Source organism: Brevundimonas sp. Root1423, from assembly GCF_001426805.1.
The window spans coordinates 1-53778 of the sequence record NZ_LMFL01000004.1; the positions used below are offsets into that span (position 1 = coordinate 1).

General features: G+C 70.3%; 56 protein-coding genes, 2 tRNA genes and 6 pseudogenes (1 of these 64 only partly in view). 26 read left to right on the top strand and 38 right to left on the bottom strand.

The annotated features are described in order from the left end of the window. The first annotated feature begins 4 nt into the window (after nt 1-4). Nucleotides 5-81 (top strand) — tRNA-Met (locus tag ASD25_RS03635). Between the two features lie 72 nt (nt 82-153). On the opposite strand, the gene ASD25_RS03640 is transcribed toward ASD25_RS03635, so the two are convergent. Then, on the bottom strand, nt 154-639 hold the full coding sequence (locus tag ASD25_RS03640) for a hypothetical protein (RefSeq protein WP_055828553.1): 486 nt from the start codon (nt 637-639) through the stop codon (nt 154-156). 320 nt (nt 640-959) lie between these two features. On the opposite strand from ASD25_RS03640, the gene ASD25_RS03645 reads away from it, so the two are divergent. The 3 genes from ASD25_RS03645 to ASD25_RS29120 all read left to right on the top strand — a co-directional run bounded on the left by ASD25_RS03645 (nt 960) and on the right by ASD25_RS29120 (nt 2653). Then, the gene (locus tag ASD25_RS03645; RefSeq protein WP_055828557.1) at nt 960-1496 is read left to right on the top strand and encodes a DUF2589 domain-containing protein; all 537 of its coding nucleotides are present in this window, start codon (nt 960-962) and stop codon (nt 1494-1496) included. A 73-nt stretch (nt 1497-1569) separates the two neighbouring features. After that, nucleotides 1570-2184: a DUF2589 domain-containing protein gene (locus ASD25_RS03650; RefSeq protein ID WP_056615001.1), complete on the top strand. Its 615-nt coding sequence runs from the start codon at nt 1570-1572 to the stop codon at nt 2182-2184. A 100-nt stretch (nt 2185-2284) separates the two neighbouring features. Continuing rightward, complete coding sequence (locus tag ASD25_RS29120) at nt 2285-2653, top strand: hypothetical protein (RefSeq protein WP_156376915.1); 369 nt, start codon at nt 2285-2287, stop codon at nt 2651-2653. Here ASD25_RS29120 and ASD25_RS29125 read toward each other — a convergent pair. From ASD25_RS29125 to ASD25_RS03660, 3 genes and pseudogenes are all read right to left on the bottom strand, one after another. Next, nucleotides 2601-3592, bottom strand: a 992-nt coding sequence (locus ASD25_RS29125) for a class I tRNA ligase family protein (protein ID WP_156389183.1), incomplete at its 5' end; no start/stop codon positions are given. The genes ASD25_RS29120 and ASD25_RS29125 overlap by 53 nt on opposite strands. A 1-nt stretch (nt 3593) precedes the next feature. Continuing rightward, nucleotides 3594-4243: pseudogene (locus tag ASD25_RS31595) on the bottom strand (class I tRNA ligase family protein); the annotation flags it as partial. Between the two features lies 1 nt (nt 4244). After that, nucleotides 4245-5743 (bottom strand): annotated as a pseudogene (locus tag ASD25_RS03660) (class I tRNA ligase family protein); the annotation flags it as partial. Between the two features lie 262 nt (nt 5744-6005). Between ASD25_RS03660 and ASD25_RS03665 the strand changes: the two are divergent. Further along, the gene (locus ASD25_RS03665) at nt 6006-6539 is read left to right on the top strand and encodes a DUF3828 domain-containing protein (RefSeq protein ID WP_055828569.1); all 534 of its coding nucleotides are present in this window, start codon (nt 6006-6008) and stop codon (nt 6537-6539) included. On the opposite strand, the gene ASD25_RS03670 is transcribed toward ASD25_RS03665, so the two are convergent. The 3 genes from ASD25_RS03670 to ASD25_RS03680 are packed head-to-tail and all read right to left on the bottom strand — an operon-like array spanning nt 6532 to nt 8823. Beyond that, a complete protein-coding gene (locus ASD25_RS03670) occupies nt 6532-7461 on the bottom strand; it encodes a bifunctional riboflavin kinase/FAD synthetase (RefSeq protein WP_055828572.1) in 930 nt (309 codons plus the stop codon). The two genes, ASD25_RS03665 and ASD25_RS03670, sit on opposite strands and share 8 nt — an antisense overlap. Nucleotide 7462: 1 nt before the next feature. Next, complete coding sequence (locus tag ASD25_RS03675) at nt 7463-7924, bottom strand: MaoC family dehydratase (protein ID WP_055828575.1); 462 nt, start codon at nt 7922-7924, stop codon at nt 7463-7465. 29 nt (nt 7925-7953) lie between these two features. Next, on the bottom strand, nt 7954-8823 hold the full coding sequence (locus ASD25_RS03680) for a TIGR01459 family HAD-type hydrolase (RefSeq protein WP_055828578.1): 870 nt from the start codon (nt 8821-8823) through the stop codon (nt 7954-7956). 203 nt (nt 8824-9026) lie between these two features. On the opposite strand from ASD25_RS03680, the gene ASD25_RS03685 reads away from it, so the two are divergent. Then, nucleotides 9027-9374 carry a glycine zipper domain-containing protein gene (locus ASD25_RS03685; RefSeq protein WP_055828581.1) on the top strand — a complete coding sequence of 116 codons (348 nt, stop codon included), beginning with the start codon at nt 9027-9029 and terminating at the stop codon, nt 9372-9374. Here the strand turns inward: ASD25_RS03685 and ASD25_RS03690 are convergent. Together ASD25_RS03690 and ASD25_RS03695 are read right to left on the bottom strand one after the other, a co-directional pair. Further along, nucleotides 9365-9643, bottom strand: a complete 279-nt coding sequence (locus ASD25_RS03690) for a PilZ domain-containing protein (RefSeq protein WP_156389181.1) — start codon at nt 9641-9643, stop codon at nt 9365-9367. The genes ASD25_RS03685 and ASD25_RS03690 overlap by 10 nt on opposite strands. Nucleotides 9644-9706: 63 nt before the next feature. Further along, nucleotides 9707-10975: an EAL domain-containing protein gene (locus ASD25_RS03695; protein WP_055828587.1), complete on the bottom strand. Its 1269-nt coding sequence runs from the start codon at nt 10973-10975 to the stop codon at nt 9707-9709. A gap of 291 nt (nt 10976-11266) precedes the next feature. Between ASD25_RS03695 and ASD25_RS03700 the strand changes: the two genes are divergently transcribed. The 3 genes and pseudogenes from ASD25_RS03700 to ASD25_RS03710 all read left to right on the top strand — a co-directional run. Then, nucleotides 11267-12037, top strand: coding sequence for an SDR family NAD(P)-dependent oxidoreductase (locus tag ASD25_RS03700; protein ID WP_055828589.1), 771 nt, complete (start codon nt 11267-11269; stop codon nt 12035-12037). A gap of 79 nt (nt 12038-12116) precedes the next feature. After that, nucleotides 12117-12613: lysophospholipid acyltransferase family protein (locus tag ASD25_RS03705; protein WP_369816546.1), on the top strand; the 497-nt coding region annotated here is incomplete at its 3' end. Between the two features lie 119 nt (nt 12614-12732). Then, nucleotides 12733-13302: pseudogene (locus tag ASD25_RS03710) on the top strand (lysophospholipid acyltransferase family protein); the annotation flags it as partial. On the opposite strand, the gene ASD25_RS03715 reads toward ASD25_RS03710, so the two are convergent. From ASD25_RS03715 to xseA, 4 genes are all read right to left on the bottom strand, one after another. Next, the gene (locus ASD25_RS03715) at nt 13269-13784 is read right to left on the bottom strand and encodes a response regulator (RefSeq protein ID WP_055828594.1); all 516 of its coding nucleotides are present in this window, start codon (nt 13782-13784) and stop codon (nt 13269-13271) included. The pseudogene ASD25_RS03710 and the gene ASD25_RS03715 sit on opposite strands and share 34 nt — an antisense overlap. Nucleotides 13785-13888: 104 nt before the next feature. After that, nucleotides 13889-14737, bottom strand: coding sequence for a M23 family metallopeptidase (locus ASD25_RS03720; RefSeq protein WP_055828597.1), 849 nt, complete (start codon nt 14735-14737; stop codon nt 13889-13891). After that, complete coding sequence (locus ASD25_RS03725) at nt 14734-14934, bottom strand: DUF2093 domain-containing protein (RefSeq protein ID WP_055828600.1); 201 nt, start codon at nt 14932-14934, stop codon at nt 14734-14736. The genes ASD25_RS03720 and ASD25_RS03725 overlap by 4 nt, the downstream gene beginning before the upstream one ends. A gap of 49 nt (nt 14935-14983) precedes the next feature. Beyond that, complete coding sequence (gene xseA, locus ASD25_RS03730; RefSeq protein ID WP_055828603.1) at nt 14984-16591, bottom strand: exodeoxyribonuclease VII large subunit; 1608 nt, start codon at nt 16589-16591, stop codon at nt 14984-14986. A 64-nt stretch (nt 16592-16655) separates the two neighbouring features. Between xseA and ASD25_RS31175 the strand changes: the two genes are divergently transcribed. From ASD25_RS31175 to ASD25_RS03740, 3 genes are read left to right on the top strand one after another with little or no spacing between them, the layout of a single operon-like run. Beyond that, the gene (locus tag ASD25_RS31175) at nt 16656-16817 is read left to right on the top strand and encodes a hypothetical protein (protein WP_200943531.1); all 162 of its coding nucleotides are present in this window, start codon (nt 16656-16658) and stop codon (nt 16815-16817) included. Nucleotides 16818-16865: 48 nt separating this feature from the next. Further along, nucleotides 16866-18152, top strand: a complete 1287-nt coding sequence (gene purD / locus ASD25_RS03735; protein WP_055828608.1) for a phosphoribosylamine--glycine ligase — start codon at nt 16866-16868, stop codon at nt 18150-18152. Between the two features lie 4 nt (nt 18153-18156). Next, nucleotides 18157-18819, top strand: a complete 663-nt coding sequence (locus ASD25_RS03740; RefSeq protein ID WP_055828611.1) for a hemolysin III family protein — start codon at nt 18157-18159, stop codon at nt 18817-18819. A gap of 7 nt (nt 18820-18826) precedes the next feature. Here ASD25_RS03740 and ASD25_RS03745 read toward each other — a convergent pair whose 3' ends face one another. Next, nucleotides 18827-19540: a murein L,D-transpeptidase catalytic domain-containing protein gene (locus ASD25_RS03745; RefSeq protein WP_055828614.1), complete on the bottom strand. Its 714-nt coding sequence runs from the start codon at nt 19538-19540 to the stop codon at nt 18827-18829. Between the two features lie 162 nt (nt 19541-19702). On the opposite strand from ASD25_RS03745, the gene ASD25_RS03750 reads away from it, so the two are divergent. Beyond that, nucleotides 19703-20977: an amidohydrolase family protein gene (locus tag ASD25_RS03750; RefSeq protein ID WP_055829692.1), complete on the top strand. Its 1275-nt coding sequence runs from the start codon at nt 19703-19705 to the stop codon at nt 20975-20977. On the opposite strand, the gene lpxK is transcribed toward ASD25_RS03750, so the two are convergent. The 5 genes and pseudogenes from lpxK to ASD25_RS03770 all read right to left on the bottom strand — a co-directional run. Further along, complete coding sequence (gene lpxK / locus ASD25_RS03755; RefSeq protein WP_055828617.1) at nt 20962-21984, bottom strand: tetraacyldisaccharide 4'-kinase; 1023 nt, start codon at nt 21982-21984, stop codon at nt 20962-20964. The genes ASD25_RS03750 and lpxK overlap by 16 nt on opposite strands. Beyond that, nucleotides 21981-23237 (bottom strand): 3-deoxy-D-manno-octulosonic acid transferase, encoded by a 1257-nt coding sequence (locus ASD25_RS03760; protein ID WP_369816547.1) that lies wholly within the window; start codon nt 23235-23237, stop codon nt 21981-21983. Before ASD25_RS03760 ends, lpxK begins: the two co-directional genes overlap by 4 nt. Nucleotides 23238-23277: 40 nt before the next feature. Next, nucleotides 23278-23964 carry a lysophospholipid acyltransferase family protein gene (locus tag ASD25_RS03765; protein WP_055828622.1) on the bottom strand — a complete coding sequence of 229 codons (687 nt, stop codon included), beginning with the start codon at nt 23962-23964 and terminating at the stop codon, nt 23278-23280. 181 nt (nt 23965-24145) lie between these two features. Continuing rightward, on the bottom strand, nt 24146-24544 hold a 399-nt coding region (locus ASD25_RS31600; RefSeq protein WP_235562594.1), incomplete at its 5' end, for an ATP-binding cassette domain-containing protein. A 1-nt stretch (nt 24545) separates the two neighbouring features. Continuing rightward, nucleotides 24546-26153 (bottom strand): annotated as a pseudogene (locus ASD25_RS03770) (ABC transporter ATP-binding protein); the annotation flags it as partial. 67 nt (nt 26154-26220) lie between these two features. Here ASD25_RS03770 and ASD25_RS03775 point away from each other — a divergent pair. Continuing rightward, complete coding sequence (locus ASD25_RS03775) at nt 26221-26886, top strand: beta-lactamase hydrolase domain-containing protein (RefSeq protein ID WP_055828629.1); 666 nt, start codon at nt 26221-26223, stop codon at nt 26884-26886. Nucleotides 26887-26892: 6 nt separating this feature from the next. Here the strand turns inward: ASD25_RS03775 and ASD25_RS03780 are convergent, their stop codons facing one another. The 13 genes and pseudogenes from ASD25_RS03780 to ASD25_RS03835 form a co-directional block, all read right to left on the bottom strand. Continuing rightward, complete coding sequence (locus ASD25_RS03780) at nt 26893-27123, bottom strand: hypothetical protein (RefSeq protein ID WP_055828632.1); 231 nt, start codon at nt 27121-27123, stop codon at nt 26893-26895. Further along, complete coding sequence (locus ASD25_RS03785) at nt 27120-27344, bottom strand: hypothetical protein (protein ID WP_055828635.1); 225 nt, start codon at nt 27342-27344, stop codon at nt 27120-27122. Before ASD25_RS03785 ends, ASD25_RS03780 begins: the two co-directional genes overlap by 4 nt. A 68-nt stretch (nt 27345-27412) precedes the next feature. Beyond that, nucleotides 27413-27661 (bottom strand): DUF4170 domain-containing protein, encoded by a 249-nt coding sequence (locus tag ASD25_RS03790; RefSeq protein ID WP_055828638.1) that lies wholly within the window; start codon nt 27659-27661, stop codon nt 27413-27415. After that, entirely contained in the window at nt 27661-28476 is an 816-nt protein-coding gene (locus ASD25_RS03795; protein ID WP_055828641.1) for a 3'(2'),5'-bisphosphate nucleotidase CysQ, read from the bottom strand. Before ASD25_RS03795 ends, ASD25_RS03790 begins: the two co-directional genes overlap by 1 nt. Further along, on the bottom strand, nt 28473-29828 hold the full coding sequence (locus ASD25_RS03800) for a TldD/PmbA family protein (protein ID WP_055828644.1): 1356 nt from the start codon (nt 29826-29828) through the stop codon (nt 28473-28475). The genes ASD25_RS03795 and ASD25_RS03800 overlap by 4 nt, the downstream gene beginning before the upstream one ends. A gap of 79 nt (nt 29829-29907) precedes the next feature. Further along, entirely contained in the window at nt 29908-30330 is a 423-nt protein-coding gene (locus ASD25_RS03805; RefSeq protein ID WP_156376916.1) for an MAPEG family protein, read from the bottom strand. A 3-nt stretch (nt 30331-30333) separates the two neighbouring features. Continuing rightward, nucleotides 30334-32169, bottom strand: coding sequence for a M14 family metallopeptidase (locus tag ASD25_RS03810; RefSeq protein WP_055828646.1), 1836 nt, complete (start codon nt 32167-32169; stop codon nt 30334-30336). A gap of 155 nt (nt 32170-32324) precedes the next feature. Continuing rightward, complete coding sequence (locus tag ASD25_RS03815) at nt 32325-32669, bottom strand: hypothetical protein (protein WP_055828649.1); 345 nt, start codon at nt 32667-32669, stop codon at nt 32325-32327. A 117-nt stretch (nt 32670-32786) separates the two neighbouring features. After that, a pseudogene (locus ASD25_RS31605) lies at nt 32787-33191 on the bottom strand (UbiD family decarboxylase domain-containing protein); the annotation flags it as partial. Nucleotide 33192: 1 nt separating this feature from the next. Further along, a pseudogene (locus tag ASD25_RS03820) lies at nt 33193-34298 on the bottom strand (UbiD family decarboxylase); the annotation flags it as partial. 74 nt (nt 34299-34372) lie between these two features. Then, nucleotides 34373-34621: a helix-turn-helix domain-containing protein gene (locus ASD25_RS03825; protein ID WP_055828656.1), complete on the bottom strand. Its 249-nt coding sequence runs from the start codon at nt 34619-34621 to the stop codon at nt 34373-34375. Between the two features lie 37 nt (nt 34622-34658). Continuing rightward, nucleotides 34659-35510, bottom strand: coding sequence for an aldo/keto reductase (locus ASD25_RS03830; RefSeq protein WP_055828659.1), 852 nt, complete (start codon nt 35508-35510; stop codon nt 34659-34661). A gap of 37 nt (nt 35511-35547) precedes the next feature. Next, nucleotides 35548-36426 carry a serine aminopeptidase domain-containing protein gene (locus tag ASD25_RS03835; protein ID WP_055828663.1) on the bottom strand — a complete coding sequence of 293 codons (879 nt, stop codon included), beginning with the start codon at nt 36424-36426 and terminating at the stop codon, nt 35548-35550. Nucleotides 36427-36550: 124 nt separating this feature from the next. On the opposite strand from ASD25_RS03835, the gene ASD25_RS03840 reads away from it, so the two are divergent. The 4 genes from ASD25_RS03840 to ASD25_RS03855 all read left to right on the top strand — a co-directional run bounded on the left by ASD25_RS03840 (nt 36551) and on the right by ASD25_RS03855 (nt 38835). Further along, the gene (locus ASD25_RS03840) at nt 36551-36793 is read left to right on the top strand and encodes a DUF3297 family protein (RefSeq protein WP_055828666.1); all 243 of its coding nucleotides are present in this window, start codon (nt 36551-36553) and stop codon (nt 36791-36793) included. 102 nt (nt 36794-36895) lie between these two features. Further along, nucleotides 36896-38323: a M20/M25/M40 family metallo-hydrolase gene (locus ASD25_RS03845; protein ID WP_055828669.1), complete on the top strand. Its 1428-nt coding sequence runs from the start codon at nt 36896-36898 to the stop codon at nt 38321-38323. 73 nt (nt 38324-38396) lie between these two features. Further along, entirely contained in the window at nt 38397-38699 is a 303-nt protein-coding gene (locus ASD25_RS03850) for a hypothetical protein (protein ID WP_055828672.1), read from the top strand. Between the two features lie 51 nt (nt 38700-38750). After that, nucleotides 38751-38835, top strand: a tRNA-Leu gene (locus ASD25_RS03855). A gap of 18 nt (nt 38836-38853) precedes the next feature. Here the strand turns inward: ASD25_RS03855 and ASD25_RS03860 are convergent. From ASD25_RS03860 to ASD25_RS03870, 3 genes are all read right to left on the bottom strand, one after another. Further along, entirely contained in the window at nt 38854-41364 is a 2511-nt protein-coding gene (locus ASD25_RS03860) for a cation-translocating P-type ATPase (RefSeq protein ID WP_055828675.1), read from the bottom strand. A gap of 118 nt (nt 41365-41482) precedes the next feature. Continuing rightward, on the bottom strand, nt 41483-41962 hold the full coding sequence (locus ASD25_RS03865) for an NUDIX domain-containing protein (RefSeq protein WP_055828679.1): 480 nt from the start codon (nt 41960-41962) through the stop codon (nt 41483-41485). Nucleotides 41963-42047: 85 nt separating this feature from the next. Further along, nucleotides 42048-42635 carry a hypothetical protein gene (locus ASD25_RS03870; RefSeq protein WP_156376917.1) on the bottom strand — a complete coding sequence of 196 codons (588 nt, stop codon included), beginning with the start codon at nt 42633-42635 and terminating at the stop codon, nt 42048-42050. A gap of 259 nt (nt 42636-42894) precedes the next feature. Here ASD25_RS03870 and ASD25_RS03875 point away from each other — a divergent pair, with 259 nt between their 5' ends. The 3 genes from ASD25_RS03875 to ASD25_RS31610 all read left to right on the top strand — a co-directional run bounded on the left by ASD25_RS03875 (nt 42895) and on the right by ASD25_RS31610 (nt 44402). After that, nucleotides 42895-43338: a host attachment protein gene (locus ASD25_RS03875; RefSeq protein WP_156376918.1), complete on the top strand. Its 444-nt coding sequence runs from the start codon at nt 42895-42897 to the stop codon at nt 43336-43338. Between the two features lie 150 nt (nt 43339-43488). Further along, the gene (locus ASD25_RS03880) at nt 43489-44145 is read left to right on the top strand and encodes a phosphoribosyltransferase (RefSeq protein WP_055828688.1); all 657 of its coding nucleotides are present in this window, start codon (nt 43489-43491) and stop codon (nt 44143-44145) included. Continuing rightward, on the top strand, nt 44142-44402 hold the full coding sequence (locus tag ASD25_RS31610; protein ID WP_255356138.1) for a putative PEP-binding protein: 261 nt from the start codon (nt 44142-44144) through the stop codon (nt 44400-44402). The genes ASD25_RS03880 and ASD25_RS31610 overlap by 4 nt, the downstream gene beginning before the upstream one ends. A 6-nt stretch (nt 44403-44408) precedes the next feature. On the opposite strand, the gene ASD25_RS03890 is transcribed toward ASD25_RS31610, so the two are convergent. Together ASD25_RS03890 and ASD25_RS03895 are read right to left on the bottom strand one after the other, a co-directional pair. Next, nucleotides 44409-44624 carry a DUF2892 domain-containing protein gene (locus ASD25_RS03890; RefSeq protein WP_055828693.1) on the bottom strand — a complete coding sequence of 72 codons (216 nt, stop codon included), beginning with the start codon at nt 44622-44624 and terminating at the stop codon, nt 44409-44411. Further along, nucleotides 44621-45925: an NAD(P)/FAD-dependent oxidoreductase gene (locus ASD25_RS03895; protein ID WP_055828696.1), complete on the bottom strand. Its 1305-nt coding sequence runs from the start codon at nt 45923-45925 to the stop codon at nt 44621-44623. Before ASD25_RS03895 ends, ASD25_RS03890 begins: the two co-directional genes overlap by 4 nt. Before the next feature lie 167 nt (nt 45926-46092). Here ASD25_RS03895 and ASD25_RS03900 point away from each other — a divergent pair, with 167 nt between their 5' ends. The 4 genes from ASD25_RS03900 to ASD25_RS03915 are packed head-to-tail and all read left to right on the top strand — an operon-like array spanning nt 46093 to nt 51081. Continuing rightward, entirely contained in the window at nt 46093-47145 is a 1053-nt protein-coding gene (locus ASD25_RS03900; protein WP_055828700.1) for an efflux RND transporter periplasmic adaptor subunit, read from the top strand. Continuing rightward, entirely contained in the window at nt 47142-50360 is a 3219-nt protein-coding gene (locus tag ASD25_RS03905) for an efflux RND transporter permease subunit (RefSeq protein WP_055828702.1), read from the top strand. The genes ASD25_RS03900 and ASD25_RS03905 overlap by 4 nt, the downstream gene beginning before the upstream one ends. After that, nucleotides 50357-50701, top strand: a complete 345-nt coding sequence (locus tag ASD25_RS03910) for a helix-turn-helix transcriptional regulator (RefSeq protein WP_055828705.1) — start codon at nt 50357-50359, stop codon at nt 50699-50701. Before ASD25_RS03905 ends, ASD25_RS03910 begins: the two co-directional genes overlap by 4 nt. Then, nucleotides 50698-51081, top strand: coding sequence for a DUF302 domain-containing protein (locus ASD25_RS03915; RefSeq protein WP_055828708.1), 384 nt, complete (start codon nt 50698-50700; stop codon nt 51079-51081). Before ASD25_RS03910 ends, ASD25_RS03915 begins: the two co-directional genes overlap by 4 nt. Before the next feature lie 46 nt (nt 51082-51127). On the opposite strand, the gene ASD25_RS03920 is transcribed toward ASD25_RS03915, so the two are convergent. Beyond that, nucleotides 51128-52033 carry a universal stress protein gene (locus ASD25_RS03920; protein WP_162246618.1) on the bottom strand — a complete coding sequence of 302 codons (906 nt, stop codon included), beginning with the start codon at nt 52031-52033 and terminating at the stop codon, nt 51128-51130. A 213-nt stretch (nt 52034-52246) separates the two neighbouring features. Here ASD25_RS03920 and ASD25_RS03925 point away from each other — a divergent pair, with 213 nt between their 5' ends. Next, on the top strand, nt 52247-53778 hold the 5' portion of the coding sequence (locus ASD25_RS03925; RefSeq protein WP_156376919.1) for a copper-translocating P-type ATPase. 643 nt of this gene lie beyond the right edge of the window; only the first 1532 of its 2175 coding nucleotides appear in the window; its start codon is at nt 52247-52249; its stop codon lies beyond the right edge, outside the window.

Below are 53778 nucleotides of genomic sequence, written 5' to 3' on the forward strand. Positions count from 1 at the left end.
TTGCCGCGGGATGGAGCAGCCCGGTAGCTCGTCAGGCTCATAACCTGAAGGTCGCAGGTTCAAATCCTGCTCCCGCACCCAAGATCTCAAAGCCCCGCCCGGCATCCGCCGGCGGGGCTTTTTGCTGTTCGGGGTCTGGCCGCTCCGCGGGCGTCATGGCGGGGCCGCCGACACGGTGAGGGTCGCAGCATAGCTGTCGAACAGATCCGCGCTGGTGTTCATCTGCAGCACCCCGCCCACGGCGACCCGTGCGACGCCGCTGGTCATCGGCACCAGCCATTCGCGGTTGCCGGGGTTCGAATTCAGCAATGTCCCCTCGAGGACGGAGATGCGGTCGGCGACGACGGTGAAGGACGTGGCGAAGTCCCGGCTGGCCGGCGTGATGGTGAGCAGGAATTCGCAGTCCGGCGATGCGTCGGTCACCCCGATCGACAGGGGGACGCCCGCTTGGGCGGCCACGCGCTGCGCGTCGTCAATCAGTTCCGCAACGCCGGCGATCTCCCCGGTTTCGACGACCGGAATCTCGAGCCGGAAGGCTCGGCCCGGGCGAGGCTGGACGACGATCTCAGGCGCCGCGGGGGCCAGGAAGGCGTCCGGCAGGCTGGCGGAATCCACGGCCAGGCGGATCGGCTCGCCCACTGAAAGCCCGCCGAGCCAGACCCGGCCGTCCCCCCCTGGTCTGCGCCGCGGGCGCCGGATATCCGTTGACCAAGAGCTGCACATCGGCCAGCGGCTCGTCTTCGCCGACCTGGTAGCGCCCGTCACCGGCCCGATCGAGGAAGACCAAGGGCTCGACCGTGCCCATGCGGGCCTGGAGCTGGCTGGACCATCGCCCGAACGCGAGGGCCGCGTTCAAGCCGGGTGACAACGCCAGGAGTCGCGCGTGCACCGACACAACTATAAGTATTGAGCTGTCCAAATAATCGCGCTAGGGTAGCGAAGTGGATGGAGCACGCGCCATGGCGGAACGGACGACACTGCGGTCCCTGATCCAGGGCATCGCCGGCGCGATCGCCAGCGCCCAGCAGGAGATCGAGCGCCAGCAGATTCTCAACCTGGGCGCCTTCTTCGACCAGACGCTGCGGCCGCTGATGATGAGCCTGCGTCTCCCGTCGCTGCGACACGGGGTCGATCCGGGGACCGAGGATCTGGTCGACATCCCGCTGCTGACCCTGCTGCCTCACAATCCGTTGCGGATCAGCGAGGCCCAGGTCGAGTTCGACATCGAGCTGGGCGGGGTCGAGGAAGGCGGCGAGCTGGACTCCCCGAACGTCATCCAGGAGACGGACGACGCTCACGAGAAGGTGGCGCCCCAGCCCAGGGTGCGGCGCATCCTGACCGACGCGTTCAGCGGGGCCTCTTCAGCCAAGGGCCCGAAAGCCCACGTCATGATCAAGGTCCGCGACGCCGAGGTGCCCGAGGGGCTGGCCCGGCTGCTGACCGAACTGAACAAGATGCACGGCATGCGGCAGGCGCCGACGATCGAGCCGACCTGAGACTGCGCGCCGCATAGGCGGCGTTGCGGAGAGAGGGTCGCGCTGTGCGGCCCTGATGCGGGGAGTAGAGACGATGGCGGACGGTGAACTTGTCGATATGGCGTCCCAGTTCAAGGGACTGCCGATGGCCGATCTTATCGGCGGACCCTTGCGGGCGGCGTGCGACGCCCAGATCGCCTTGGCGAACGCCACGGCCACCTTCGTCAAGGTGGTCGGCTTCAGGCCGCCGACCGAGGGCGATGAYGCSAACGCCGTGGGCGACATCCGCACGGCCCAGTTCAAATTCACSCGGTCGARGATGAAGGACGACGGCACCGGCACSGAGGACGAGGACGTCGTCATGGACGTGCCCCTGCTGGCCATCGTCAAGGTGCCRTCCCTGTTCATCGACACGGTCGACATCACCTTCGACATGGAGGTGAAATCCTCGAGCTCGCAGAAGGAGTCCGAGGACAAGGCGGGCAAATTCGCCGCCGACATGGAGGCCGGCTGGGGCTGTTTCAGCATCAAGGTYCATGTCGAGGGCTCGGTGGCGACCCACAAGGAGAACACCCGYTCGTCCGACAACTCGGCCAAATACCACGTCGAGGTCCATGCCTCGGACAAGGGGATGCCCGAGGGCCTGGCGCGCGTCATGGACATCATGAACTCGGCGATCGTGCCCAAGGCCCTGCCGAAGGCGGCCTGATCCCGGGGCTGGAGAAGAGCTTCTCCCTGCTCAACATCGGCGAGCATCAGGTGGTGCTGCAGTACACGGTCTATCACGTCGGCTTTTCGCGGAAGCCGCCATGGCTGGAGTGAACGGACCGGAGAGCGTCTGGGCCGGGCGGGTGACGCCCGGTCTGGTCGCGGCGTTCGAGGCCGGGCGCGCGCGGCTGGCGCCGGCGGGACTGACGGTCGCCTTGGTTCAGGTCCGGTGGCGCGAGCCGGTTGGCGCGCCATGGATCGAGCCGGCGTGCTTCCGCTGGCTGGTGCGGCTGCTGGGCGCGAGACGACGATCGCGACTGCGCCCGAGCGTCCGCGTGACGGTGCGGGTCACCGAAGGCCCCGAGGGCTGGCCGGAAGTCGATGTCGCGACCCGGCCGGGCGCCTCGCCGGCGATCCTCAGCCCTTCCGGGCGTCCCACCAGCGCACGGCGTCGGCGTCACGGGCGCTGAGCTCGGGATAGGCGGGATCGGAGCCGACATCCGGCACGCGCCGCCAGGAGCGGGCGCATTTGGGATGGTCGGCCAGCCGCACGTCGACGGTGACGGCGTCGCCGCCGGCGACGAGTTCCGCTCCGGAGGTGCGGAACACCTCCGCGGCGTCCAGGCCTTCGAACGCCGAGAAGACGCCGGCCGGGCCGGTGACGACGGGCCATGCGTCCAGCGCCCCGCCGATGATTTTCTCGCGGCGGGCCGCTTCAAGCGACTCGTTGACGATTTCGAGCACCGTCTGCACGCCGGCCCAGCGATCGGCCTCGTCCTTGTTGCGCCACTTGTCCGGCGTCTCCGGGATCACCCGGGCGCAGTTGGAGCCGCCCTCCGGGAAGCGGGTGCCCCAGGCTTCTTCCATGGTGAACGGAGTCAGGGGCGCGAGCCAGGCGGTCAGGCGCATGAACACCTCATGCATCACCGTGCGGGCCGCGCGCCGGCGGATCGCGTCGGGACGGTCGCAGTAGAGGCTGTCCTTGCGGATGTCGAAATACAGGGCCGACAGGTCGTTGGAGCAGAACTCCAGCACCGGGCGGACCACATCCTGGAAGCGGTATTCGGCGTAGGCCTTGCGCACGTCGCCATCCAGTTCCCACAGCCGGTGCAGGATGAACCGCTCAAGCGGCGGCATCTGGTCGAGCTCCAGGCGCTCTTCCTCGTCGAAGCCGACGAGGGCGCCCAGCAGATAGCGGACGGTGTTCCTGAGCTTGCGATAGGCGTCGACCGTGGTCTGCAGGATCTGCTTCCCGATCCGCTGGTCCTCGGCGTAGTCGACCAGCGAGACCCACAGGCGCAGGATGTCGGCGCCGGATTCCTTGATGACGACGGCGGGGTCGGTGGTGTTGCCCCGCGACTTGGACATCTTCTCCCCGCGTACGGGCGGCGGGGCGAGCCGCAGGCCGGNGAGACCCACAGGCGCAGGATGTCGGCGCCGGATTCCTTGATGACGACGGCGGGGTCGGTGGTGTTGCCCCGCGACTTGGACATCTTCTCCCCGTTCTCATCCTGGGTGAAGCCGTGGGTCAGGACGGCGTCATAGGGCGCGCGGCCGCGGGTGCCGGCGCCTTCCAGCAGGTTGGACTGGAACCAGCCGCGGTGCTGATCCGAGCCCTCGAGATAGAGGTCGGCGGGCCAGTGCGACGGGCGGTCGCCGGTGTAGCCGTGCGCCGGATCGCGCGCCTCCAGGGTGAAGGCGTGGGTGCAGCCGGAGTCGAACCAGACGTCGAGGATGTCCTCGATCTTCTCGTAGCGGGCGGGGTCGTGGGCGCCGAGGAAGTCGGCGTCGGGGCGGGTGAACCAGGCGTCGGCGCCGCCCTCGGCCACCGCCGCGGTGATGCGGGCGTCGACCTCGGCGTCGATCAGGGGCTGGCCGGTCTGTTTGTCGACGAACATGGCCAGGGGCGTGCCCCAGGCGCGCTGGCGGCTTACCAGCCAGTCCGGCCGGCCCTCGACCATGGAGCGGATGCGGTTGCGGCCCGCCTCGGGGTGGAAGTCGGTCTTGTCGATGGCCTCCAGCGCCCGCTCGCGCAGGGTGCCGTCGCCCTTCAGCGGCGCNGAGCGGATGCGGTTGCGGCCCGCCTCGGGGTGGAAGTCGGTCTTGTCGATGGCSTCCAGCGCCCGCTCGCGCAGGGTGCCGTCGCCCTTCAGCGGCGCATCCATGCGGATGAACCAYTGSGGCGTGTTGCGGAAGATGATSGGSGCCTTKGAGCGCCAGCTGTGCGGATAGGARTGCTCCATCCGGCCGCGGGCGAGCAGGGCCCCGGCCTCGATCAGCTTCTCGATCACGGCGGGGTTGGCGGGACCGAATTTGCCGGTCTTCTTGCCCTCGGTCTCCAGCACCTTGAGGCCGGCGAACAGGGGGACGTGGTCGTAGTAGGCGCCGTCGGGGTCGACGGTGTCGGGCACCTCGTGATGGCCGTGGGCCTTCCACACCTCGAAGTCGTCGGCGCCGTGGCCCGGAGCGGTGTGCACGAAGCCGGTGCCGGCGTCGTCGGTGACGTGGTCGCCGGCCAGCAGGGGCACGGAGAAGCCGTACCCCGGCGACAGCTGGGCCAGCGGGTGGGCGCATTCCAGGCCCGAGGGGTTGAGGTCGTCGACGCGGGTCCACGAAGCGATCTTCGCCGCCTTGAAGACGTCCTCGGCCAGTTTGTCGGCGAGGATCAGGCGATCGCCCGGTTTGGCCCAGGGCTCGAACTCCAGCCCGGTCTCCATGGCCGTGACCTCATAGAGGCCATAGGCGATCTCGGGGCCGTAGCTGACGGCGCGGTTGGCCGGGATGGTCCAGGGCGTGGTGGTCCAGATCACCACGGCGGGCGTGGCGTGGCGGAAGGCCAGCAGGTCGTCGGGATGATCGTCGGTGGCGGCGACGACCGGGAATTTGACCCAGACGGTGGGGCTGACGTGGTCGTGATATTCGATCTCGGCGTCGGCCAGGGCGGTGCGCTCGACCGGCGACCACATGACCGGCTTGGAGCCGCGGTACAGCTGGCCCGAGTTCTTGAACTTGTGGAACTCGGCGACGATGGCCGCCTCGGTCGTGAAGTCCATGGTGGCGTAGCGGTGGTCCCAGTCACCGAGGACGCCCAGCCGCTTGAACTGGTCGCGCTGCACGTCGATCCAGCCGGCGGCGTATTCACGGCAGGCCTGGCGGAACTCGGCCTTGGAGACCTCGTCCTTGCGCTTGCCCTGGGCGCGGTAGCGTTCCTCGATCTTCCACTCGATCGGCAGGCCGTGGCAGTCCCAGCCGGGGACGTAGTCGACGTCGTTGCCGAGCAGAAAGCGGCTGCGGACGACGAAGTCCTTCAGCGTCTTGTTGAGGGCGTGGCCGATGTGGATGTCGCCGTTGGCGTAGGGCGGGCCGTCATGCAGGACGTAGAGGGGCGCGCCCTCCGCCTGGCGCTGCTTGCGGAGCGCGGAATAGAGGTCGCCCCACTGCGCGATGATCCCCGGTTCCTTCTGCGGCAGGCCGCCGCGCATCGGGAACGGCGTCTCGGGCAGGAAGACCGTCTCGCGGTAGTCGCGAGCGGTGGAGGGCGTGTCGGCGGCGTCGGCCATGAAGTCTCGTCTCGTCGTTTGTGATCGTTCGCGTAGTTTTCGATGCGCCATCGCCCGGGAAGGCTGGTCGGCGCGTGTCGATATCCCGGCGTGCACGGGGCCTTCGGCCCTGCGGCGCTACGCCGGGGCGCTAATCGAAATCGGGCGAAACACGCGGACGGTCATGGTGGGTATGGTCTAGCAGACGGCGAGGGCTGGACGCCAGCCGGGATTGCCAGGCGACAGCGGCAGCGGGATAGTCCGGCGTCCTGGGAGGGTTCCGATGCGTCACGTCCTGATCGCCGCCGTCTTGACCGGCCTCGCCGCCTGTTCGCCGGAGGGAGCCCCGTCCGAGCCGGCCGACGCCCCCGCCGCCCTGCCGCCGGGGCGTCCCGCCATCTATGAGGCCGCGAAGGTGGGCCCCGAGGCATTCGTCCGGGCCCTGTACGCCGTATACGCCGCGCCGGGGCAGGGGCCCGGCGAGCCGCCGCCGCCGCCGGGACGGGATCCGATCTACGACCGGATGCTGAACGCCATGATCGGCGAGGACTTCCGCAAGGCGAACGGCGAGGTGCCGACGCTGAACTACGACCCGATCTGCGGCTGTCAGGACAGCGGCGACTTCACCCTGGATTCGGTCACGGTGACTGAAACGGGGCCGCAGGCCGCCGAGGCGGCGGTGGTGTTCACCAATATGGGCGAGACGAAGCGGCCGACGCTGAAACTGGTGAAGGAGGGGGCGATGTGGAAGGTCAGCGACGTCCTGGTTCCCGGCGAGAAGCCGCTGACCGAGCAGCTGATGGCGGCGATCAGCTGAGGGCGGTTCGCGCCGCGTCGGCGTCGGCGTCGATCTGGACCTTGAGGGCGTCGAGGCCGTCGAAGGTCCTTTCGCCGCGCAGGAAGGCGACCAGTTCCGTCTCGACCGTCTGGCCGTAGAGATCCTCGTCGAAATCGAACAGCCAGACCTCGAGCAGGGGCTCGGGCAGCCGGTACATGGGGCGGACGCCGAGACTGGCGACGCCGTCGATGACGCGGCCGTCCGGCAGTCGGGTGCGGGTGGCGTAGATGCCGAAGGCGGGCCGCATGTAGTCGCTCATGCGGATGTTGGCGGTGGGGACGCCGATGGTGCGGCCGCGCTTGTCGCCGTGGACCACCTCGCCCTGGATGGCGAAGGGGCGGCCGAGGATGGCCGTGGCGCGGGCCATGTCGCCGGCCTTGAGCGCCTCGCGCACGGCGGAGGACGACAGTTTCAGGCCATCGGGATCGTCGACGCGGTCGGTGACGCTGACGGTGAAGCCGAGGCTTTCGCCGCGGCGGCGCAGGGCCTCGGGCGAGCCGGTGCGGCCCTTGCCGTAGGTGAAGTCGAAGCCGACCGCCGCGTGGCGGATGCCGAGGCCGCCGGAGAGGACGTCCACGGCGAAGGCCTCTTCCGACATGGCGGCCATGCCGGCGTCGAAGGGCAGGAGGTAGAGGATGTCGACCTTCAGCGGCGCCATGGCCCGGGCCATCTGGTCGGGCGTCATGAGGCGGAAGGGGGCGGCGTCGGGCTGGAACCAGCGGCGGGGATGAGGGTCGAAGCTGACGACGCCGAGGGGGGCGCCGAGCCGTTGCGCCGCCTCGCGGGCGTTGGCGATCACGGCCTGATGCCCGCGATGCACGCCGTCGAAGGCGCCGATGGCCACCGCCGCGCCCTTCAGCCGGTCGGGCAGGCCGCGCCAGTCGGTGACGATCGCGACCAAGTCAGTCTTTCGCGGGGCGCCGGCGGCGGGGGACGCGGACCAGGGCGACGCCGTCCATGATCAGCTTGCCGTCGACGAAGCCCTCGCAGTCCAGTTCGACCCGGGCGCTTTCGGGGTCGACGGATTTGACGCTGACCCGCACCAGGACCTCGTCGCCGATGCGGACGGGCAGGTGGAAGCCGAGCGTCTGGGACAGGTAGATCGCCCCCGCGCCGGGCAGGATGGTGCCGACCACGGCCGAGCCGAACGAGGCCGACAGCAGGCCGTGGGCGATGCGGCCGCGATAGGCCGTCTTCGAGGCGAAGGCCTCGTCCATGTGCACGGGATTGAAGTCGTCCGAGGCCTCGGCGAACTGCTGGATACGCTGCTCGGTGACGGGGATGACCTTTTCGGCGGTCATGCCGACGTGCAGCTCCTCGAGGATGTAGCCGCCGGAGGGATGTTTCGAGACAAGTTCAACCATGGCCCGGCCTTAGCGTGATTTGAAGCGGCTCACCACGTCAGATCGAGCGCGGCGTATCGGGCGTAGGTCGTTTCCGCCTTCAGCAGGTCGGCGGCGCGGGCGGGATCGAGCCGTCCGTCGGGACCGCGGGCAGCGTCGCCGTGGATGCCTTGGGCGATGAACAGGCAGTCGAGGCCCTGCCTGTTGGCCCCCAGGACGTCGGTGATCACGCCGTCGCCGATGCACAGGACGCGTGAGCGGTTGACGGGCTCGCCCAGCAGATCGGCGGCCTGCCTCAGGGCCAGGTCGTATATGGGGCCGAAGGGCTTGCCGGCCATGGTGACGCGGCCGCCGAGGCTTTCGTACAGGTCGGCGAGCGCGCCGCCGCACCAGATCAGCCTGTCGCCGCGCTGGACCACGCGGTCGGGGTTGGCGCAGATCAGCTCCAGATCGCGGGCGGCGCCGGCGGCCAGGCGGTCGCGATAGTCCTCGGGCGTTTCGGTTTCGTCGTCGATCATGCCGGTGACCGAGATGAAGGCGGCGTCTTCGGCCCCCCGGGCCACGTCGAGGCCGAGGCCGTCATAGAGCGGCCCGTCACGGTCGGGGCCGATGATCCAGGCCGGGCCGGGCGCCCGGAGGGCCAGCTCCCTGCGGGTGGCGTCGCCCGAGGTGACGACCGCGCGCCAGGCGTCGCGCGGCACCGCCAGGCCGTCCATCTGGTCGACCACCCCCGGCCCCGGGCGCGGCGAGTTCGAAATCAGCACGACATGGCCGTGATCGCGGTTGAAGCGGGCGAGGGCCTCGCAGGCGGCGGGCCAGCTTTCGCGGCCGTTATGGATAACACCCCAGACGTCGCAGAGCAGGATGTCGTAGTCGGCGGCGATGTCGGACAGGCCGTTCAGGGCGTGGGGCAGGGTCATGGGGCGGGGATAGCGGGTTCGGGGATGGGGGAGAAGGCGTGCGTCATCGCCGCTTCGGGAAAAGCGGTTGCGGGAGGCGTGGGCGGAGCGTCGCGGGGATGCACGGATGAAGGAGGGACTGCGTAGGGGGAGGACAGGGGCGGCTTTCCGGAACGCTCCGCCCGCTCTGTCGTTGGAACACGGGGCTGCAAGGGAGAGACGGGATGCAAGGCATGATCAAATTGGCGGCGGTCGCGGTCTGCGGACTGACGCTGACGGGCTGCGCCACGACCGACAACTACGCCTCGGCCTGCCAGCGCGACTATGAGCGGAACCGGCAATATGCGACCGCGTCCGGCGCCCTGCTGGGCGCCGCGGTGGGGGCGGCGATCGCGGGTGAGAGCGACCGGGAGCGCGGCGCGGCCATCGGCGCCCTGGCCGGCGGCCTGCTGGGCAACCAGCTGTCGGCGCGCGAGGACCCGTGCGGCTACGGCTTCGGCGGCTACAACCAGGATGGCCGCTACGGCTATACGCGCGTGCCGCGGCGCGGGGATTACGGCTACTACCCCTGAGCCGGGTCAAATCTCAGGCCGACCTCGTCGCCGGACTGCCAGGCGATGGCGCAGGGGCGGTCGACGGAGGCGATCCGCAGGACGAGCGGACCCTGAATCCGGACGCCGCTGGTCGAGGTCAGACGCACCTTGGCGCCGCCTTCGGTGAGGTTGCGGATCACGACGTCGGCGCATTCCCGATGAATGCCGTGCAGAAGCTGCCCGCTCATGGCCACGCGGGGGCGCGGTCGCCGGCGGGCGTCAGGAGGAGGATCGTCGGGACTGGACATGACGCCGCCATTCTACGCCCGGCGCGGGCGTCAGGGGTTAAGACGTAACGGAGCGAGAAGGGGCTAGCTGAAACGGCGCCGCTGGTCGGCGCTGCGCAGGGTCGAGCGGATGAAGTCGGCCGGGGGATCGGTTTCGGCCAGCACGGCCTCCTTGATGGCGCGGGGCTCGCCGAAGAGGTGGCCCTGACCCATGCCGATGTCGAGTTCGAGGATGTCGACGATCTGGCGCTCGGTCTCGCATTTCTCGGCGATCAGCTCGATGCCGTAGCGGCGCGTCAGGCCGGCGAAATCGGCGGCCGAGATGTCGCGCAGACTGGGCAGGGCCGAGGCGCCGTCCATGTCGAGCAGCTGTTCGATCAGCAGGTCGGCCGCGACCTTCATGAACTTGACGTCAGAGCGCTGTAGGTCGGCGAAGTCGAGGTCGAGCGTCTGGACCTTGTCGATCGAGAAGCGGAAGCCGAGGTCGGCCAACTTGGCCATGTTGCGCGCCTCGGCGGCGCCGCGGGCGTCGAAGGTGGCCTGGCCCAGTTCGAAGATCAGGGCCTGGTTCAGGTCGCGGTTCTCGCTGAGGAAGTCGAGGAACTGGGGGAAGAAGGTCTCGTCGCCCAGGGACGACAGGGCGACGTTGCAGAAGACCCCGACCTTGCGGTCCTGCCGGGCGAGGCGGCGCACGATCTGGGCGCAGCGGAACAGCAGCAGGTTGTCGATGGCCGGGACCAGGCCCTCGCCCTCGGCGACGGAGAGATATTCCGCCGGCATCATCACCCGGTCGTCCGCGGCGCGCAGGCGGGTGAAGCTCTCGTAGAAGATGGTCCGGCGCTGGGGCAGGGAGACGACCGGCTGGAGGTAGAGGTCGACCCGGTTCTCGGCCAGGGCCTCGTGGATGGTCTGCAGCAGGACGTTGGACTGTTCGCGGTGGCGCGCCTCATAGGTGTTGACCGGGGTCGGCTGGGCCATGCGGTGGTCGAGCGACTCGCTCATCTGCGAGATCAGGGTCTCGAGCATGCGGACTTCGCCGGACAGGGCCTCGTTGGAGGTGACGGCGCCGGATTCGATGGCCTGGGCCAGTTCGGTCAGGGCGCCCTGGGTCGACTCCATGGCGTCGGCGAGCAGGCGGTGGGCCTCGCGGACGTGCTCGATTTCCTTCTTCAGCGCGGCCTTGTCGGCCTTGGCCGTGATCAGGGTATGGAGGGCCAGGAACAGGCCCAGCACGCCGAAGCCCGCGGCCACGGCGGCGCCGGCGCCCAGGTTGGCGCTCCAAAGGAAGGCCCCGGCCGTCAGGGCCAGGAACAGGTAGGTGAAGAACAGGAAGCCCTGGGTGAGTGCGCGCATTGGAAACGGATGGTCCGTCTTCCCGGATGGAATCGCCCGAGTATCGGGGTAACAGTGCGGATCGCCTAGGGCGCGGCACGGATTCTCCCCACTTCTTCGAGGTTAACGATGGAATTGTTCGATCTGACCGGCAAGGTCGCGGTGATCACCGGCTCCTCGAAGGGGATCGGCAAGGCCATCGCCGAGCGCATGGCCGAGCATGGTGCGCGAGGAGGCGTTGTCGTCGCCCTACGGTTCGCTGGTCTTTACCGGGGTTCCGCGCGGATTCTCCCCACTTCTTCGAGGTTAACGATGGAATTGTTCGATCTGACCGGCAAGGTCGCGGTGATCACCGGCTCCTCGAAGGGGATCGGCAAGGCCATCGCCGAGCGYATGGCCGARCATGGYGCGCGGGTGGTGATCAGTTCGCGCAAGGCCGGGCCGTGYCAGGAGGTCGCCGACGCGATCAATGCGAAGCATGGCGAGGGCCGGGCCATGGTCGTGCCCGCCAACATCGCCTCGAAGGAGGATCTGCAGCGGCTGGTCGATGAGACCAACGCCGCCTTCGGCAAGATCGACATCCTGGTCTGCAACGCCGCGACCAATCCCTATGCCGGGCCGATGGCGGGGATCAATGACGAGCAGTTCGGCAAGATCCTGCAGAACAATGTCGTGTCCAACCACTGGCTGATCCAGATGGTCGCGCCACAGATGCTGGAGCGGCGGGACGGGTCGGTGATCATCGTCTCGTCGATCGGCGGCCTGCGCGGCAACGCCCTGATCGGCGCCTACAACATCTCCAAGGCGGCGGACATGCAGCTGGCGCGCAACCTGGCGGTCGAGTGGGGGCCGTCGAACGTGCGGGTCAACACCATCGCCCCGGGCCTGGTGCAGACCGACTTCGCCAAATACCTGTGGGAGAATCCGGACCTGCTGAAGCAGGTGACGGACCCCGCGCCGCTGAAGCGGATCGGCCAGCCGGACGAGATCGCGGGGGCGGCGGTGTATCTGGCGGCGCCGGCCTCCAGCTATATGACCGGCCAGACGCTGGTCGTGGACGGCGGGATCACCATTGCCTGGTGACGGGCCCAAACGGGTGAGTTTCCGCCAGGACCTGATCTGGCGGCTGGAGGCGGCCGCCTTCGCCGGCTTCATCGGCTTCATGCGGTTGCTCGGGGTCGAGCGGGCGTCGGCGCTGGGCGGATGGCTGCTGCGCACCCTGGGGCCGAAGACAGGCACGCAGCGCACGGTGATGCGGAACCTGCGCATCGCCTTCCCCGACATGCCGGATGACGAACGCGAGGCCCTGGCGCTGGCGCAGTGGGAGCAGACCGGGCGGGCCTTCGCCGAGACGGCGGTGATGGACATTCTGGTCAAACAGTGCCGGATCGAGGTGGTCGGGCTGGAGCGGCTGCATGCGATCCGCGACAGCGGCAAGCCGGTGGTCTTCGCGGGCGGGCATTTCGCCAATATCGAGACGCTGGCGGCGACGATCACGGGCTCGGGCGTGCCGTGCCAGATCACCTATCGCGCCGCCAACAACCCCTATGTCGACGCGCAGATCATCGCGGCGCGGGCGCGGTATGGCGTGAAGCTGTTCGCGCCCAAGGGCGGGGACGGGGCGCGGGAGCTTCTGGCGGGGATGGCGCGGGGCGAATCNGCGCCGGCGGACATCGCTGCGGGGATTCATGACTATCCGGATCCGATCGGGGGAATATGAGTCTGAACGCCTGCGTCCAGGCGTTGTACGCCGGCACCTGCGCCGGGACAGCGGCCGGCCGGTGGTCTTCGCGGGCGGGCATTTCGCCAATATCGAGACGCTGGCGGCGACGATCACGGGCTCGGGCGTGCCGTGCCAGATCACCTATCGCGCCGCCAACAACCCCTACGTCGACGCCCAGATCATCGCCGCGCGGGCGCGGTACGGGGTCAAGCTGTTCGCACCCAAGGGCGGGGACGGGGCGCGGGAGCTGCTGGCGGGGATGGCGCGGGGCGAGTCCGTGGCCCTGATGAACGATCAGAAATTCTCGGAAGGGCCCGAGGTGACCTTCTTCGGTCAGCCGGTGAACGCGGCGCCGGGGCCGAGCCGGCTGGCGCTGCGGTTCGGCACGGTGCTGCAGCCGATGTCGGTGGTGCGGCTGCCCGGGGTGCGGTTCCGGCTGACGGTCTATGAGCCGATCGAACTGGAGAAGACCGGGGACCGCTCGGCCGACATCGTGCGCGGCGTGCAGGCGATCACCAGCTTCATCGAGGACCGGGTGCGCGAAAGCCCGGTCGACTGGTTCTGGGTCCACAAGCGGTGGCCCGACCGGGTCTATGCCGCGCTGGAGTCCGGCGCCCGCGACTGATCGCCGGCGCGGCGCATCGGACCCTTGTAGCCGGGCAGGTCCCGACGGCGGCGGTCGGGGCCGAAATAGCTTTCCGTCTTCACGAACGGCCGGGGCTGGAAGATCACCGACTGGATGCGGTCGAGGATGGCCTTGGCCGTGATCGGCTTGACCACGAATTCGGTGACGCCGGCGTCCCGCGCCTCATAGACGCGCGACTTCTCCGAATGGCCGGTCATCATGATGATCGGCAGATAGGGGTTGGCGCTGTCCGGGCTGTTGCGGACCAGGCGCGTGAATTCGACGCCGTCCAGCGGGAACATGTTGAAGTCGACGATCACCAGATCGGGCAGATGCCGGCGCAGCACCTCCAGGGCGGCGCCGCCGTCGGACGCCTCGCGCACCGAACGGATGCCCGCCGACTGCAGCACCGCCGAGGTGATCGCGCGCATGTGGGCGTTGTCGTCGACGAGCAGGACTTTGAGGGCGCTGAGGGAGGCCATGGATCGATTTTCTACAGCCCCGGCCTGAGTCGGGAATAACGACGATCTACGAGCCGATTCGTTTCCCGTCCATGACCGAACAGCGATCACCTGGCCGGAACCGGTTACCGCTGTGCAGTTTCAACCATGAGTGACGGGTCGAGATTGCGATCGCGCCATTTCATGCGCCAGCACAGGTGCGGACCGGTCGCCCGCCCGGTCATGCCGACCCGCCCGATCCGGTCTCCGCGCTTCACGACCTGGCCGGGGCCGACGTCGATCCGGGACTGGTGCAGGTAGGCGGTGATCAGGCCCTGGCCGTGGTCGATCAGCACCAGGCCGCCCTCGAAATGCAGACCGGGCTGGGCCAGAGTCACCCGCCCGGCGGCGGGCGCGCGGATGGGCGTTCCCAGGGGCGCGGCCAGGTCGATGCCGTAGTGCGGCCGGGCCGGCGTGCCGTTCAGCACGCGCTGGCTGCCCCAGCGGCTGGTGACGCGGAAGCTCTCCAGTGGCCAGATCAAGCCGTCGCGGAAATGGTCGGCGTCGAGGCGGCTGGCGAAGCCCTCGGCCTTGAGGGCGATCTCGCGCTGGATGCGGGCCAGGAGGGCGGGGTCGCTGGGCTCGATCGTCGAGGGCGGAAGGCCGTCGACGCGGGTTTCCGGAAACCGGCCGGGCGCGATGCCCAGGGTCCGCGTCGCGTAGCGTCCGTCCGTCCGGGCCTCGATCTGGACGCTGGCGGGGGCGTCCCTGTCAAAGCCGACGATGAAGACGCCGTCAGCCGAGGCCGTGGTCAGGGATTCGCCGTCCACGAAGACCAGGGCCCGAGGCCAGGTCCGGCCCATGGCGTGGCCGCCCTGAACGAAACGGCCCGTCAGGCTGAGGTCCGCCGCCTGGGCGCGCGCGTTTCGCGGCGTCAGGCCGGTCGCGGCGAGCGCGCCGCCGCCGATCAGCAGCCGGCGGCGCGGCAGGATCACGGGGTCTGGCCCAGGCTCTGGAAGGCTTCGGCCGGGCCGGCGTAGGCCTCCTGCTTGCTGACCGACCAGTAGCGCAGGGTTTCGAGTGGTATGGCCTTGCCGCTGACGGCGCAGGTCACGGCGCGCCCCGGCTTCAGCACGGCGAATTCGCCGTCGCCGTAGTGGAGGGTCGCGGTGTCGGAGGAAGGCTTGGTCATGGCCGTCAGGCTAGCGTGGGCTTGCGGATCGCGCCACGGATTTCCCGCGTCAGAAGAGGTCGCCCTGGCCCGGCGCCGGGGTCTTGGGTTTCGGCGCCGGAGAAGGCCTGGGGCGGGCGGGCGGTGGGGCCGCGTCGCCGTCGATGTGCGCGCCCCTCGATCCATCGGCGAAGACCAGCCGCACCGCCTGGCCGTCGTGCAGAGCGGCGGCGGCCGCGATCATGGCGCCGTCCTCGCTCTCGACGCGGGCGAAGCCGGGCTTGGGCGTCTTCGGATTGAGGCCGGCCAGGGCGCGGGCGAGGGCGGCGAGGCGGGCCTCATCGCGCTCAAGCCGTCTCGGCAGTGCGACGAGCCGGGTTCCGACGGATTCCAGCCGGGCCGCGCGCTGGTCGAGGCGGCGATGCAAGGGCTCTGGCGACAGTCGGGAGAGGGCCCGCAACAGGCGGTGTTCGTGGGCCTTCACATTGGCGCTGAGGCCGGAGCCGAGGCGGGCGGAGACGGACTCCAGCCGGTCGCGGCGGCGCTCCATGGCGCGGTCCAGCAGGGCGGGCGCAAGCCGGCCCGTGACGCCGACGAGGGCGCGCTCGTGCAGGACGAGGTTGCGGGTCAGGCCGGAGGCGAGGCGGCTGCCGGCGTGGTCGAGGCGCTGCTGCGGCAGGGCCAGGACGTCCTCGGGCCGGGCGGGCAGGCCGCGGGCCGCGGCGCGCAGGCGGGTGCGGCGGTCCTCGAGGATGCGGCCCCCGGCGCGGGCGAGACGGCGGTCGAGGTCGGCGACGGCGTAGCGCAGGTCGGCCAGCACCGGGGTGGCGATCTCGGCCGCGCCGGTGGGGGTCGGCGCGCGGCGGTCCGAGACGAAGTCGATCAGGGTGGTGTCGGTCTCGTGGCCGACGGCGGAGATGATGGGGATGGAGGCGGCGGCGACGGTGCGGGCCAGCCCCTCGTCATTGAAGCACCACAGGTCCTCGACCGAGCCGCCGCCGCGGGCGATGATCAGGATGTCGGGGCGGGGCAGGGCGCCGCCGGACGTCATGGCGTCGAAGCCGCGGATGGCGTTGGAGACCTGGCCGCAGGCGGCGTCGCCCTGGACGACCACGGGCCAGACGATGACGCGGCACGGCCAGCGCTCGGCGATGCGATGCAGGATGTCGCGGATCACGGCGCCGGTCGGGCTGGTGATGACGCCGACCACGGCGGGGAAGGTCGGGATGGGCTTCTTGCGTCCGGGTTCGAACAAACCCTCGCCGGCCAGTTTCGCCTTCAGCCGCTCCAGCTGGGCCAGAAGCGCGCCGGCGCCGGCGGCCTCCATGGTCTCGATGACGATCTGGTACGAGGATCGGGCGGGGTAGGAGGTGATCTTGCCGGTGACGATGACCTCGAGGCCGGACTCGGGCCGGACGCCGAGGCCCCGGACCGAACCCTTCCAGATCACGCCGTCGATGGCGGCCTTGTCGTCCTTCAGGGTCAGATAGACGTGGCCCGAGGCGTGGTGATTGACCTTGGAGATCTCGCCCCGCAGCCGGACATGGCCGAAGCGGTCCTCGAGCGTGCGCTTGAGGGCGAAGGACAGCTCCGAGACCGTCTGGGGCGGATTGTTGTCCCGCGCGGGCGGCGGCGGTTCGTCGGCCGGGCCCTCGAAGACGTAGGAGTCGTCGCTCATCGGGGCAGACTAGCGACAGTCGGCGCTTGCGGGAACGGCGGATGCGAGTCACGGTCGGGAAGCCATGGCCGCCGACCCCCGCGACACCGACCCCGTCGACAGGGACCCGCGCGAAAGCGAGATGGGACGGCGCAGCGACGGCGCGTCGACCAGTCTGTGGCTGGTCATCGGCGGGATCGTCCTGCTCGGCCTCGCGGTCTATGTGATCTCCGCCGTATTTGTCTGATGCGATCCGCGACTTGACCGGCTTCGCGCGTGCGGTCATTGCCCGCGCATGAATATCCTGCTGGTCGGATCGGGCGGGCGTGAGCACGCCCTGGCGTGGAAGATCGCCCAGTCGCCGCTGCTGCGGCGTCTGGTCATCGCGCCCGGCAATCCGGGCATGGAAAAGCTGGGCGAACTCGCGCCGCTGAAGGTCACGGACGCCGAGGGTCTGGTCGCCCTGGCGCGCGAGATGAAGGCCGACCTCGTCGTGGTCGGCCCCGAGACCGCGCTGGAGGCCGGACTGGCCGACCGGCTGGCCGCGACGGGCATTCCCTGTTTCGGGCCGACGGCGAAGGCGGCGCAGCTGGAAACCTCCAAGGCCTTCTCCAAGGCCTTCATGGAGCGGCACGACATCCCCACCGCCGGGTTCGGCGTCTATGAGCGGCTGCACGAGGCGCGTCAGGCGCTGTCGGTGTTCAAGCCGCCCTATGTGATCAAGGCCGACGGCCTCGCCGCCGGCAAGGGCGTGGCCATCAGCCCGAACAAGCGCGAGGCCGAGGCCGAGATCGAGCGGATGCTGGGCGGCCGGTTCGGAACCGCCGGCGCGCGGGTGGTCATCGAGGAATATATGGACGGCGAGGAGGGTTCGCTGTTCGCCGTGTGCGACGGCCAGCGGGCCGTGCTGCTGGGCGGGGCGCAGGACCACAAGCGCGCCTATGACGGCGACCTTGGGCCGAACACGGGGGGCATGGGCAGCTATTCTCCGGCGCCGGTGTTCACGCCCGAATTGGTCGAGGCGTCGGACCGGCTGATCGTCCAGCCGGTGGTGGCGGCGATGGCGGCCGAGGGCGCCCCCTATCGCGGGGTGCTGTACGTCGGGCTGATGGCGACCGAGGACGGGCCCAGGGTGGTCGAGTTCAACGCCCGCTTCGGCGATCCGGAATGCCAGGTGCTGATGATGCGGCTGGACGGGGACATCGTGCCGCTGCTGCTGGCCTGCGCGCGCGGGGACCTGACCCGGGCCCCGATGCCAGCCTTCCGCGACGAGACGGTGATCTGCGTGGTGCTGGCCGCCTCGGGCTATCCCGACAGTCCGCTGGAGGGCTCGATCATCCGCGGGGCCGAGCAGGATTTCGGGCCCCATGTGCAGGTGTTCCACGCCGGCACGAAGCGGCGGCCGGACCGCCAGCTGGCGGCCGCCGGGGGACGGGTGCTGAACGTCTGCGCCCGCGGCAGGGATATCGCCGAGGCGCGGGAACGGGCCTATGCCGCGGTGAAGAAGATCGACTGGCCGAGCGGGTTTCACCGCACGGACATCGGCTGGCGGGCGCTGGAGCGGGGCCCTGGGGGGAACTGAATCCATGACTGACGCCGTCCTGCCGCCCGAGCCGCCGAGCCATTATCGCGACGGCAAGGAGCGGCTGGCCGATCTGATCGTGCATCTGACCGGGCTGGCGCTGGCGCTGGTGGGCGGGGGGATGCTGCTGGGGCTGGCGATCGGCTTCGGCGACGCCGGAAGCCTGACGGCGGCGGCGATCTATGCGGTCGGACTGCTGACCATGCTGGGGCTGTCGACGGCCTATAATTTCGCCGCGCCGCAGTTCCAGCCGCTGCTGAGGCGGTTCGATCACGCCGGCATCTTCATCATGATCGCGGGGTCCTACACCCCGTTCACGACCCAGCACCTGACCGGGGCCTGGGCGTGGGGGATGACCTCGGCGGTCTGGGGCACGGCCATCTTCGCCGCCCTGGCCAAGCTGTTCCTGCCCGGGCTCGGCAAGGGGTTCTGGATCGTCGTCTATCTGGCGCTGGGCTGGCTGATGGTCATCGCCATCCAGCCGATCCTGCAGAGCCTGGGCCTGGCGCCGTTGATCCTGATGGCGGTCGGGGGCGTGCTCTATTCCGTCGGCGTGATCTTCTACGCCAACAAGGCGATGCGTTTCCGGCGCGCGATCTGGCACGGCCATGTCGTGGTGGCCGCCGCCGTCCACTGGGTCGCCGTGCTGCTGGCCGTGCTTAAATAGATCGGGCTCAGGCCCAGGCGAACAGCAGCCGGCCTTCGCCCATCCGCTCGCGCAGGGCGGGCAGGTCGGCGTGGGCGACCGAGAAACAGCCGTACGAGCGGCCCAGCTTGCCCTCCCGGGCGAGGAAGTCCGGGTCGGCGTAGTCGGCGCCATGGATGATGATGGCGCGTTCCCTGGCGCGGTCGTTGGAATACTCGAGCCCGTCGAGCAGGACGTTCGGACCCTGCTGGGCGCCGTAGCCGGCCCCGGCGGTCGCATAGGCGCCGACCGAGGACTTGTAGCTGTCCGGCGTATTGCCGAACTCACGAGCGAAGCCGGTGTGCGCCGGGTCCGAGCCGCGGCCGTGGCTGGTGCGCATCAGCGTGATGGCGCCGCCGTGCAGATCGACCTCGTACAGCCGCTCGTCGCCGGAGAATTTCTGGAAGTCGACCAGATACATCCGGTCGCGGCGGGAGATCCGGTCCTTGTGGACGTCGAGGGCGGCGAGGGCGCGGTCCATCAGCTCCTGGCGGACCTGGCCGCGCGGATCGAGCGGGCGTGTGGTGTTCAGCGCGGCGGTGATGGTTTCGGGCGGTTGCGAGAGGGTGATGGTCGGAACCTGGGTCCGGGCCAGGGCCGGAAGCGGCTGAAACGCCGTCGTCCGCGTCGCGGCCGAGGCCGTGGCGCAGCCCGACAGGAGCGCTGCGCCGCCCAGAATGAATCCACGTCTTGCTAGCCGCATGCGACGCCCCTCGCACGTTTCGGAAGCACGGGTTGTTTCAGGTCGTAACGGCCGGATCAACCTGAGCCTTGGCGAAACGGCCCGGACGTCTAAGGTGCGCGTCTTGTCCAGGAGGGTTTCGTGAAGTCGATCACATCGTTGCTGGCGGCCGCGGCCGTGTTGATGGCCACAGGCGTCGCGGCGCAAACGCCCGCTATCGCGCCGGTTTCGCCCGCGGAGGGAACGACGTTCGTCCAGATCGGCCGGCTGCTGGCCGATCCGGCGACCGGCGTTGTGCAGCGCGATAAAACTCTCGTGATCAGAGGGAACCAGGTCGTCGAAGTGCGCGACGGCTTTGTCGGGGAAGGCCGGATCGTCGACCTGCGCGACTCATTCGTGCTGCCCGGACTGATCGACAGCCATGTGCACCTGACCAGTCAGCAGAACCCGAACGGGCGGCTGGAGACGGTGACCCAGTCCAATTCCGAACAGGCCATGGTCGGGGCCCGCTATGCGCGGCGCACCCTGATGGCGGGGTTCACGACGGTGGCGGACCTGGGGGCGACCAATGAGTCGATCTTCGCCCTGAGGGAGGCCGTGCGCCGCGGCGACGTGCCGGGCCCGCGGATCATCGCCTCGGGCTCGGCCGTCTCGGTTCACGGCGGGCACGGCGACATCAACGGCTACCGCGAAGACGTCATGCACCTGCTGTCGGACGAGAGCGTCTGCTCGGGCGTGGACGACTGCATGCGGGCGGTGCGGCTGCAGGTCCGTTCGGGCGCCGACATCATCAAGATCACGGCCACGGGCGGGGTGCTGTCGAATACGGCGGCGGGCCTGGGCCAGCAGTTCTCGGACGAGGAGCTGGCGGCCATCGTCGGCGCGGCGCACCGGATGGGGCGCCAGGTGACGGCGCATGCCCACGGCGTGGACGGGATCAACGCCTTCCTGCGCGCCGGCGGCGACTCGATCGAGCACGGCACCTATCTGGACGACGAGTCCATCCGCCTGTTCCGGCGCGAGGGGACGTATCTGGTGCCGACCCTGCTGGCGGGCGACTTCGTGGGCCGGATCGCTTCGGGACCGAACAATTTCTTCACCCCGGCGCAGACGGCCAAGGCCTTGGAAGCGGGCCCGAAGATGCTGGACATGGCGCGGCGCGCGCATGACGGCGGGGTGCGGATCGCGTTCGGCACCGACACCGGGGTTTCGGCCCATGGCGACAACGCCCAGGAGTTCGCCCTGCTGGTGCGCGCGGGCCTGACGCCGCTGGAGGCGGTGCAGGCGGCGACCGTCGGGGCCGCGGCGCACCTGCGGATCTCGAACGAGGCCGGGCGCATCGCGGCGGGCATGCCGGCGGACCTGATCGCGGTGACGGGCGATCCGCTGAGCGACGTGACGGAGCTCGAGCGGGTGCGGTTCGTGATGCGGGGCGGGATCGTCTACCGGGCGGAATAGGATCGGACCGCCCCCAGCAGCAGCCGCTGGAAGGCGGCCTCGTCCTCGAACGTCGCCTTGACCGGCCACGACAGCACCCGGCCGCGCCACGCGGGCGGCAGGCGGAACCAGTCCTTTTCGGTGGTGACCAGCCGGGCTTTGAAATGCGAGGCGCGGTCGGCGAGAAAGGCCAGGTCGGCCTCGCGGAAGGCGGCGTGGTCGGGGAAGGGGGCGAAGTCGACCAGTTCGGCGCCGGCGGCGTCGAGGGCGCGTTCGACCTTCCACGGCTTGGCGATGCCGGCGAAGCCGACGATCGGCCCCCGGGGCGGCGGGCCCGCGGGCATGAGCCGGGCGATATGGACCGGCAGGTCGCCGAAGGCCTCGAGCAGTTCCGGATCGGCGCCCGGGGCGTCGGCCGGGAGCAGCACGACCACGGCGTCGGCGCGGGCCAGGCCGTGCCGGAGCTTCTCGCGCATCGGACCCGAGGGAAACACCGAGCCGTCGCCGAAAGGCCATTCGTCGCCCCGGGTCTCGCCGTCGACGACGACGAGGCTGAGGGTCTTCTCGAGGGTCGGGTTCTGGTGAGCGTCGTCGAGGACCATGACCTGGGCGCCGGCCGCCGCCGCAGCGCGGGCGCCGGCGACGCGGTCATGGGCGATCCAGGTCGGGCCGCCGAGGGCCAGCATCAGGGGCTCGTCGCCGACATCGGCGGCGGTGTGGATGGCGGGGTCGACCCGGGTCGGCTCGCGCAGCGATCCGCCATAGCCGCGCGACAGGCCATGGGCGTCGACGCCGGCCTCGTGCAGCAGGCGGATGGCCTCGCGGGTCACCGGGGTCTTGCCCGAGCCGCCGACGGTCAGATTGCCGACCGAGATCACCGCCACGCCCGGATCCACCGGCGTGGCGCGGGCGATGCGGCGCGCCGTGGCCGTCGCCCAGACCCATGACAGGGGCTTGAGCAGGGTGCGGGCGACCGCGCCGTGGCGGGCGTCGCGCGTATACCACCAGCGGGGGGTGTTCAGCTTCATCGGCGGCCTCGCAGCGGGGGGCGGGGCAGCAGGGGTTCGACCACATCCCACAGCCGGTCGAGGCCCGAGCCGGCCTCGGCGGCGGCGCGGCGGCCGCGTTCGCCCATGCGTTTGGCCCCGGCGTCATCGGCCAGCAGGGGGGCGATGACGGCGGGCAGGTCCCACGGCGCCTGAACCACCGTCAGGCCCCCGGCCGCGACCAGGGCGTCGGCGACGGCGGCCCAGTTGGTCATGTCCGGACCGGTGACGGCGGGCTTGCCGAGGCGGGCCGGCTCGAGCGGATTGTGGCCGCCCACGGGGGGCTTCTCCAGCGCGGCGGAGAAGGAGCCGCCCATCACCACGACGTCGGCCAGCCGCAGGAACAGGCCCATCTCGCCGAGGGTGTCGGCGACATAGAGGTCGGTGTCGCGGTCGGGCTCGCGTCCCTCGGAGCGGAGGGCGAAGCGGTAGCCGTCGCGGGTCAGGGCGGCGGCGATCGCGGGGGTGCGTTCGGGATGGCGCGGCACAATGATGAGACACAGCCGGTCGGCCAGCTTGTCGAGGGCGCGGACGAGCGCGATCTCCTCGCCGTCATGGGTGCTGGCGGCGACGACCACGGGCCGGTCGCCGATGGCGGCGCTGAGGCGGGTGAAGGCGGCGGCGTCGTGCGGCGGCGCCTCGCCCGAAAGCTTCAGGTTCACCTGGCCGTCGATCCGGGCGCCGAGGCTTTCCAGTCGGGCGGCCGAGGTCTCGTCCTGCGGCAGGATGCGGTCGAAGGCGGAGAGGATTTCCCGCACCGCGCCGGGGAAACGGCGCCAGCCGGCGACGGTCTTTTCGGTGATGCGGGCGCTGGCGAGGACCAGTCCGACGTCGCGTTTGCGGGCCGCGAGGATCAGGTTGGGCCACAGCTCGCTCTCGACGAAGACGGCCAGCGACGGCTTCCAGTGGTCGAGGAAGGCGGCGACGGCCCCGGGGGCGTCGACGGGGGCGAACTGGTGGATGACGCCGGGGGGCAGGCGGCGGGCCAGAAGCGTGGCCGAGGTCAGGGTGCCGGAGGTGACCAGCACGGTCAGGTCGGGCCGCGCCTGCCGCAGCCGCTCCACAACGGGCAGCAGGGACAGGGTTTCTCCGACGCTGACGCCGTGCAGCCAGACGAGATCGCCGGCCGGCCGGGCGACCGAGGTCAGGCCGAGGCGTTCATCGACCCGGGCGGGGTCTTCCTTGCCCTGTTTGGCGCGGGCGTCGAGCAGGCGCGGGGCCAGCGGCTCCAGCATCCGGGTCAGCAGGCGGTAGACGATCAGGGCCGGGCTCACGTCACACGCGCTCCAGGCCGACGAGGGCGTCGGCGGCGGCCTCGACGGCGGTCAGCCGTCCGGCCCAGGCGCGGGCCACATCGGCCAGTTCGGCCCCCTCCGGATAGCGGTCGACATCCCAGACGATGGCGCCGCGTCCGAATGGCAGGGGCAGCAACGCCCGGTCCCAGCTCCTGAGCCGGATCGCCGGATTGCAGGACAGGCCGATGAACAGCACCGGCGCCTTCGAAAGTTTGGCCAGCAGAGGCATGCCCTCGGCCATCTCGCGCATCGGGCCGCGCGGGCCGTCGGGGGTGATGGCCAGGGCGCCGATCTTGAGCTGGCGCAGGCCGTCGCGCAGGGCCTGGGAGCCGCCCTTGGCCCTGTCGGCCTTGTCCTTGTTGGAGGAAGAGCCGCGGATGGCCGGGAAGCCCTGCCGGGCGACGGCCCTGGCGATGAACTGGCCGTCGGGGCTGAGGGAGATCAGGGCCTTGGCCGGCTGGGCTCTGTCCAGCGGCCAGCAGGCGGGGCTGAGGCCGATCCGCGAATGCCAGAAGGCGCACAGCACGCCGCCGCCGTCGGCCCAGACTTTTTCGGCCACGGCCTCGTTCTCGTGCGTCCAGCGGATGGTGGCGAAGCAGAAACGCATCCATTGGGCCAGGGTCCAGGCCAGGACGGCCTGGATGAGGGGGTTGCGGAGGGGTCTCATGACGCGCCGCTTTCCAGAACCGTCACCCTCGGGCTTGACCCGAGGGCCAGATGTAGAGCCGCACGGTCGTCGTGCCGGCCCTCCGGACGGTGGAGCAACGCCGGGCGTCGAGAGGCCGATGGTCCGATCCTCGGGTCAACCCCGAGGATGACGGCGGGAGGGCGGAGCGAGGGAGGCAAGTTCAACTGACCGCCGCCACGGTTACCGGATCGCCGTCCAGCGACTGCTGCTTCGCCAGCCGCGAATACAGGCCGCCCTTGCGGACCAGTTGATCATGGGTCCCGGTCTCGACGACCCGGCCGGCCTCGATCACATGGATGCGGTCGGCGTTGCGCACGGTCGACAGACGGTGGGCGATCATCAGCGCAGCCCGTCCCTTCATCAGTCGCTCGAGCGCCTCCTGGACCAGCGCCTCGCTCTCGGTGTCGAGGGCGCTGGTGGCCTCGTCCAGCAGCAGGATCGGGGCGTCCTTGAGGAAGGCGCGGGCGATGGCGATGCGCTGGCGCTGGCCGCCGGACAGGCGCAGGCCGGCCTCGCCGGCGCGGGTGGCGTAGCCCTCGGGCAGGGCGGTGATGAAGTCNGCCGGACAGGCGCAGGCCGGCCTCGCCKGCGCGGGTGGCGTAGCCCTCGGGCAGGGCGGTGATGAAGTCGTGCGCGGCGGCGGCGCGGGCGGCGGCGAYGATGTCSTCTKCSGWGGCGCCGGGGCGGCCRTAGGCGATGTTGGCGGCGAGGGTGTCGTCGAACAGGAAGGGCTCCTGCGTCACCAGGGCGATGGAGGCGCGCAGGTCGTGCAGCTTCAATTCGCGGATGTCGCGGCCGTTCAGGGTCACGGCGCCGCCGGTGACGTCATAGAAGCGCGGCAGCAGGCTGAGGATGGTCGACTTGCCGCCGCCGGACGGGCCGACGAGGGCGACGGTCTCGCCGGGGGCGACGGTCAGGCTGACGTCCGACAGGGTCGGGGCCGTCCCTTCGGAAGCCGGCCCATAGGCGAACGACACATGGTGGAAGGCGACGGTCGTGGGGCCGTTGTCGAAGGGCGCGGCGTCGGGCGTGTCGCGAATCTCGGGCTGAATGTCGAGGGCGGCGAACAGGCGCCGCGCGGCGGTCAGGCCCTCGGTCATCACGGTCTGCAGATTGGTCACCTGCCGCAGCGACTGGCCGGCGGCCATCAGCAGGCCGATGAAGGCGGCGAAGGCGCCCACGCTCATGGCTCCGTCCTGCGCGCGCCAGCCGGCGTAGGCCATGACGGCGGCGACCACGATCATGGCCACGAGGTTGGAGAAGGGGCCGGCGAAGGCTCTGGAGTCGGCGCTCTTGATCACGTGCCGCTGGCGGCGGGAGACGACGTCGCCGACGCGGGCCTCCTCGGCCGCCTCGCGGTTCTCGATCTTGATCAGGCGGACGCCGTCGAGGTTCTCCATCAGGGCGGTGGAGAGGTTTTCGGTCTCCTTCATCGCTCCCGTGGTGGCCTTGCGCGTGCGCCGCGAGAAGCGGCGCAGGACGACGGTGATCAGGGGCACGCCCAGCAGGACGATGGCGGTCAGCTGCCAGTCGATCAGGGCCATGGCCACGATGACGGCGAACAGGGTGATGCTGTGCTGGGTGTAGTTGACGACGCCGTTGGTGAAGGCCTCGCGCACCAGGTTGGCGTCGAACAGGACCGAGGAGACGAAGCTGCCGCTGTGCTGGCTGCGCAGCCGGGCCAGGTCGGCGCGGATCATGGCGCCGAACAGCCGCACCTGGATGTCGCCGACGATGCCGTGGCCCAGCCGGTTCACCAGGGCGGCCTGCCCCAGTGAGGCGATCGTCCAGACGATGGCGACCAGGACGATGGCGGCGGGGATGTAGATCAGGGCCTGACCGGGCGGGATGTCGATCACGCCCCACAGTTTGATGGGCGTGTCGGTCTGCAGGAACAGGCCGTTCACGGCAGGCTCGAGCAGCTTCAGCGTCAGGGCCGACAGGCCGCCGGCCACGGCGGCGCACAGCATCGACAGGAACAGCGCTGCCTTGTGATGCGAAAGGTAGTCGCGCCAGATCCGCGCCAGCAGGGGGCGAAGGGACTCCTTCTCTTCGTCGGCGGGGGCGGGCGGCGTCATCGGTCCGAGGTCGGACGGCTCGGGAGGGAAGTCAAGCGGTGTCGACCTTGTCGCGGTTGTCGTGGTTGTGGCCGGGCGAGTGTCGATCATGTCTCACACGAATTGTCTCGCCTGCCCGACGGTGGCGTCGTGCCGCGGTGGAGGCTATCTCACCCCCATGCCCCGTTACGACCTCACCACCCCGGCCGGCCGGTTCAAGGCCCGGTGGGACTATGTCTGGAAGGATCACGCCTTCCTGCGCCGGTGGTTCATGAACGCCCACTGGCTGGGGCCCGATCTGGTGCGGACCAACCAGCCGTCGCCGCGCCAGCTGGCGTACTGGAAGACGCAGGGGATCAGGACGGTCATCAACCTGCGGGGTGCGCGGGACGAGGCCTATTATGCGCTGGAGAAGGAGGCCTGCGAACGGCTCGGCCTGACCCTGATCGACGCGCCGCTGGACTCGCGCGATCCACCGCAGAAGGACCGGGTGCACCGGGCGCGCGAACTGTTCCGGACCATCGACTATCCGGTGCTGATCCACTGCAAGTCAGGGGCGGACCGGGCCGGGATGATGGCGGTCTTCTATCGCCACTTCCATCTGGGCGAACCGATCAGCGTGGCCATCGACCAGCTGTCGAAAAAATACCTGCACCACCGCGAGGGGCTGACCGGGGTGCTGGACTATACGCTGGAGAAATACCTGAAGGAGGTCGAGCCGACGGGGGTCAGCTTCATCGACTGGATCGACAGCGACGCCTACGACCCGAAGGCGATCCGGGCCGAGTTCAAGGCCGGCTGGTGGGGCACGGTCCTGACCGAGAAACTGCTGAAGCGGGAGTAGGCGGCGTCAATCCCACGGCCGGGTCGGGTCGCGCGGGCCTGTCGAGGCCGGCGGCGGCGGGTCCTTGCCCTCCACGCCGGCGGCCCGCCTGGCCTCCCGACCTTCCGGCGACCGGTTGATCCAGCTTTTCCAGCCGCGCGCGCCGCGCCACACCCCGATCCACAGCACCAGCGCCATCAGCAGGAAGACGAGGGAGGCGATTTCCTCGCCGCCCAGGGTGCGTCCGAACAGGGTCATGGCTGCGGATCGCGGGGCAGGTCGCGGACCGGGGGCGCGTCGGCGAAGGCGTCGGCGCGGGGAATCGGGCGGGCCGGCTCACCCGGGGTGACGGGGTCGTTCCAGGCGGTGTCGCCTTCCTGCGGGCCCACGCGCGGGGAGTCCGGCTTGCGGCGGGTGGCCCAGACGACGATGGCGACGCCGAGGGCGACGAGGGCCAGGACGATCAGGGTGGGAGTCATGGGATTTCTCCGCTTTCAGGCGTGGCAATATACGCCTGAAAGCGTCCCAGGCCGAGGGGGAGTTCCGCTCAGTGGGCGTGGTCGTCGCCGCGCGGATCGATCATCCGGTGCGCGTGGAGGATGAAATACCGCATATGCGCATTGTCGACCGTGGCCTGGGCCCGGGCCTTCCACGCCTTGCGGGCTTCCTCGTAGTTGGGGAAGGCGCCGACGAATTCGACCTTGGACAGATCGCGGAACACCGGGGCGTCGAGGTGGCGCAGCTCGCCGCCGATGACGAGGTGCAGCAGCTGGGGGGCGTTGGATTCGGTGGTCATCAGGGGATCCGGTCGGTCTGGCGGGGCGCGAGCGGAATAGGCGCTGTGCGTCGTACGATCAACGGGTGAAGCGCCGGGGCGCTGCAGATCAGGCTGTTCTGCCGCGGATCGAACTGGTTGAAGCGCCAGGGATGGCCGTGGTGGTCGCTGACGCGGCCGCCCGCCTCCTCGACGATCAGGGCGCCGGCGCAGACGTCCCAATCCCATTTCGGGGTCAGGGCGATGGCGGCGTCGAAGGCGCCGGCGGCGACCAGGGCCATGCGGTAGGCGATGGCGTTGCGCTTCTCATAGCGCATGACCGGCCAGGGCTCGGGCCAGTGCGGCCCTTCCATCAGCCGGGCGTCGGCCAGGACCGAGGCGTCGTCCAGATCGGTGGTGTCCGAAGCGGTGATCGGTCGGCCGTTCAGGAAGGCGCCGCCGCCGCGCACGGCGGTGAAGGTCTCGCCCAGGGCCGGGGCGTGGATGACGGCGGCGACGGGCTGGCCGTCCTCGACGATGGCGATGGGAATGCACCACCACGGCTTGCCCTTCATATAGGCGACGGTGCCGTCGATGGGATCGGCCACGAACAGACGGCGCTGCGAGAGGCGCGCGTCGGTGTCGTCCGTTTCTTCCGACAGCCAGCCGTGGTCCGGCCGGGCGGAGAGCAGCGCGTCCTTCAGCAGGGCGTCCACGGCCATGTCGGCCGAGGTGACGGGCGAGCCGCCGGATTTGGACCAGATCTTTAGCCCGCCCTCGCGCTCGGCCAGCGCCAGGGTGCCGGCGGCGAGGGCCGCGTCGCGGATCAGCAGCAGGTCGGCGGCGAGGTCGGTCATTTGCCGGCGATGGCGACGCCGTCGAACAGCAGGGACGGGCTGTTGAACGAGCTGCGGAACTCCAGGTCCGAGCCGCGCTGCATGCGGGCGTAGAGGTCCAGCAGCTTGCCGGCGACAGTGACCTCGCTGACCGGCCAGGCGATCTGGCCGTTCTCGAACCAGAAGCCCGAGACGCCGGCCGACCAGTCGCCGGTGTGGGCGTTCAGCGACGGACCGAACATGGAGGTGACCAGAAGCCCGGTTCCGGCCTCGCCCATCAGGCCGGCCAGATCGACCTCGCCCGGCTCCAGATGCAGGTTGTGGGTCGCCACTCCGGGCGGGCCGGCGAGGCCGCGCGAGGCGTGGCCGGTCGAGGCCATGCCCAGCTGGGCCGCGGCGGCGCTGTTCAACAGCCAGGTGGTCAGAAGGCCGTCATCAATGATTGATTGGCGCGAGACGGCGACGCCCTCGTCGTCGAAGGGGGTGGAGCCGAGGCCGCGTGGCCGGAAGGGGTCGTCGATGAGGTTGACGCCGGCCGGCAGGACCCGCTGGCCCAGCCGATCCTTGAGGAAGGAGGCGCCGCGCGCGACCGACGGGCCGGACATGGCGCCCAGAAGCGGCGACAGAACCTGGCCGGCGACGCGGTTCTCGAAGATCACCGGGGCGGTGGTCGAGGCGATCTTGCGCGGGCCGGTGCGGGCGACGGCGCGACGTCCGGCCTCGGAGCCGATAGCCTCCGCGCCCGGGAGGTCCGAGAGGTGGCGCACGGCGCGATGCTCGCCCCCGCGCTCCATGGCGCCGTCCTTCTCGGCGATGACGCCGACGCCCAGCGAGAAGGCCGAGCCGTGATAGGCGCCGTCGAAGCCGTGCGAGGTCACCAGCCGCCAGCGGCTGGTCGAGGCTGAGGCGTGGCCCCCCTCGGATTTGGCGACGCCAGGCACGGCGAGGGCGGAGGCCTCGGCTTCCGCGGCGACGGCCTCCAGTTCGGCGGCGCTGCGTTCGGCCGAATCGTACAGGTCGAGGTCGGGAAGAGGGCCGCGGGCCAGCCGGTCCTGCGGGGCGAGGCCGGCGTAAGGGTCTTCCGGGGCGAGCCGGGCCATGGCCACCGCGCGCTCGACGAGCCGGGCGCGGGTCGCGTCGGACAGGTCGGAGGCGGAGACGGTCGCCTGACGCGTGCCGATGAAGACGCGGAGGCCCAGGTCGCGGCTTTCCTCGCGCTCGACGTCCTCGAGGGCGCCGTTGCGGACGCCGATGGACAGGGAGGCGCGCTCGGCCGAGACGGCCTCGGCGGCGTCGGCGCCGGCCCTCAGCGCGGCGGCGACCAGTTCGGGCAGGATGTCGGGAGAGGCGGCGGCGTCACGCGGGGAGGTCATGCCCCGATATGGCCGGGCCGGGGAGCCGGCGCAACCGGCTCGACGGGGTCGGCCGTTCGAGGGGCGTCAGCCGCCGCCATCAGCCATGCGCGGGACCGGCAAAGGCGTGCACGATGAGCATCAGGCCGGCGAGGCCCAGTGAGAGCCAGGTCAGGCCCATGCCGATGACACGGCCAGCGGTCGGGCGTTTTTCGCTCAGGCTAACGGCGTGAACCAGACGGCCGAGGAACAGGGCTGCGCCAAGGCCATGCAGCACGTAGGCGGGCATCCCCAGCATGGCCAGGACGGCGAGGGCGCCGATCCCCGCCGGGATGTATTCAGCGGCGTTGCCGAAAATCCGCGAGGCGAGCAGGACCTCGGCGTTGCCCCCGTCACCCAGCACGACCTTGTTCCCTCGTCGCGCCACCGCGACCCGAGCGCCGAGCACCACCATCAGCAGGATCATCAGGCCGCTCCACAGAGCGGCGGCCTGGCCGTGGGTCATGTCGGTCAGGATGTCCATGGATCAGGTCTCGCGCCCCACCGGATAGAGCCGGTAGCGGTCATCATAGAACGGGGTTCGCTCGTAGAACCACTGCAGACGCGCGTCGCCGTCGGCGGCGAAGGCCGGGTCGGCGGCCAGTTTGGCCTCGAAGGCGGCCTTCAGGGCGGGGTCGGCGGCCATCATGGCCTCGGCCAGCGGGGCGATGGCGTAGCCCTCGATGTATTCGACGCGGCTGAGCACCTCGGGGAACATGCCCCAGGCGAAGAAGCTCTCGCTCGACTGGGGCTCCAGCAGCAGGACGACGACGTCGCCCAGCGGCTGGTCGGTCGGCACGCGGACCGAGCCGGCGGGGAAGGTCCAGTCGCGGCGGCGGGGCGTCACGGCAGTGACGGCGACCTGCACATGGCCCTCGTTGTGGCGGGCGGCGACCTTGGGGTCGTCGAGGCTGAGCATCTCGACCGATACGGTGCGCGGCGCGTCGAGCGTCTCCATGCGGACGCCGTGGATCCGCAGGCGTTCGATGATGTCGGACCGATACGACGGCACCCAGTAGGCCTCAGGCCGCGCCAGGGTCAGGGTCGGCTTCGAACCGAAGAAGGGCAGGGCCCAGGGCTCGGGATCGGCCTGGCCGAGCCAGCGGATTTCCCGGCGGCCCGAGGCGGGGCTGTCATACGTCTCGTAGCGGATGCCCTTGAAGCTTCGGGTGTAGGCCGGAGTGGTCTCGGCCTGGAAGTTCGCCGGAATGGCGGCGGGGCGCAGGGCGCTGTCGGCGGTGATGGCGGCGCGCAGGGCGCTTCCGTCGCGGGCGAGCAGGCGCAAGGCGTCCTCGAGGAAGACATAGGTCCCCAGAACTCGCTGCTCATACGGTTTCAGGCTGTGGTTCTCGATCAGGATGGTCGGCACGTGGGCCGCGGTCCCCCAGCCGTTCGAGAAGCGCTCGCCGAGCCCGCCGTCCGACAGGCCCGCGCGCGGATTGGCGTCGTCGACGCCGAAGACCAGCTCGCCCGGGATATGGCCCCGGGCCTCCAGCCCCGCATTGATCACGGGCTTGAAGACGTCGTTCAGCCAGTGCGAACTGGCGGGCGAGCGGGAGTAGGCCCCGTTCTCGCCGTTGAAGCCGTAGGTGACGTCGTACTGGTAATCCATGCCGTCGGTGACGTGGATGTCGACGTAGAGGTCGGGCCGGTATTTGAGGATCAGGCCGCGCACCGCCCGCATCTCGGGCTGGTCCAGCTTGAGATAGTCGCGGTTCAGGTTCTGGTTGGCCGCGGTGTTGCGCCAGCCCTGGATGCGGGGACCGCGCTGGTTGGGGCGGCTGTAGGCCGAGGCGCGCTCGTGGCCGTCGACCGACAGGATGGGGATGAGGATCAGATTGACCCGGTCCAGCAACTCGTCCTTGCCGTTGAAGGCGATGTCGCGGAGCAGCATCATGCCCGCGTCCTTGCCGTCGATCTCGCCCGGGTGGATGCCAGCCTGGGCCATCAGAACGGGTTTGGACGGATCGAAGGCCGCGCCGTCCTTTGAGGCGATGACCGCGTAGATCGGCCGGCCCTCGGGCGAGACGCCGAACTGTTCGATGCGGATCAGGTCAGAGGCGGCGTCCAGCCGGTCGAACCAGGCCCGGGTGTCGGCATAGGTCGGGCTGAAGTCGTGAGCGGGATCGATCTCGAAGGCTGTGACCCAGGGGTCCGAGGCGTCGCGCAGCAGGGTTCGGCTGGCGCCGTCCCATTCGGGCGCGGGCGGCAGGAAGGGCTGATCCCACGGCGCGGCGTTGGGGACGGACGGGGACGCGGACTGGGACATGACGGGACTCGACACGAGGGCCGCGCAGGCGGCGAGGATCAGGGCGGAGCGCATGGCCCCCCTCATCCGCCGTCCGTTCGTTCGAGGCAAGTCCGCAAGGTTGGGCTTGAACGTGCGGGCGCGATCAGCCTGCGCTTAAACGGCCCGCTCATGGCTGCGGCTGGTGGCCGGGCCGAGGTTCTGGGCCCGCTGTTGCGACTGAAGGCGGTTCAGCGGTCGCGCTTGGCTTCCAGCCGGGTGATTATGGTCTGAAGTTCCGTGCGCCGCGCGGCGTGGGCGTTCAGCTGGGCCTGCTGCTCGGGGGTCAGGCCGCCCTGGGCCTGGCCGGCGGCCTGAAGTTCGGCGACCCTGTCGTCGATGGTCCCGACTTCGCTCTGGGCGTCCCACAGACGATCTTCCTCGGCCTCGGTCAGGCGCGGCGGAGCGGGGCGAGCCCGGCGCATGGGGGTGGCGCGGCCCCGGCCGGTCAGCACCTGGGCGTCAGCGACGGTCGGGACCGACACTGCGGGCATCGCCATGACGATGGCGGCGGCGAGGACGAGAACAGATTTCATCGGGACGGTTCCATGGGAGACAAGCCGGACCGGCACGTTAGATTACGGTTTCGTCATCTGGAAAGCGTTTTTTGGTCACAATCCGCCAAGGGACGCGGACAGCGTCGCTCCCGCGCATCACTTCCAGATCGGCGTTCCGTCACCCGGCAATCCGAGCGCGTCCCAGATGTCGGACACACGCGAAACGACGGCCTCCTCCATGCGGATTTCCTCGCCCCATTCGCGCTTCGTCTCGGGCGGCCATTTGTCGGTGGCGTCGAGGCCGATCTTGGAGCCGAGGCCGCTCTCGGGACTGGCGAAGTCCAGGTAGTCGATCGGGGTGTTCTCGATCAGGGTGATGTCGCGCGCCGGGTCCATCTTGGTCGAGATGGCCCACATGACCTGTTTCCAGTCGCGGGCGTCGATGTCGTCGTCCACGACGATCACCCACTTGGTGTACATGAACTGGCGCAGATAGCTCCAGACGCCCAGCATCACCCGCTTGGCGTGGCCGGGGTAGGCCTTCTTCATCGACACCACGGCNTCGGGCGGGAGCCAGAAGTCGGTGATCTCGGGGAACTGCTGGCGCAGCAGGGGGATGAAGACCTCGTTCAGCGCCTCGCCCAGCACCGAGGGCTCGTCCGGCGGGCGGCCGGTGAAGGTGGTCAGATAGATGGGGTCGCGGCGCATGGTGATGGCGGTGACCTGGAAGACCGGGAAGGTCTCGACCGAGTTGTAATAGCCGGTGTGGTCGCCGTAGGGCCCCTCGGGTGCGTGCTCGTCGAACAGGACATGGCCTTCCAGCACGATCTCGGCGTTGGCCGGGACCATCAACGGGATGGTCTTGCAGGGGACCAGCTCGGCCTTGGCCCCGCGCAGCAGGCCGGCGAACTGGTATTCCGACAGGGTGTCCGGCACGGGCGTCACCGCCGCCAGAATGGTCCCGGGATCGGCCCCGAGCACGACGGCGCAGGGCAGTGGGCCCTTCTTCCCCGCCTTCTTGTGCCGGGCGTAGTGCTGGGCCCCGCCGCGATGGGCCAGCCAGCGCATGATCGCCTTGTCCTTGCCCAGGACCTGCATGCGGTAGATGCCGAGGTTGAAGTCATCCTCGCGATCCTCCGACGGGCCTTTGGTGACGACGAGGCCCCAGGTGATCAGGGGCGCGGGCTCGCCGGGCCAGCAGCCCTGGACGGGCAGGGAGGTCAGGTCGATCTGGTCGCCCTTGAGCACGACCTGCTGGACGGGAGCGGTCTTCACCACCTTCGGCCGCATCGACATGACCGTCTGGGCCAGCGGCAGCATCTCCATGGCGTCCGACAGGCCGCGCGGCGGCGTCGGGTTGCGCAGGAACGCCAGCAGTTCGCCGACCTCGCGCAGCTCGGCGGCGGTGGTGCGGGTCTTCTTGTCCATGGTCACGCCCATGGCCACGCGCTTCACCGTGCCGAACAGATTGGCGAGGCAGGGGATGGGGCTGATCGAGCCGTCGGGCATGACGGGCTTTTCGAACAGGACCGCCGGGCCGCCGTTGCGCAGCAGCCGGGTCTGGATCTCGGTCATCTCGAGATGGGTGGAGACCGGCTCGGACACGCGAACCAGTTCGCCCTCGGCCTCAAGCATGGCCATGAAGTCGCGCAGGGATTTGTAGGCCAATGAAACGCTCCGTCCGAGCGTCATGGATTAGGCGGGCGCGGGCGTCGTGTCACGCCATGGCGGGTGCGGCCTTTTCAGTAGGCCCGCGTGTCCGACACCAGCGCCCATAGCGGCAGGTGCAGGGCGCTGGTCGCGGCGCCGATCTGGGCGGTGGTCAGATGTGCGCGGCCGGCCTCGGCGCGGCGGGCGTTCTCTACGGGCATGTGGATCAGGGCCGCGACGTCCTCGATGGACAGGCCCCGGTCTTCGCGCCACCGTTTCAGCCTCGCGCCGACCGCTGCATCAAGCGGATCGACGCCGGGAAACCCAAGCACCGAGCCCATGGTTCGCTCCCTTGGCGCGCCGACTCTGCGCGGCGCTTCAGGCCCATTCTTCATCCCATTTGAACGCGGGATCAATCCAGTCGCCGAGACGGCCGTCGGGGCGCGCGAGGGCGTGGATGCGGTCCATCTCCTCGGACGAGAGCTGGAAGTCGAAGATGTCGAAGCTCTCCTCGGCCCGGCTGACCTTGGAGGTGCGCGGAATGGCGATGACGTTCTGCTGGATCAGCCAGCGCAGGGTCACCTGACCGGGCGACTTGCCGTGAGCCTTTCCGATCTCGATCAGGGTGGGGTCGTCGGCGATCTTGCCCTGGGCCAGGGGCGACCAGGCGGTGATGGAGGAGCCCAGTTCCTTCGCCGCGGCCTTGAGCTTCGAGAGCTTGAGGTAAGGGTGGTATTCGACCTGGTTGGTGACCAGTTTGGCCTTCGACAGCGTCTGCGCCTCGCGGAACTCGGCCGAGGGGAAGTTGGACAGGCCGATGGTCCGGGTCAGGCCCTGCTCCTGCGCCTCGTTCAGGGCTCCGAGGGTTTCGGCGAATGACGGCTCGGTCTTCGGCCAGTGCAGCAGCAGTAGGTCGGGCGTGAAGCCGAGGCTGGCGGCGGATTCGCGGGCCTGCCTCAGCAGGCCCTCACGGTCGAAATGCTGCACCCAGATCTTGGTGGTCAGCCAGATGTCGTCGCGGGCGATGTGGCCGGCCTCGATGGCGTCGCGGATGCCGTCTCCGACCGCCGCCTCATTATGGTAGATCCAGGCCGTGTCGAGGTGGCGATAACCGATACGGAGGGCCTCGGCGACCATGCGCCGGGCGTCCTCGGGCGTCAGGTTCCAGGTTCCGAAGCCGAGCAGGGGAATGGCGTGGCCGTCGACGGTGATCACGGGCTGGTCGGTCATGGAAGGCTCCGGGCCCGGAAGCGGGCGGGGGAGCCGTCTAACTAGGCGCCGGGGCGTCCGGTTCAACCAGCCAGTCGAACATCTCGTCCCACAAAGTCTCCATGCCCTTCCGGAAGGCCCCCTCGTGGCCGATGCGCGCCGCCCCGTAGTCGGACGGGGCGCGGACGGCGACCTCGCGCGGCGCGTTGGGATAGACGTCGAGCAGGATAGGCGAGGTGACCGGGGTCGCGATCGGGTCGTCGGTGAAGATCCACGAGCGGATCGGGGCGGTCACGGCGTCGAAATGATGCGGCTGCAGCCGGTCCTTCAGCTCGTCGCGGAAATAGGGCTCCTTCAGGCACCAGCGCCGCCAGGTGGTGTAGACGCCGCGCGGCAGATCGGTCCCGGCCCACAGGCCGCCGCCCTTGATATAGCCATGCCGCATCAGGCTCCACGGGCCGTACAGCAGCCAGAACGTCAGTTCCAGCGGGTTGTAGGCCCGATGGTGGCGGCCCCAGAAGCCGCTGCCGACCGAGACGAAGGCGTGGCGCGCGATACGGTGCTGGTTGGGCATGAAGCCGAGGAAATGGCCGCCGACGCTGTGGCCGACATGGACGACCGTCAGGCCGGGCGCGGCCTTGAGCAGGGCGTCGAGTGCGGCGGGCATGTCGAGGCGGCCCCAGTCCGGATAGTCCATTTCCATGCCGGCCAGATCGTCGGGTCGCGATCCGGCGATGCCGCGGAAGTCATAGGTCAGGACCGCCGCGCCGCGCCCGGCCAGCCGGCGGGCGAACCGGTCGTAGAATCCCTTGGGAAAGCCCGTCCCCGAACTGACCATGACGGCGACGGTCGGGTCGGACGCCGAGACCAGACGCATGGACAGCGGATAGCCGTCGGCGGCCGGGGCGATGAAGTCGCGGATGACGAGGTCGCTCATTCGGGGTCCGTAGCTATTCGCAACGAACCTAGCCGATTGACGCGGCGTCAGGTCAAGGGTCTTGGACAGGGCCCGCGCGGTCGGCTAAAGGCCGTCGCCACTGTTCCGCCTTCCGAGCGATCTCATGACCGACGCCGCCCTTCCCGACCGCCTGTCCGTCGATCCCGACAGCCCCTTCCACGACGGCGAACTGCTGCAGAAGGGGATCGGCGTCCGCTTCAAGGGCGAGGACAAGACCAATGTCGAGGAATACTGCGTCTCGGAAGGCTGGGTCCGTCTGGCCGTCGGCAACCGCGTCGACCGTCGCGGCAAGGCTCTGACGGTCAAGCTGCAGGGGCCGGTCGAGCCGTACATCAAGGGCGAGTAAGCCCGGTTATGGCAGCAGGGTGAAAACTCTGGCCCGTCCAGCTTGTCCGTTGTCCTCGCACGGTCCAGGTTCCGGCTCCCCCGTCTGAGTCCCGGAGCCGTCATGCGTCTGTCCGCCCGCCTTCTCGCCGCCAGCGCGTTCGCGTTGACGCTCGCCGCTCCGGCCTTCGCGCAGGACGCCGCCACCATCCAGCGGGCTGAAGCGGTCCGTGACGCCGCGCTGAACCAGAACATCGCGCTCGACTACGTCACCCAGCTGACCACCCGCTTCGGACCGCGGCCGGCGGGATCGAAGGCTGAACAGGACGCCTCCGCCTGGGCCGCCGGCTACATGCGGGCGCAGGGCTTCCAGAACGTCCGCATCGAACAGTTCCCGCTGGTCGGCTGGGAGCGCGGCGAGGAGAGCGCCTCCATCGTGGGCGACCATCCCCAACGTCTGGCCATAGCCGCCCTGGGCCATTCGCCCGGCACCAACGGGGTGATCGAGGCCGAGGTCGTGCGCTTCGACAGCCTCGAGGCCCTGAACGCCGCCCCGGCCGGATCGCTGGCGGGCAAGATCGCCTTCGTCGACGCCGGCCAGATGGTGCGGATGCAGAACGGGGCGGGCTACGGCCCGCTGAGCCGCGTCCGGGGCGCGGGACCGGCCGCCGCCGCCGCCAAGGGCGCGGTCGCCTTCATCATGCGTTCGGCGGGCTCGGACGAGCACCGCATGCCCCATACGGGCACGACCCGCTATGTCGAGGGCCGCGTTCCGCTGCCGGGCTTCGCGCTCAGCGCGCCGGACGCCGACCAGGTCTCGCGCCTGATCGGGATGGGCGAGACGGTGCGGGTTCGCCTGTCCTCGACCGCGCACACCTATGAGACCGTGTCCCAGAACGTCATCGGCGACATCCCGGGGCGGTCGCGGCCCGAGGAGATCATCGTGCTGGGCTCGCACATGGACAGCTGGGACCTCGGCACGGGCGCCATCGACGACGGCGCCGGCGGGGCCATCACCCTGGCGGCCGCCAGAGCCATCCGCGACAGCGGCCGCCGTCCGGCCCGCACGGTCCGCGTGGTCCTTTACGGCTCGGAAGAGGTGGCCCAGCCGACCGACACCGGGAACGGCGGCGGCGCCTATCTGCGCGGCATCGGGACGGCGGTGGAGAAACACATCATCGCCGGCGAGAGCGATTTCGGCGCCGACCGGGTCTATGCGCTCGGCCTGCCGCCCGGCGCGCAGAACAGCGACTTCGCCAGGGCGGCGGCCCGGGTGCTGTATCCGCTCGGCGTCCTGTCGTCGGCCGAGCCCGAACTGCACGGCGGGGCCGACATCGGGCCCCTGGCCGGGGCCGGCGTGCCGGTGTTCGGCCTGAACCAGGACGGGACCCGCTATTTCGACCTGCACCACACGGCCGACGATACGATCGACAAGATCGATCCGAAGCAGATGAGCCAGAACGTCGCCGCCTGGGCCGCGCTGGTCTGGCTGATCGCGGATTCGGAGGTGGACTTCCGGGCGATGCGGCCGGCGGCGGCCGCGGCGCACTGAACGGTTTCCGGCTTGACCGGGGCGGGTCGCATGCGACGTTAGGTCGAATCCGGCTCTAACCGATGGGGGAACCATGAGCGACGACGACAAGGGCGGGCTGTATCCGCTGCAGCCGCAGAGCAACGGGCTGGGCGTCGCCTCGCTGGTGCTGGGCATATTGTCGATCGTGTTCGGGCTGATCCCGGTCATCGGCCTGATCTCGTGGATCCTGGCCCCGGTCGGGCTGGTTCTCGGCCTGGTCGCCCTCGGCAAGCCGACGGGCCGGAACATGGCGATGGGCGGCGTGGTGACCTCGGGCATCGGCCTGATGATCTGCATCCTCTGGGTGGTCGGCCTCGGCGCCCTGATGACCACCTCGGCCACCGTCGGCTACTGATCCGCGCGCATGGCCGAAGCCGGCGGGCGCTGCTAGATCACGCTCCGGCCCGCGAGCGTGGCGAAACTGGTAGACGCAAGGGACTTAAAATCCCTCGACTTCGGTCATGCGGGTTCGATCCCCGCCGCTCGCACCACGCGGCCCCTGATCCCGATCAAGTCTGGATCGCGGATGACGCCCGACCGGTTTTGACCCGCCCCAGCCACCGCGAAGCCCGCAGCGCGCGGACGACGCCACGCCAGCCGCCGGCCAGCAGACCGGTTCCCAGCGCCAGCGCCAGGACCGGCAGGGAGGGCGCGCCGAAGCGGAAGACCTCGGCGACCGGCGGCGCGTAGAGGCTGACGAGCAGAATCGCGCCCAGGCCCGCGCAGATGCCCCAGAAGAGCCGGCGATGCGGACCGAACAGGCCCACGCCCGCCGAAGCGCCGATCGCCATGGCCAGGGCCAGGTTGCCGACGGCGAGCGCGACATAGGCCGCGGCCCGGGCGACGGGTTCGCCCGCGGCGGGCAGGAGGCCCAAGTAGAGGGCGAGAACCGCCGCGAGGATGACAACGCCCTGCGCCAGCCCGGTGAGGATCTCGCGCACCCCGAAGAGCCCCGCGGTCCGGGCCCGCGGCGGCCGTCGCATGGCGTCCGGCTCGCTCGGCTCGGCCTCGAAGACGAGGGAGCAGACCGGGTCGATCACCAGCTCCAGCAGGACCACATGGACCGGGAACAGGAGGGGCGGCGCGCCAAGCAGGATCGGCAGCAGGGCCAGGCCGGCGATCGGCACGTGGATGGCGGTTATGTAGACCAGAGCGCGGCGCAGGTTGGTGAAGATGCGGCGGCCCAGCCGCACCGCGCCGAGGATGGACCCGAACCGGTCGTCGAGCAGAACGAGGTCCGCCGCCTCCCGGGCGACGTCGGTGCCGCGCGCGCCCATGGCCACGCCGATATCCGCGGCTTCCAGCGCCGGGGCGTCGTTGACCCCGTCGCCCGTCATGGCCACGACCGAGCCGTTGGCCTGGAAGGCGCGGACAAGCGCCAGCTTCTGGCCGGGTTGCACCCGCGCGAACACCCGGACGGTGCGCAGCCGCTCCGCCAGGGCGGCGTCGCCAAGCCCTGCGATCCCGGCGCCGGTCATCAGGCCGCCTGACACGTCGATCCCGGCGTCGGTGGCGATCTTCAACGCCGTCGCGGGATAGTCTCCGGTGATCATGGCCACGCCGATGCCGGCCGTCCGGGCGTCCTGGAGCGCGGCCGGCACGTCCGGGGCGACGGGGTCGAGGAATCCGACAAGACCCCTGAAGGCGAAGACGAGCGCCTCCGGGGCCGCGACCGGGGCGTCATGGACCGCCTCGGCGACGGCCAGGACCCTCAGCCCGTCGGAGGCCAGCCGCTCAAGCGCGGACCGCGCCGATGCGGTCTCGAGGGGCGTCATCCGGCAGAGGGCGAAGACCGCTTCCGGCGAGCCCTTGGCCGCGGTGCGCAGCCGCCCGGCCTCACGCCAGGTCTGGACCACCGCCAGCCGATGCGGCGCCAGCGGCCAGACCTGTTCCGGCCGATCCGTCGCCGGCGGCCCCAGCGCCGTCAGGGCCATGTCCATGGGATCGGTCGGTTGCGGACTGCTGGCCAGAACCGCCATGTCCAGCACCGCCCTCAGGGACGGCGCCAGGTCGTCGTCTTCGGGCGGCCCCTCGGCTTCCGGCGACCAGAGAACGACCACGGCCATGCGGTTTTCGGTCAGGGTGCCGGTCTTGTCGACGCAAAGCAGGGTGGCCCCGCCCAGCGCTTCGATGGCGGCGGCGCGCCGCACCAGCACCCGATGCTGCGCCAGGCGCCAGGCGCCGAGGGAGAGAAAAACCGACAGGACCACCGGGAATTCTTCCGGGATCAGGGCGATGGCGATGGTGATGCCGGCCAGGGCGCCTTCGATCCAAAGGCCCCGCAGCAGGCCGTAGGTCATGGCCACGGCGACGGCGAAGACGAGCGCCAGGACGCCGATCCAGACGACGATGCGGCCCGTCGATTTCTGCAGGGGCGTGCGGTCCCTGTCGATCGTCGACAGCGAGGCGCCGATCTCGCCCAGGGCGGTGCGCGGGCCGGTCGCTGTGACGCGAAGCACGCCCTGCCCGGCGACGACGAGGGTTCCGGCGAAGACCCGGTCTGACAGGGCGCCGTCCGACGATCCGCCGGCGCCGCTGCGGACGACCGGGACGGATTCGCCCGTCAGCGCCGATTCGTCGATCTGCAGGACCTCCGGTCCGATCAGCACGCCGTCGGCCGGGGCCCGCTGGCCTTCGGCCAGAAGCACGATATCCCCGCGCACCACCTCCCGCGCCGGGATCGCCAGGGTCCGGCCCGCGCGGACCACCCGGACCACGGGATCCGCGAGGCTGCGAAGCGCCCTGAGCGCGGCCTCGCTCCGGACCTCCTGGGCCACGACCAGGGCAATGGTGGCGAGGCCGGCCGCCGCCAGCAGCAGCCCCTCCGTCCGATCGCCGAGCGCCAGATAGAGCCCCGAGGCGGCGGCGAGCAGTACGAACATCGGCTCGCGCAGAGCCGAGAGGGCGATCGCCGCCACGGGCCGGGTCCGGTCCGCCGACAGCAGATTGGGCCCTTCCGCAGCCAGCCGCCGGGCCGCCTCTTCCGCGTGGAGTCCATGGAAGGACGGTTCCGGGGGCATGGCGATTCCACTGGCGCCCGGCCAGGCGCGGGCGTGATCCTCCCAGCTTGGGCGTATCCGCCCGCGGGACCTTGACGCGGATCAAGTCGGCCCCTCCGGGGACCGAATTCGACGCCTCTCACGGCAGGGTCGGAGGTGTCGCGCCCAGCCGCTCGAAGGCTTCCCGCAGTACGGCCCGCTGGCCCAGGTGAATCCGCGTCAGGGCCTCCGGCTCGCCAAAGTAGCGCGCGGCGTCGACCTCCGGCACGGCGACGAGCCGCCCGGACCGGGGAGGCCACTCGAGCTCGAACGACCCGCTGCGAAAACCTTGCAGGTCGAGGTCGCCCTCGGCCAGCCAGCAGTGGACGATCTTGCCTCCGCCGGTGCGTACGGGGGTCAGCGCGGCGTGCGGGGGCGGGGGCTCCAGTCCGGTTTCCTCCCGGAACTCGCGCAGCGCCGCCTCAGGGAGCGTCTCTCCGGCATGGGGCAGTCCCTTCGGGATCGACCAGGCGGCGGCGTCCCGGCCGCGCCACCAGGGACCGCCGGGATGCACCAGCAGAACCTCCGGTCCCGCTGGCCCGGGCCGATGGATGAGAAGACCCGCGCTGTCGATGGGCATGGCCGGCTCCGTCCTGCGAGGCGTGGTGACCGGATTATGGGTATGATCCGCGATCCGGAACCAGCGTCCCGGACGGAAGGCGCGCTCAATCCGCGTGGTGCGCCGCGATCCGGCGAGCGGCCGCCCGCCCGAAAAGCAGAAGCGCCAGGCCGCTGCTGATCAGGGCGGTCCCGACCAGAGGCCCCCAGCCCGGCGTCGCGCCAACGAAGGCACCGCCGGAAAGTGCGATCGCGGCGATCACGGAGGCCAGGGCGGAAGCGAACAGCCACCGCCAGGCGCCGGCGGGGCGAAGCTTCAGGGCGAGCGCCAGCTGGACGCCGCCGTCCATCACCAGGGTCGAGATCACCAGAATGGCGACGGCCAACGCTCCGGTGCGCGGATTGTAGAACAGGAAGGCCCCCGAGGCCGCGGCGACCACGCCCGCGATCAGGACGCCCCTCAGCGGTCGCCCGCCCAGCAGCAGGATCAGCCAGACGGCCAGGAGGGTCACGCCCCCGAACCAGAGTAGCCAGCCTGATGTCCCGCCCAGAATGACGCCGGCCGGGAGCGGCGCCCCGAACACGACGGCGCCGACCAGAATGAAGACCAGCGCCGCCAGGAAGACCAGGCGGGGCCGGAGGTCGAGGTGGCGCAGCATCCCGTCGGACCATTGCGGCAGAGCGTCTGTCGTCATCATCGCCTCCTGAGGACCGTTCTCCATCCCTCTCCGTGGCGATTCCCGCCTTGATGTCGATCAAGGCGCGGGTCGCCGTCCACTGCATTTCTGGCGGAGCGTCGTTGAGGCGCGCAGCATCACAGAGCAACCCCATGACCTTCCGCACCGCTTCGTTCCCGACCCGCACCGGGGGCCTGACCGGGACGTCGCCGGTCGATACTGGCGCCGCGGCCCGAAAGGTCGCGATCCCGGTGAAGGGCGGTTGAAGGAGGCCGGCATGGAACTCGCGGGTCCAAGCCTGATCGTGGTCGCCGACGGACGGCAGGCCCGGTTGTTCGAAGAACACCGCCGGGGTGGACCATTGACCGACGTCACCACCTTGCTTGGCGATCTGTCGCCTCATCGGCCGGAGGCTTCGGGCTCCCGAGGCGGCGCCCACGACCGTCTCGGTCCGGCCTCCCACACGGGCGACGGGCCGACGCCCCAGGACCGACGCGAGGCTGACTTCGTCGGCCTTGTGGGCGTCCGGGCGGCGGAGATCATGCGACGGGGCGGCTATCAGGACCTGATCCTGATCGCCGCGCCCCGCGCGCTCGGCCAGCTGCGGCAGGCGATGGCGCACGCCCGCGTCACGGTGGCCGAAACCGAGGCCCATGACCGTGTGTCCGAGACCCCGGCGTCGCTCCGGACCCGCCTGCGCGAGCTCCGCCTGGGCGCCTAGCGCGGCGGACAGCTTGATCCTGATCAAGGCCGCCTCGGTCTGGCGGGTCATGGTTGGTCCTGGGCGGAGAGCCGAACCCCGGTCAGGAAAGGCGGCCATGACCCTGACGCGCGCCGCGACCGCCTCGCGCCGCAGCTAAGGAGGTGACCCGTGCCCGCCAGGCTTGCTGAATTTTCCGATCGCGCCGAAGCGGGCCGTCGTCTCGGCGAGGTTCTGGCGGACCGTGTCCATGGCGACGTGATCGTCTACGCCATCCCGAGGGGCGGGACCCTCGTGGCGCTCGAGGTGGCGCGCGCCCTGGGCGCTCCGCTCGACCTGGCGCTCGTGCGCAAGATCGGCGCGCCCGGGAACCCGGAGGTGGCGCTGGCGGCCGTGATCGACGGGCGTCATCCCCGCACCATCGTCAACGAGGACGTCGTGAGGGTTTCCGGGGCCTCGGCGGACTATCTGGAGCGTGAGCGGGTCGCGGGGCTGGAGGAAATCGAGCGGCGCCGGCGGCTGTACTTCAGGGATCACGAACGCCTTGATCCCGACGGACGTGTCGCCGTGCTCGTCGACGACGGGCTGGCCACCGGGGCCACGGCGCGCGCCGCGATCGCGGGACTGCGGGCCCAGGGCGTCCGCCGCATCCTGCTGGCGGTCCCGGTGGCGCCTCCGGCTCTCGTGGCGGTCCTGCGGCATGAGGTGGACGAGATCGTCTGCCTTTCGGAGCCGGAGCCCTTCCGGTCCGTCGGCCAGGCCTATGGGGATTTCCACCAGGTGGAGGACGCCGAGGTGATCGCCTGCCTCGACGCCTCCCGCGCCTGAACCGGCGGGACTCGGTCGAGGTCGCCTTCGATTTCGACGAGTGCGATCCGGGCGTGCTGGAGATGCTTCGGCAGGCCGTCGCCGGCGCCAAACGCAATGGCCGGCCTGTCGGAATCTGCGGCGAGGCGCCGGCGTCCTATCCCGAAGCGGCGGGCCTGCTGGCTGAAGCGGGGATCGACTCGATCAGCGTCAATCCGGGACGCTTTCCAAAAACCGTCGCGGCCGTGGCCCGCGCCGAGGCCGCCAAGGCCTCGTGACCGGGCTCAGAGCGGGGTGACGTCGGGACTCCGCGGCCGGCCGACTCCCAGCCGCCCGAGCAGCATTCCGGCCGGACAGAAGCCGGTGACCGAGGCCTGCATCAGGTTCACGCCCACGAACACCGTCAGCCACACCCAGGCCGGGTGAACCCAATGGGTTAAGGCCAGGCTGAGCAGGACCATGAATCCGGCGAACATCATGACGGCGCGGTCGAGACTCATGGCCTGTTTTCCTGAACGGGGGCGGGGCGGCGCAGCTTGTGTGCGCCGATCAGGTCGAGGGCCAGCTTCTCATAGAGGGGCTCGGCCTGGCCCTTGCGGACCTTGTGGAGGAAATAGCCTTCGAAGGCGACCTTGGCCGTGTGCACCCAGCGGCCGCTGGCCGACCAGTTGATGTTGCGCGGCGGAATCTGCGGCTGGGCCATGAAGGCCACGCCGCCGTCGCCGAAATCGGCCAGACAGATGGCGTTCCAGCTGGCCTCGTTGGTCGGGGCCTCGCCGTCGAGGATCTGCTTCAGATTGGCCGAGATGGCCGTGACCATGCTCTCGATCATGAAGCCGGTCTTGGGCACGCCCACGGGCACCGGCGTCGGGCCGGTCGGCGGGATCGCGATGCAGACGCCGAGGGCGAAGATGTCGGGCCAGGTCGGATTGCGCTGGTGCTTGTCGACGAGGATGAAGCCGCGGGGATTGGTCAGCCCCTCGACCCCGCGCACCGCCTCCACGCCCCGGAAGGCCGGCAGCATCATGGAGTAGGCGAACGGCAGGTCGTGGCTCGCCTTTACGGCTCCGTCCTCACCGACCTCCTCGACATGCATCAGGCCGGCGTCGACGCTCTTCACCTTGGCATTGGTGATCCATTTGATGTGCCGCTGACGCATCTCGCTTTCCAGCAGCCCCTTGGTGTCGCCCACTCCGTCAAGGCCGAGGTGGCCGATGTAGGGCTCGGAGGTCACGAAGGTCATCGGCACGCGGTCGCGCAGCTTGCGCCGGCGCAGTTCGGTGTCGAGGATCATGGCGAACTCATAGGCAGGCCCGAAGCAGGACGCGCCCTGGACCGCCCCGACGACGATCGGACCGGGGTTCTGCACGAACGCGTCGAAGGCCTCGGCCGCGTGCACGGCGTGGTCGACATGGCAGATCGAGACCGTATGGCCGTCAGGCCCGAGGCCCGGAATCTCGTCGAAGGCCAGGTCGGGACCGGTGGCGATGACCAGATAATCGTAATGCAGGGCCCGGCCGTCGGCGAGATCGACGCCCTTTTCGGCGGGCCGGATGCGGCTGGCGCCGACATTGATGAATTCGACGCCCTTGCGCTTCATCACCTCCGTCAGGCTGACCTCGATGGCCTCGCGCTTGCGCCAGTGCACCGCCACCCAGGGGTTGGAGGGGGTGAAGTGGAAGGTGTCGCCCTTCGACACCATGACGATCCGCGCCCGGTCGCCGAGCGCGTGGCGGATGTCATAGGCGGCGATGGCGCCGCCGAGGCCTGCGCCGAGGATGACGATGGTGGGCCGGTTCATGCGCGGTTTCCTTCCCGGGACGATTCCGATGCCTGATCCTGCGCCGCCCGGACCGTCGCGCCTTGATCGTAGTCAAGGCCAGGGATCGGCGCCGGGAGGACAGTTCTCGGGCTTGCATTCATATTAGCACTGCCTAATATTAGCGCAAACTTACATAAGGACATCCGATGACGAAGCCCACGGCCCTGTTCGCCGCCCTCGCCACCGCCGCCCTTCTGGCCGGCGGCCTGTCGGCCTGCGGCGGGGAGCCCGAGGTCGTGGCGGCCGCGCCGGTACGAGGCGAACGCCTCGCCGTGACCGAGGCCCTGATAGACGCGGTCAAGCCGGCTTCGGCCATTGTCGCTTCCCGCGACCTCGGCGAGGCGCGAGCCCGCATTCCGGGCACGCTCACGCAGCTGAACGTGCGCGAGGGCGATACCGTGCGCCAGGGCCAGGTCATCGGCGTGGTCACCGACAACCGGGTCGGCCTCGAGACGGCGGCGTTCGGCGCACAGGTCGCGGCGGCCGAGGCCGAGGCCGCGCGCGCCCGGGCCGACCTGTCGCGAATCCAGACCCTGTTCGATCGGGGCATCTACGCCCAGGCGCGGCTCGACCAGGCCCTCGCAGCCTCCCAGGCCGCCAACGCCCAGGTCCGGGCGGCGCGCGCCGTGCGCTCGGCCAGCGCCGAGACCGGCGCCCAAGGCCGGATTCTCGCCCCGACGTCCGGTCGGGTGCTCGCCGCCGACGTGCCCGCCGGCTCGGTGGTCAACGCCGGACAATCCGTCGCCACCATCACCGCCGGCCCGCTGGTCCTCAGGCTGGAGCTGCCCGAGGCCCAGGGCCGCAACCTGCGGGTCGGCCAGACCGTCGCCCTGTCTGGCGAGGACTTGCCCGGCGTGACAAGCGGCGCGATCGCCCAGGTCTATCCAGCCTCGACGGCCGGGCGGACCACGGCCGACATCGCCGTCGACGGCCTCGCAAGCGACCGGGTCGGACAGCGGGTCATCGTCCAGGTGCCGGTCGGCCAGCGCCGCGCCCTCGTCCTGCCGCTTCGCTTCGTCGCCACCCGCTTCGGCATCGACTTCGTCCGCACCGTCGACCGCGCCGGCCGCGTCAGCGAGGCGCCCGTTCAGCTGGGGGGGCGCGTCCCGGGCGATCGGGTGGAGGTGCTGTCGGGCCTGAGGGCCGGCGACATCGTCCTCGCCCCTGCAAGCGCGCCCGCACCGGAGCGCGCCCGATGAACCTCGGCCTTTCCGGACGCCTGACCCGCGCCACGCTCAATTCGCCGCTGACTCCCCTGATGCTGCTGGCGGCGATCGCCGTCGGCCTGATGGCCGTGCTGTCGATCCCTCGCGAGGAGGAGCCGCAGATCAGCGTGCCGATGGTCGACATCATGGTCGCGGCCCCGGGGCTGAGCGCCTCCGACGCCACCGAACTGGCGGCCAAGCCGCTGGAAGCCATCGTCCGCAGCATCGACGGCGTCGAACACGTCTACACCCAGGTGCAGGACGACCAGGTGATGGTCACCGCCCGCTTCGTGGTCGGCTCGGATCCCGACGACGCGGCGGTTCGCGTCCACGAGAAGGTGCGCGCCAGCTACGGCTCCATCCCCGTCGGCGTGTCCGAGCCGCAGATCGTCACCCGGGGCATCAACGACGTGCCCGCCGTGGTCCTGACCCTGACGCCGCGCGCCGACGCGGCCGGGCGCTGGAGCGACCAGGCCCTGTACGACGTCGCCGCCCGCCTCCGCACCGAGATCGGGAAGGTCGAGGACGTCGGCCTGACCTTCATCGTCGGCGGACGACCGTCCGAGATCAGGGTCGAGCCCGATCCGGCCCGCATGGCCGCGCGCGGCGTGGCCCTGTCCTCGGTGCTCGAGACGGTCTCCCAGGCCAACCGCAGCTTCCCCGCCGGCGCCTTCCGCGACCAGGGCCAGGCCGTCGCCCTGCGCTCGGGCGAGCGGCTGGCCACCCCGGACGACGCCTCCCTGCTGACCGTCCGTTCGATGGCGGGCGAGCCCGTCTATCTGCGCGACGTGGCCGCCGTCGTGCAGGCCCCGCGCGAGGACCAGGCCCGCGCCGCCCACTACGCCCGCGTCGGCGACGGCTGGAGGGGCACGCCCGCCGTCAGCCTGGCGGTGGCCAAGCGCCAGGGCGCCAACGCCGTGGTCGTCTCGCACGGGGTGATGCAGCGGGTCGAGGCGCTGAAGGGCACGCTGATTCCGGACGGCCTCGAGGTCGTGGTCACCCGCGATTACGGCGAGACAGCCAATGAAAAGGCCAATGAGCTGCTCATGCACCTCGGCCTCGCGACAATCTCCATCGTCATCCTGATCGGTTTCGCCATTGGCTGGCGCGAGGCGGGCGTCACGGCGGTGGTGATCCCGACCACCATCCTGCTGACCCTCTTCGCCTCCAACCTGATGGGCTACACCATCAACCGCGTCAGCCTGTTCGCCCTGATCTTCTCGATCGGCATCCTCGTCGACGACGCCATCGTCATGATCGAGAACATCGCCCGGCACTGGGCCATGGACGACAGCCGCAGCCGCGCCCAGGCCACCGTCGAGGCCGTGGCCGAGGTTGGCAATCCGACCGTGGTCGCCACCCTGACCGTGGTCGCCGCCCTGCTGCCCATGCTGTTCGTCTCGGGCCTGATGGGCCCCTATATGGCGCCGATTCCGGTCAACGCCTCGGCGGCCATGGTCTTCTCCTTCTTCGTCGCCGTGGTCATCGCGCCCTGGCTGATGATCCGCCTGGCCCGCAAGACCCTGGCCGGCGGCCACGGCCACGAGCACGGCGAGGGCCTGCTGGGCCGCGTCTACCGCAAGGTGGCGACACCGGTCATCCGCTCGCGCCGCAGCGCCTGGACCTTCCTGATCGTCGTCGGCCTCGCCACCCTGCTGGCCATGTCGATGTTCGGCTTCCGGGCCGTGCCGGTGAAGTTGCTGCCGTTCGACAACAAGTCCGAGCTGCAGGTCGTGCTGGACATGCCGGAGGGGACCAGCCTCGAGGCCACCGAGCGCACCCTCGCCGGAGCCGCGGCCGTGGCGGGCCTCCTGCCCGAGGTGGAATCGCTGGAGAGCTACGCGGGGACGGCGGCGCCGTTCAATTTCAACGGCCTGGTGCGCCACTACTTCCTGCGCGCCGGGGCCGAGCAGGGCGATCTGGCCGTCATGCTGGCGCCCAAGGGCGAACGTAGCCGCAGCAGCCACGCCATCGCGCTCGACCTGCGCCGCCGTCTGGCCGACCTGCCGCTGCCGACGGGTTCGTCGATCAAGGTGGTCGAGGCCCCGCCGGGTCCGCCCGTGCTGGCGACCCTGCTGGCCGAGGTCTACGGCCCCGATCCCGCGACGCGCCGCGCCGTCGCCGCCGAGCTGGAGACCCTGTTCCGCGCCGAGTCCTCGGTGGTCGATGTCGACAACAGCTACGGCGTACGTCGGCCGGTCCTGCGCCTGATTCCCGACCGCGAGAAGATCGAGCGGTTCGGCCTGTCCGAACGCGAGGTGCACGACTCCATCGCCGCCGTCATGGGCGGCCAGATCCTGGGCTACGCCGCCCGCGACAACGAGCGGACCCCGGTCGAGATCGCCGTGCGCCTGCCCCAGTCGGCCCGGACCTGGAACGAACAGATGGCCGTCATGCCCGTGGCCGTGACCACCCTCGACGGCGGCCGGCGCCTGGTCGAACTGGGCGAGATCGTCGAGGCCCGTCACGAGCTGGCGAGCTGGCCGGTCTACCGCCGCGACGGCCGCGCCGCCGAGATGGTCACCGCCGAACTGGCCGGCCAGTTCGAGGCCCCGATCTACGGCATCCTGGCCATCGACGCGGCCATCAAGGACCACGACTGGAAAGGCCTGCCGCGTCCCGAGGTCCGCCTCAACGGCCAGCCGACGGACGAGACCCGGCCCACGGTGCTGTGGGACGGCGAGTGGGAGATCACCTGGGTCACCTTCCGCGACATGGGCGCCGCCTTCGGCGTGGCCCTGCTGGGGATCTATGTTCTGGTCGTCGCCCAGTTCAAGGATTTCCGCATTCCGCTGGTGATCCTGACGCCCATCCCCCTGACCCTGATCGGCATCGTCATCGGCCACATGCTGTTCGGCGCGCCCTTCACCGCCACCTCGATGATCGGCTTCATCGCCCTGGCGGGGATCATCGTGCGGAATTCGATCCTGCTGGTCGATTTCATCCGCCACGCCCGAACCCCGGGACGACCCCTGCGCGAGATCCTGCTGGAGGCCGGGGCCATCCGCTTCAAGCCCATCCTGCTCACCGCCCTGGCGGCCATGATCGGGGCGGCGGTGATCCTGTTCGACCCGATCTTCCAGGGTCTGGCGATCTCGCTGCTGTTCGGCCTGATCTCCTCGACGATTCTGACGGTGCTGGTGATCCCGGCCATCTATATCGCGTTGAAGGACGACGGCCGCCCCCTGGCCGCCGAAGAGGCGCCATGACCGACACCCTGCCCACGCCCAACGCCGACGCCCTGGCCAGGCTCGAAGCCAGCGCCGCGCCTGCCGCGCGCCTGATGCGCCTGTTCGCCAACGAGCAGCGGCTGATGCTGATGTGCCGGCTCAGCGAGGGCGACTGCCCCGTTGGCGATCTGGCCGACTACGTCGGACTGTCCCAGTCGGCCTGCTCCCAGCACCTCGCCCGCCTGCGCGACGCCGGCGTCATCGCCCCCCGCCGCGACGCCCAGACCATCTACTACGGCATCGCCGATCCGGCCGCGGCCCGGGTCATCGCCCTGCTCTGCGACCTCTACCGCGACAAACCAAAGGACCCGACTCCATGACCTATTTCCATGCCCGCACCATCGAGGGCGACTTCGAAGCCGTCGTCGAGCGCACCCGCGCCGCCCTGCAGAAGCACGGCTTCGGCGTCCTCACCGAGATCGACGTCCAGGCCACGCTGAAGACCAAGATCGGGCAGGACTTCCGCCCCTACCGCATTCTCGGCGCCTGCAATCCGGTCATGGCGCACGAGGCGCTGAAGATGGAGCCTCATGTCGGCGTCATGCTGCCCTGCAACGTCGTGGTGCAGCAGGCGGAAGGCGGCGTCGAGGTCTTCGCCGTCGACCCCGCCGCCTCGATGGCCGCGATCGACAATGCCGAACTGCTGGGTCACGCGCGAACGGTGGGCGAGCATCTGCGGGCGGCCGTCGACGAAATTTGACGTCGACGGGGCCACCCGCCGGCGCACCCCGGCGGGGCGATTTTTGTTATCTGAATGTCGGGCGCGGGCCGTGGACGGCGGGACCCGCATCCCGATCCGCCGCGATCGCCCTGCGCACGTCGTCGGGGACGTGCGAGAGCAGGAGCGGCCGGGGCGCGGTCGCGAGGAGCGATCGCGTGACGCCGCCGAACCATTTTTCTGCCGTGGGGGATCGGCTGTAGCCCCCGACGACGACGAGGTCGGCGGTGAAGTCCTCCGCGGCCTCGATGATCGTCTCGGCCACGGCGGCGGCGCCCGATTCCATGGATTTCACGGTGGCGCGCACGCCGACGGCCTCCAGGAGGGCTGTCAGTTCGGCGGTGGCGTCGGGCCGTGCGGCCTGATCGACCACGAGGACGATCGCCAGCGCGTCCGCGGCCATCAGCGGCAAGGCGTCGTCGACGGCCTGCCGCGCCGCCATGCTGCCGTTGCACCCGATCAGCACGCGGCCGCCGATAGCTCCGGTCCAGGCGGCCGGGATGATGAGGATGGGCCGGGCGGCGCGCAGGAGGAGCCTGTCCGCGGACAGGGCCTCGGACAAGCCGGGCAGGCGAGGGTGGCCGACGACGATCAGGTCGCCGGTGGTCGCGAATTCGCCGGCGTCCGGATCGTCGTCCCACGCGGGGCGGAATTCCGCCTCGACCCCGTAAGGCTGGACGAGGGCGTCGAAGGCCTGTCGCGCTGCGGAGACGAGCGCCTGTTCGCGGTCCGCCTGATGCTCCAGCACTTCGTGGATCGCTTCGGCGCCGCGCGCGAAGGTCTCGGGCGGGGACGGAAAGGGACGATGCAGACCCCGGAGTCCGGTGAGTCCGACGCCCAGCCGCCGCGCCAGGGCGGCGGCCTGGCGGCCCAGAAGGTCCCCATGGAGCGAGCCGTCCAGACAGACGATGATCCGGCGTATGGACTTGTCCATGGCGACCTCCATTTCCATCAGTCTGCCGTTCCGGTGCGCGCTGGACATTGATCGAGCGCAAGGCGCGCGCGCCTTGACACGAGGACAGTCCGGGCCTGTCTTCCCGGTTCCGAGGGACTCCGCTGCTCCATCCCGAGGAGGTCCGGCCGGCGCCCGGAAGGGCTGAACCCGCGGCCAGGGTGCGTTCGACGGTCGGGTATGAGGAGCGAGACAATGACCTATGACTGCTGCGACCCGACCGGCTCGCGCGCTTCTCCCCCGGAGCCGGCCTCACCGGACGCGATCTACACCTGCCCCATGCATCCGCAGATCCGCCAGCGCGGGCCGGGCTCGTGCCCCATCTGCGGCATGGCGCTCGAGCCGGTGACGCTCACGGCCGAGACGCCGCCCAATCCCGAGCTGATCGATTTCACGCGGCGATTCTGGATCGGTCTGGCGCTGACGATCCCGGTCTTCGCCCTCGAGATGGGCGGGCATGTGACCGGACTGGCGATGAGGGTCCCCGGCCAGACGTCCAACTGGATCCAGCTCGCCCTGGGTACGCCGGTGGCGCTGTGGGCCGGCTGGCCCTTCTTCCAGCGCGGCTGGGCCTCCGTCCGCAACCGCAGCCTCAACATGTTCACCCTGATTTCTCTCGGCGTGGGCGCGGCCTGGATCTACAGCGTGGTCGCCGTTCTGGCCCCGGCGCTGTTTCCATCCGCGGTCCGGCGCATGGACGGCAGCGCGCCCGTCTATTTCGAGGCGGCGGCGGTGATCACCGTCCTCGTGCTGGTCGGCCAGATCCTGGAGTTGCGGGCCCGGGAGCAGACTTCGGGCGCGATCCGCGCCCTGCTCGACCTCGCGCCGCGCACGGCCCGGCGCCTCCGCGACGACGGGGTGGATGAGGATGTGGCGCTGGACCTGATCGTCGTGGGGGATCGCCTTCGCGTGCGTCCGGGGGAGAAGATTCCCGTCGACGGCGAGATCCTTGAGGGCCGGGTCGCCATCGACGAGTCGCTCGTCACCGGCGAGTCGATGCCGGTCACCAGGACGGCCGGCGACCGGGTGGTGGCCGGGTCGCTCAACAAGACCGGCTCCTTCGTGATGCGGGCCGACAAGGTCGGGGCGGACACCCTCCTGGCACGCATCGTCCAGATGGTGGCGGAGGCCCAGCGCAGCCGGGCGCCGATCCAGCGCCTGGCCGACCAGGTTTCGGGCTGGTTCGTGCCGGCCGTGGTCGGCGTCGCGGTGCTGGCCGCTGTGGTCTGGGGTCTGGCCGGGCCGGAGCCGCGCCTGTCCTACGCCCTCGTGGCCGCGGTTTCCGTGCTGATCATCGCCTGTCCCTGCGCGCTCGGCCTGGCCACCCCCATCTCCATCATGGTCGGGGTGGGACGCGGAGCCCGCGCCGGCGTCCTGATCCGGAACGCCGAGGCGCTGGAGCGTTTCGAGAAGGTCGACACCCTGGTGATCGACAAGACCGGCACCCTTACCGAGGGTCGGCCCTCGGTGACCGTCATCCGCCCGGCGCCCGGCGTTGACGAGGCGGAGCTGCTTCGCCTTTCGGCCAGCCTGGAGCGGAGCAGCGAACATCCCTTGGCGGGCGCGATCGTGCGCGCCGCCGCCGAGCGCAATCTGACTCTCTCGCAGCCGACCGAATTCGACAGCCCGGTCGGGCGCGGCGTCACCGGCGTCGTCGACGGGCGACGCGTCGCCCTCGGCAACGCCCGATATCTCAGCGAGACCGGCGTGGACGTCGCCTCGCTCGA

What these genes read in the sequence shown, in the direction of transcription:
- ASD25_RS03645 (WP_055828557.1), top strand. Translation starts at nt 960, where the DNA reads ATGGCGGAACGGACGACACTGCGGTCCCTGATCCAGGGCATCGCCGGC.
- ASD25_RS29120 (WP_156376915.1), top strand. Translation starts at nt 2,285, where the DNA reads ATGGCTGGAGTGAACGGACCGGAGAGCGTCTGGGCCGGGCGGGTGACG.
- ASD25_RS03665 (WP_055828569.1), top strand. Translation starts at nt 6,006, where the DNA reads ATGCGTCACGTCCTGATCGCCGCCGTCTTGACCGGCCTCGCCGCCTGT.
- ASD25_RS03675 (WP_055828575.1), bottom strand. Translation starts at nt 7,924, where the DNA reads ATGGTTGAACTTGTCTCGAAACATCCCTCCGGCGGCTACATCCTCGAG.
- ASD25_RS03680 (WP_055828578.1), bottom strand. Translation starts at nt 8,823, where the DNA reads ATGACCCTGCCCCACGCCCTGAACGGCCTGTCCGACATCGCCGCCGAC.
- ASD25_RS03685 (WP_055828581.1), top strand. Translation starts at nt 9,027, where the DNA reads ATGCAAGGCATGATCAAATTGGCGGCGGTCGCGGTCTGCGGACTGACG.
- ASD25_RS03690 (WP_156389181.1), bottom strand. Translation starts at nt 9,643, where the DNA reads ATGTCCAGTCCCGACGATCCTCCTCCTGACGCCCGCCGGCGACCGCGC.
- ASD25_RS03695 (WP_055828587.1), bottom strand. Translation starts at nt 10,975, where the DNA reads ATGCGCGCACTCACCCAGGGCTTCCTGTTCTTCACCTACCTGTTCCTG.
- ASD25_RS03715 (WP_055828594.1), bottom strand. Translation starts at nt 13,784, where the DNA reads ATGGCCTCCCTCAGCGCCCTCAAAGTCCTGCTCGTCGACGACAACGCC.
- ASD25_RS03725 (WP_055828600.1), bottom strand. Translation starts at nt 14,934, where the DNA reads ATGACCAAGCCTTCCTCCGACACCGCGACCCTCCACTACGGCGACGGC.
- xseA (WP_055828603.1), bottom strand. Translation starts at nt 16,591, where the DNA reads ATGAGCGACGACTCCTACGTCTTCGAGGGCCCGGCCGACGAACCGCCG.
- ASD25_RS31175 (WP_200943531.1), top strand. Translation starts at nt 16,656, where the DNA reads ATGGCCGCCGACCCCCGCGACACCGACCCCGTCGACAGGGACCCGCGC.
- purD (WP_055828608.1), top strand. Translation starts at nt 16,866, where the DNA reads ATGAATATCCTGCTGGTCGGATCGGGCGGGCGTGAGCACGCCCTGGCG.
- ASD25_RS03740 (WP_055828611.1), top strand. Translation starts at nt 18,157, where the DNA reads ATGACTGACGCCGTCCTGCCGCCCGAGCCGCCGAGCCATTATCGCGAC.
- ASD25_RS03745 (WP_055828614.1), bottom strand. Translation starts at nt 19,540, where the DNA reads ATGCGGCTAGCAAGACGTGGATTCATTCTGGGCGGCGCAGCGCTCCTG.
- ASD25_RS03750 (WP_055829692.1), top strand. Translation starts at nt 19,703, where the DNA reads ATGGCCACAGGCGTCGCGGCGCAAACGCCCGCTATCGCGCCGGTTTCG.
- lpxK (WP_055828617.1), bottom strand. Translation starts at nt 21,984, where the DNA reads ATGAAGCTGAACACCCCCCGCTGGTGGTATACGCGCGACGCCCGCCAC.
- ASD25_RS03760 (WP_369816547.1), bottom strand. Translation starts at nt 23,237, where the DNA reads ATGCTGGAGCCGCTGGCCCCGCGCCTGCTCGACGCCCGCGCCAAACAG.
- ASD25_RS03765 (WP_055828622.1), bottom strand. Translation starts at nt 23,964, where the DNA reads ATGAGACCCCTCCGCAACCCCCTCATCCAGGCCGTCCTGGCCTGGACC.
- ASD25_RS03775 (WP_055828629.1), top strand. Translation starts at nt 26,221, where the DNA reads ATGCCCCGTTACGACCTCACCACCCCGGCCGGCCGGTTCAAGGCCCGG.
- ASD25_RS03780 (WP_055828632.1), bottom strand. Translation starts at nt 27,123, where the DNA reads ATGACCCTGTTCGGACGCACCCTGGGCGGCGAGGAAATCGCCTCCCTC.
- ASD25_RS03785 (WP_055828635.1), bottom strand. Translation starts at nt 27,344, where the DNA reads ATGACTCCCACCCTGATCGTCCTGGCCCTCGTCGCCCTCGGCGTCGCC.
- ASD25_RS03790 (WP_055828638.1), bottom strand. Translation starts at nt 27,661, where the DNA reads ATGACCACCGAATCCAACGCCCCCCAGCTGCTGCACCTCGTCATCGGC.
- ASD25_RS03795 (WP_055828641.1), bottom strand. Translation starts at nt 28,476, where the DNA reads ATGACCGACCTCGCCGCCGACCTGCTGCTGATCCGCGACGCGGCCCTC.
- ASD25_RS03800 (WP_055828644.1), bottom strand. Translation starts at nt 29,828, where the DNA reads ATGACCTCCCCGCGTGACGCCGCCGCCTCTCCCGACATCCTGCCCGAA.
- ASD25_RS03805 (WP_156376916.1), bottom strand. Translation starts at nt 30,330, where the DNA reads ATGGACATCCTGACCGACATGACCCACGGCCAGGCCGCCGCTCTGTGG.
- ASD25_RS03810 (WP_055828646.1), bottom strand. Translation starts at nt 32,169, where the DNA reads ATGCGCTCCGCCCTGATCCTCGCCGCCTGCGCGGCCCTCGTGTCGAGT.
- ASD25_RS03815 (WP_055828649.1), bottom strand. Translation starts at nt 32,669, where the DNA reads ATGAAATCTGTTCTCGTCCTCGCCGCCGCCATCGTCATGGCGATGCCC.
- ASD25_RS03825 (WP_055828656.1), bottom strand. Translation starts at nt 34,621, where the DNA reads ATGGGCTCGGTGCTTGGGTTTCCCGGCGTCGATCCGCTTGATGCAGCG.
- ASD25_RS03830 (WP_055828659.1), bottom strand. Translation starts at nt 35,510, where the DNA reads ATGACCGACCAGCCCGTGATCACCGTCGACGGCCACGCCATTCCCCTG.
- ASD25_RS03835 (WP_055828663.1), bottom strand. Translation starts at nt 36,426, where the DNA reads ATGAGCGACCTCGTCATCCGCGACTTCATCGCCCCGGCCGCCGACGGC.
- ASD25_RS03840 (WP_055828666.1), top strand. Translation starts at nt 36,551, where the DNA reads ATGACCGACGCCGCCCTTCCCGACCGCCTGTCCGTCGATCCCGACAGC.
- ASD25_RS03845 (WP_055828669.1), top strand. Translation starts at nt 36,896, where the DNA reads ATGCGTCTGTCCGCCCGCCTTCTCGCCGCCAGCGCGTTCGCGTTGACG.
- ASD25_RS03850 (WP_055828672.1), top strand. Translation starts at nt 38,397, where the DNA reads ATGAGCGACGACGACAAGGGCGGGCTGTATCCGCTGCAGCCGCAGAGC.
- ASD25_RS03860 (WP_055828675.1), bottom strand. Translation starts at nt 41,364, where the DNA reads ATGCCCCCGGAACCGTCCTTCCATGGACTCCACGCGGAAGAGGCGGCC.
- ASD25_RS03865 (WP_055828679.1), bottom strand. Translation starts at nt 41,962, where the DNA reads ATGCCCATCGACAGCGCGGGTCTTCTCATCCATCGGCCCGGGCCAGCG.
- ASD25_RS03870 (WP_156376917.1), bottom strand. Translation starts at nt 42,635, where the DNA reads ATGACGACAGACGCTCTGCCGCAATGGTCCGACGGGATGCTGCGCCAC.
- ASD25_RS03875 (WP_156376918.1), top strand. Translation starts at nt 42,895, where the DNA reads ATGGAACTCGCGGGTCCAAGCCTGATCGTGGTCGCCGACGGACGGCAG.
- ASD25_RS03890 (WP_055828693.1), bottom strand. Translation starts at nt 44,624, where the DNA reads ATGAGTCTCGACCGCGCCGTCATGATGTTCGCCGGATTCATGGTCCTG.
- ASD25_RS03895 (WP_055828696.1), bottom strand. Translation starts at nt 45,925, where the DNA reads ATGAACCGGCCCACCATCGTCATCCTCGGCGCAGGCCTCGGCGGCGCC.
- ASD25_RS03900 (WP_055828700.1), top strand. Translation starts at nt 46,093, where the DNA reads ATGACGAAGCCCACGGCCCTGTTCGCCGCCCTCGCCACCGCCGCCCTT.
- ASD25_RS03905 (WP_055828702.1), top strand. Translation starts at nt 47,142, where the DNA reads ATGAACCTCGGCCTTTCCGGACGCCTGACCCGCGCCACGCTCAATTCG.
- ASD25_RS03910 (WP_055828705.1), top strand. Translation starts at nt 50,357, where the DNA reads ATGACCGACACCCTGCCCACGCCCAACGCCGACGCCCTGGCCAGGCTC.
- ASD25_RS03915 (WP_055828708.1), top strand. Translation starts at nt 50,698, where the DNA reads ATGACCTATTTCCATGCCCGCACCATCGAGGGCGACTTCGAAGCCGTC.
- ASD25_RS03920 (WP_162246618.1), bottom strand. Translation starts at nt 52,033, where the DNA reads ATGGACAAGTCCATACGCCGGATCATCGTCTGTCTGGACGGCTCGCTC.